At 71.0% G+C, this 55,053-nt stretch carries 55 protein-coding genes and 1 tRNA gene (1 of these 56 only partly in view); 27 read left to right on the forward strand and 29 right to left on the reverse strand.

What is annotated here, in order from left to right; genetic code table 11:
• Positions 1-151: 151 nt before the first annotated feature.
• The 13 genes from FHY03_RS13360 to rpsB all read right to left on the reverse strand — a co-directional run bounded on the left by FHY03_RS13360 (position 152) and on the right by rpsB (position 12,171).
• A complete protein-coding gene (locus tag FHY03_RS13360; RefSeq protein WP_183931379.1) occupies positions 152-475 on the reverse strand; it encodes a PilZ domain-containing protein in 324 nt (107 codons plus the stop codon).
• A 36-nt stretch (positions 476-511) separates the two neighbouring features.
• Positions 512-742, reverse strand: coding sequence for a 50S ribosomal protein L31 (rpmE, locus tag FHY03_RS13365; protein WP_183920042.1), 231 nt, complete (start codon positions 740-742; stop codon positions 512-514).
• 98 nt (positions 743-840) lie between these two features.
• Complete coding sequence (gene fabZ, locus FHY03_RS13370) at positions 841-1,353, reverse strand: 3-hydroxyacyl-ACP dehydratase FabZ (RefSeq protein ID WP_183931380.1); 513 nt, start codon at positions 1,351-1,353, stop codon at positions 841-843.
• Positions 1,350-2,009, reverse strand: a complete 660-nt coding sequence (locus tag FHY03_RS13375) for an OmpH family outer membrane protein (RefSeq protein WP_183920039.1) — start codon at positions 2,007-2,009, stop codon at positions 1,350-1,352. Before FHY03_RS13375 ends, fabZ begins: the two co-directional genes overlap by 4 nt.
• Complete coding sequence (gene bamA, locus FHY03_RS13380) at positions 2,009-4,678, reverse strand: outer membrane protein assembly factor BamA (protein ID WP_183921389.1); 2,670 nt, start codon at positions 4,676-4,678, stop codon at positions 2,009-2,011. Before bamA ends, FHY03_RS13375 begins: the two co-directional genes overlap by 1 nt.
• A 124-nt stretch (positions 4,679-4,802) precedes the next feature.
• Entirely contained in the window at positions 4,803-5,936 is a 1,134-nt protein-coding gene (locus FHY03_RS13385; RefSeq protein ID WP_183920037.1) for an RIP metalloprotease, read from the reverse strand.
• Positions 5,933-7,090 carry a 1-deoxy-D-xylulose-5-phosphate reductoisomerase gene (locus FHY03_RS13390; RefSeq protein ID WP_183931381.1) on the reverse strand — a complete coding sequence of 386 codons (1,158 nt, stop codon included), beginning with the start codon at positions 7,088-7,090 and terminating at the stop codon, positions 5,933-5,935. The genes FHY03_RS13385 and FHY03_RS13390 overlap by 4 nt, the downstream gene beginning before the upstream one ends.
• Positions 7,087-7,899 carry a phosphatidate cytidylyltransferase gene (locus FHY03_RS13395; protein WP_183920032.1) on the reverse strand — a complete coding sequence of 271 codons (813 nt, stop codon included), beginning with the start codon at positions 7,897-7,899 and terminating at the stop codon, positions 7,087-7,089. The genes FHY03_RS13390 and FHY03_RS13395 overlap by 4 nt, the downstream gene beginning before the upstream one ends.
• A 10-nt stretch (positions 7,900-7,909) precedes the next feature.
• Positions 7,910-8,641 (reverse strand): isoprenyl transferase, encoded by a 732-nt coding sequence (locus tag FHY03_RS13400; protein ID WP_183920030.1) that lies wholly within the window; start codon positions 8,639-8,641, stop codon positions 7,910-7,912.
• 28 nt (positions 8,642-8,669) lie between these two features.
• Entirely contained in the window at positions 8,670-9,227 is a 558-nt protein-coding gene (frr, locus tag FHY03_RS13405; RefSeq protein ID WP_183920028.1) for a ribosome recycling factor, read from the reverse strand.
• Positions 9,214-9,957 (reverse strand): UMP kinase, encoded by a 744-nt coding sequence (gene pyrH / locus FHY03_RS13410; protein ID WP_183931382.1) that lies wholly within the window; start codon positions 9,955-9,957, stop codon positions 9,214-9,216. Before pyrH ends, frr begins: the two co-directional genes overlap by 14 nt.
• Before the next feature lie 349 nt (positions 9,958-10,306).
• Complete coding sequence (tsf, locus tag FHY03_RS13415; RefSeq protein WP_183920024.1) at positions 10,307-11,242, reverse strand: translation elongation factor Ts; 936 nt, start codon at positions 11,240-11,242, stop codon at positions 10,307-10,309.
• 143 nt (positions 11,243-11,385) lie between these two features.
• Complete coding sequence (gene rpsB, locus FHY03_RS13420; RefSeq protein WP_183931383.1) at positions 11,386-12,171, reverse strand: 30S ribosomal protein S2; 786 nt, start codon at positions 12,169-12,171, stop codon at positions 11,386-11,388.
• 328 nt (positions 12,172-12,499) lie between these two features.
• On the opposite strand from rpsB, the gene FHY03_RS13425 reads away from it, so the two are divergent.
• Positions 12,500-12,730, forward strand: a complete 231-nt coding sequence (locus FHY03_RS13425; RefSeq protein WP_183931384.1) for a hypothetical protein — start codon at positions 12,500-12,502, stop codon at positions 12,728-12,730.
• Here the strand turns inward: FHY03_RS13425 and FHY03_RS13430 are convergent.
• The 3 genes from FHY03_RS13430 to FHY03_RS13440 are packed head-to-tail and all read right to left on the reverse strand — an operon-like array spanning position 12,666 to position 14,670.
• Positions 12,666-13,478 carry a phosphatidylcholine/phosphatidylserine synthase gene (locus FHY03_RS13430; RefSeq protein WP_183920018.1) on the reverse strand — a complete coding sequence of 271 codons (813 nt, stop codon included), beginning with the start codon at positions 13,476-13,478 and terminating at the stop codon, positions 12,666-12,668. The genes FHY03_RS13425 and FHY03_RS13430 overlap by 65 nt on opposite strands.
• Positions 13,479-13,480: 2 nt before the next feature.
• On the reverse strand, positions 13,481-14,203 hold the full coding sequence (locus FHY03_RS13435; protein ID WP_183920016.1) for a phosphatidylserine decarboxylase: 723 nt from the start codon (positions 14,201-14,203) through the stop codon (positions 13,481-13,483).
• Between the two features lie 59 nt (positions 14,204-14,262).
• Positions 14,263-14,670, reverse strand: a complete 408-nt coding sequence (locus FHY03_RS13440) for a hypothetical protein (protein ID WP_183931385.1) — start codon at positions 14,668-14,670, stop codon at positions 14,263-14,265.
• Between the two features lie 236 nt (positions 14,671-14,906).
• Between FHY03_RS13440 and FHY03_RS13445 the strand changes: the two genes are divergently transcribed.
• From FHY03_RS13445 to FHY03_RS13455, 3 genes are all read left to right on the forward strand, one after another.
• Positions 14,907-16,127, forward strand: a complete 1,221-nt coding sequence (locus FHY03_RS13445) for an NADP-dependent isocitrate dehydrogenase (protein WP_183920012.1) — start codon at positions 14,907-14,909, stop codon at positions 16,125-16,127.
• Positions 16,128-16,498: 371 nt separating this feature from the next.
• The gene (locus FHY03_RS13450; protein ID WP_183931386.1) at positions 16,499-18,274 is read left to right on the forward strand and encodes a cation:proton antiporter; all 1,776 of its coding nucleotides are present in this window, start codon (positions 16,499-16,501) and stop codon (positions 18,272-18,274) included.
• Between the two features lie 55 nt (positions 18,275-18,329).
• Positions 18,330-19,508, forward strand: coding sequence for a glycosyltransferase family 1 protein (locus FHY03_RS13455; RefSeq protein ID WP_183931387.1), 1,179 nt, complete (start codon positions 18,330-18,332; stop codon positions 19,506-19,508).
• Between the two features lie 171 nt (positions 19,509-19,679).
• Here the strand turns inward: FHY03_RS13455 and FHY03_RS13460 are convergent, their stop codons facing one another.
• Together FHY03_RS13460 and FHY03_RS13465 are read right to left on the reverse strand one after the other, a co-directional pair.
• The gene (locus FHY03_RS13460) at positions 19,680-19,970 is read right to left on the reverse strand and encodes a DUF2218 domain-containing protein (RefSeq protein ID WP_183931388.1); all 291 of its coding nucleotides are present in this window, start codon (positions 19,968-19,970) and stop codon (positions 19,680-19,682) included.
• The gene (locus FHY03_RS13465) at positions 19,967-20,572 is read right to left on the reverse strand and encodes a PadR family transcriptional regulator (protein WP_183920004.1); all 606 of its coding nucleotides are present in this window, start codon (positions 20,570-20,572) and stop codon (positions 19,967-19,969) included. Before FHY03_RS13465 ends, FHY03_RS13460 begins: the two co-directional genes overlap by 4 nt.
• A 120-nt stretch (positions 20,573-20,692) precedes the next feature.
• Between FHY03_RS13465 and FHY03_RS13470 the strand changes: the two genes are divergently transcribed.
• The 5 genes from FHY03_RS13470 to FHY03_RS13490 all read left to right on the forward strand — a co-directional run bounded on the left by FHY03_RS13470 (position 20,693) and on the right by FHY03_RS13490 (position 25,130).
• Complete coding sequence (locus tag FHY03_RS13470) at positions 20,693-22,015, forward strand: replication-associated recombination protein A (RefSeq protein WP_183931389.1); 1,323 nt, start codon at positions 20,693-20,695, stop codon at positions 22,013-22,015.
• Complete coding sequence (locus tag FHY03_RS13475; RefSeq protein WP_183931390.1) at positions 21,999-23,360, forward strand: serine hydrolase; 1,362 nt, start codon at positions 21,999-22,001, stop codon at positions 23,358-23,360. Before FHY03_RS13470 ends, FHY03_RS13475 begins: the two co-directional genes overlap by 17 nt.
• Entirely contained in the window at positions 23,357-24,220 is an 864-nt protein-coding gene (locus FHY03_RS13480; RefSeq protein ID WP_183931391.1) for a hypothetical protein, read from the forward strand. The genes FHY03_RS13475 and FHY03_RS13480 overlap by 4 nt, the downstream gene beginning before the upstream one ends.
• 17 nt (positions 24,221-24,237) lie before the next feature.
• Positions 24,238-24,313 (forward strand) — tRNA-Thr (locus FHY03_RS13485).
• A 331-nt stretch (positions 24,314-24,644) separates the two neighbouring features.
• Positions 24,645-25,130 (forward strand): nuclear transport factor 2 family protein, encoded by a 486-nt coding sequence (locus tag FHY03_RS13490; protein WP_183931392.1) that lies wholly within the window; start codon positions 24,645-24,647, stop codon positions 25,128-25,130.
• A gap of 52 nt (positions 25,131-25,182) precedes the next feature.
• Here FHY03_RS13490 and FHY03_RS13495 read toward each other — a convergent pair whose 3' ends face one another.
• The 3 genes from FHY03_RS13495 to FHY03_RS13505 all read right to left on the reverse strand — a co-directional run bounded on the left by FHY03_RS13495 (position 25,183) and on the right by FHY03_RS13505 (position 28,225).
• Positions 25,183-26,166 carry an SGNH/GDSL hydrolase family protein gene (locus FHY03_RS13495; RefSeq protein ID WP_183931393.1) on the reverse strand — a complete coding sequence of 328 codons (984 nt, stop codon included), beginning with the start codon at positions 26,164-26,166 and terminating at the stop codon, positions 25,183-25,185.
• 119 nt (positions 26,167-26,285) lie between these two features.
• Positions 26,286-27,914 carry a cation acetate symporter gene (locus FHY03_RS13500; RefSeq protein ID WP_183931394.1) on the reverse strand — a complete coding sequence of 543 codons (1,629 nt, stop codon included), beginning with the start codon at positions 27,912-27,914 and terminating at the stop codon, positions 26,286-26,288.
• A complete protein-coding gene (locus tag FHY03_RS13505) occupies positions 27,911-28,225 on the reverse strand; it encodes a DUF485 domain-containing protein (protein ID WP_183919976.1) in 315 nt (104 codons plus the stop codon). Before FHY03_RS13505 ends, FHY03_RS13500 begins: the two co-directional genes overlap by 4 nt.
• A 143-nt stretch (positions 28,226-28,368) precedes the next feature.
• On the opposite strand from FHY03_RS13505, the gene mgrA reads away from it, so the two are divergent.
• The 3 genes from mgrA (at position 28,369) to FHY03_RS13520 (ending at position 31,402) form a co-directional block, all read left to right on the forward strand.
• The gene (gene mgrA, locus FHY03_RS13510) at positions 28,369-29,445 is read left to right on the forward strand and encodes an L-glyceraldehyde 3-phosphate reductase (protein WP_183931395.1); all 1,077 of its coding nucleotides are present in this window, start codon (positions 28,369-28,371) and stop codon (positions 29,443-29,445) included.
• A gap of 103 nt (positions 29,446-29,548) precedes the next feature.
• Positions 29,549-30,553 (forward strand): NAD(P)-dependent alcohol dehydrogenase, encoded by a 1,005-nt coding sequence (locus FHY03_RS13515; RefSeq protein WP_183931396.1) that lies wholly within the window; start codon positions 29,549-29,551, stop codon positions 30,551-30,553.
• Between the two features lie 270 nt (positions 30,554-30,823).
• Entirely contained in the window at positions 30,824-31,402 is a 579-nt protein-coding gene (locus tag FHY03_RS13520) for an alpha-ketoglutarate-dependent dioxygenase AlkB (RefSeq protein WP_183931397.1), read from the forward strand.
• Between the two features lie 18 nt (positions 31,403-31,420).
• Here FHY03_RS13520 and FHY03_RS13525 read toward each other — a convergent pair whose 3' ends face one another.
• Positions 31,421-32,737 (reverse strand): chloride channel protein, encoded by a 1,317-nt coding sequence (locus FHY03_RS13525; RefSeq protein ID WP_183931398.1) that lies wholly within the window; start codon positions 32,735-32,737, stop codon positions 31,421-31,423.
• Between the two features lie 120 nt (positions 32,738-32,857).
• On the opposite strand from FHY03_RS13525, the gene FHY03_RS13530 reads away from it, so the two are divergent.
• Together FHY03_RS13530 and FHY03_RS13535 are read left to right on the forward strand one after the other, a co-directional pair.
• On the forward strand, positions 32,858-33,217 hold the full coding sequence (locus FHY03_RS13530; protein ID WP_183919968.1) for a PilZ domain-containing protein: 360 nt from the start codon (positions 32,858-32,860) through the stop codon (positions 33,215-33,217).
• Between the two features lies 1 nt (position 33,218).
• Entirely contained in the window at positions 33,219-33,626 is a 408-nt protein-coding gene (locus FHY03_RS13535; RefSeq protein ID WP_183919966.1) for a PilZ domain-containing protein, read from the forward strand.
• 718 nt (positions 33,627-34,344) lie between these two features.
• On the opposite strand, the gene FHY03_RS13540 is transcribed toward FHY03_RS13535, so the two are convergent.
• Together FHY03_RS13540 and fliL are read right to left on the reverse strand one after the other, a co-directional pair.
• Complete coding sequence (locus FHY03_RS13540) at positions 34,345-34,539, reverse strand: hypothetical protein (RefSeq protein WP_183919964.1); 195 nt, start codon at positions 34,537-34,539, stop codon at positions 34,345-34,347.
• A 116-nt stretch (positions 34,540-34,655) separates the two neighbouring features.
• The gene (gene fliL / locus FHY03_RS13545) at positions 34,656-35,144 is read right to left on the reverse strand and encodes a flagellar basal body-associated protein FliL (protein WP_183931399.1); all 489 of its coding nucleotides are present in this window, start codon (positions 35,142-35,144) and stop codon (positions 34,656-34,658) included.
• Between the two features lie 110 nt (positions 35,145-35,254).
• Between fliL and FHY03_RS13550 the strand changes: the two genes are divergently transcribed.
• From FHY03_RS13550 to FHY03_RS13595, 10 genes are all read left to right on the forward strand, one after another.
• Positions 35,255-35,953 (forward strand): endonuclease/exonuclease/phosphatase family protein, encoded by a 699-nt coding sequence (locus FHY03_RS13550; RefSeq protein WP_183931400.1) that lies wholly within the window; start codon positions 35,255-35,257, stop codon positions 35,951-35,953.
• The gene (locus FHY03_RS13555) at positions 35,950-38,253 is read left to right on the forward strand and encodes a patatin-like protein (RefSeq protein ID WP_221190207.1); all 2,304 of its coding nucleotides are present in this window, start codon (positions 35,950-35,952) and stop codon (positions 38,251-38,253) included. The genes FHY03_RS13550 and FHY03_RS13555 overlap by 4 nt, the downstream gene beginning before the upstream one ends.
• A 423-nt stretch (positions 38,254-38,676) precedes the next feature.
• Complete coding sequence (locus FHY03_RS13560; protein WP_183919958.1) at positions 38,677-39,033, forward strand: lipopolysaccharide assembly protein LapA domain-containing protein; 357 nt, start codon at positions 38,677-38,679, stop codon at positions 39,031-39,033.
• On the forward strand, positions 39,033-39,707 hold the full coding sequence (gene pyrF, locus FHY03_RS13565) for an orotidine-5'-phosphate decarboxylase (RefSeq protein WP_183931401.1): 675 nt from the start codon (positions 39,033-39,035) through the stop codon (positions 39,705-39,707). Before FHY03_RS13560 ends, pyrF begins: the two co-directional genes overlap by 1 nt.
• Before the next feature lie 292 nt (positions 39,708-39,999).
• Complete coding sequence (locus FHY03_RS13570; protein ID WP_183931402.1) at positions 40,000-40,638, forward strand: phosphoribosylanthranilate isomerase; 639 nt, start codon at positions 40,000-40,002, stop codon at positions 40,636-40,638.
• Entirely contained in the window at positions 40,635-41,894 is a 1,260-nt protein-coding gene (gene trpB, locus FHY03_RS13575) for a tryptophan synthase subunit beta (protein WP_183931403.1), read from the forward strand. The genes FHY03_RS13570 and trpB overlap by 4 nt, the downstream gene beginning before the upstream one ends.
• Complete coding sequence (gene trpA, locus FHY03_RS13580) at positions 41,891-42,700, forward strand: tryptophan synthase subunit alpha (protein ID WP_183931404.1); 810 nt, start codon at positions 41,891-41,893, stop codon at positions 42,698-42,700. The genes trpB and trpA overlap by 4 nt, the downstream gene beginning before the upstream one ends.
• Positions 42,697-43,560 (forward strand): acetyl-CoA carboxylase, carboxyltransferase subunit beta, encoded by an 864-nt coding sequence (accD, locus tag FHY03_RS13585; protein WP_183919949.1) that lies wholly within the window; start codon positions 42,697-42,699, stop codon positions 43,558-43,560. Before trpA ends, accD begins: the two co-directional genes overlap by 4 nt.
• Before the next feature lie 19 nt (positions 43,561-43,579).
• A complete protein-coding gene (locus FHY03_RS13590; RefSeq protein ID WP_183931405.1) occupies positions 43,580-44,902 on the forward strand; it encodes a folylpolyglutamate synthase/dihydrofolate synthase family protein in 1,323 nt (440 codons plus the stop codon).
• A 69-nt stretch (positions 44,903-44,971) separates the two neighbouring features.
• On the forward strand, positions 44,972-45,406 hold the full coding sequence (locus FHY03_RS13595; protein ID WP_183919945.1) for a DUF6628 family protein: 435 nt from the start codon (positions 44,972-44,974) through the stop codon (positions 45,404-45,406).
• 195 nt (positions 45,407-45,601) lie between these two features.
• Here the strand turns inward: FHY03_RS13595 and FHY03_RS13600 are convergent, their stop codons facing one another.
• On the reverse strand, positions 45,602-46,936 hold the full coding sequence (locus tag FHY03_RS13600) for an AmpG family muropeptide MFS transporter (RefSeq protein WP_183919943.1): 1,335 nt from the start codon (positions 46,934-46,936) through the stop codon (positions 45,602-45,604).
• A 638-nt stretch (positions 46,937-47,574) separates the two neighbouring features.
• Positions 47,575-48,018, reverse strand: a complete 444-nt coding sequence (locus tag FHY03_RS13605) for a response regulator (protein ID WP_183919941.1) — start codon at positions 48,016-48,018, stop codon at positions 47,575-47,577.
• A 96-nt stretch (positions 48,019-48,114) separates the two neighbouring features.
• Between FHY03_RS13605 and FHY03_RS13610 the strand changes: the two genes are divergently transcribed.
• Positions 48,115-49,494, forward strand: a complete 1,380-nt coding sequence (locus FHY03_RS13610; RefSeq protein ID WP_183919939.1) for a pseudouridine synthase — start codon at positions 48,115-48,117, stop codon at positions 49,492-49,494.
• Positions 49,491-50,030, forward strand: coding sequence for a 16S rRNA (guanine(966)-N(2))-methyltransferase RsmD (rsmD, locus tag FHY03_RS13615; RefSeq protein WP_183919937.1), 540 nt, complete (start codon positions 49,491-49,493; stop codon positions 50,028-50,030). The genes FHY03_RS13610 and rsmD overlap by 4 nt, the downstream gene beginning before the upstream one ends.
• Positions 50,031-50,037: 7 nt before the next feature.
• On the opposite strand, the gene FHY03_RS13620 is transcribed toward rsmD, so the two are convergent.
• The 3 genes from FHY03_RS13620 to FHY03_RS13630 all read right to left on the reverse strand — a co-directional run bounded on the left by FHY03_RS13620 (position 50,038) and on the right by FHY03_RS13630 (position 53,818).
• A complete protein-coding gene (locus tag FHY03_RS13620) occupies positions 50,038-51,348 on the reverse strand; it encodes an MFS transporter (protein ID WP_183931406.1) in 1,311 nt (436 codons plus the stop codon).
• A 274-nt stretch (positions 51,349-51,622) separates the two neighbouring features.
• Positions 51,623-53,263 carry an inorganic phosphate transporter gene (locus FHY03_RS13625; protein WP_183931407.1) on the reverse strand — a complete coding sequence of 547 codons (1,641 nt, stop codon included), beginning with the start codon at positions 53,261-53,263 and terminating at the stop codon, positions 51,623-51,625.
• A 141-nt stretch (positions 53,264-53,404) separates the two neighbouring features.
• The gene (locus FHY03_RS13630; RefSeq protein WP_183931408.1) at positions 53,405-53,818 is read right to left on the reverse strand and encodes a GFA family protein; all 414 of its coding nucleotides are present in this window, start codon (positions 53,816-53,818) and stop codon (positions 53,405-53,407) included.
• A 108-nt stretch (positions 53,819-53,926) separates the two neighbouring features.
• Here FHY03_RS13630 and FHY03_RS13635 point away from each other — a divergent pair, with 108 nt between their 5' ends.
• A protein-coding gene (locus tag FHY03_RS13635) for a UvrD-helicase domain-containing protein (RefSeq protein WP_183931409.1) crosses the window boundary here: on the forward strand, positions 53,927-55,053 show its start. It continues 1,195 nt past the right edge of the window; 1,127 of the gene's 2,322 nt are visible here — the first part of the coding sequence; the start codon lies at positions 53,927-53,929; the stop codon falls past the right edge of the window.

The following is a 55,053-nucleotide window of genomic DNA, read 5'->3' on the forward strand; positions in this document are numbered from 1 at the left end:
CCCTCGCCGCCGTCATGCGAAAGATCGTCACCATCGCCAACGCGCGCCTCCGCGACCTCCCACACCCCGCGTCACAACTGACTTGATGACGCTAGTCAGAAAGACGGTTTGCGGACAGTCGCCACCGCCTGCTCACGCGGCGCGTGACGCCTCAGTGCGGTAGGCCGTACCGCAGGACGAGCGACTCGAACGTCTCGTCCGTCAGCGGCGAGAGGAATTGGCAGCCCGCCACCAGATCGTCGGCCCAGACGACGATCGCGGCGACCACGCCCAAACCGGGGATCGTGAGCCAGATCGACTCGTCGCGCGCCATGGCGGAGAAGGTCAGCAACCGACAGCCGTGCAGCGAGAGATCCATGACCTTGCACAGGGTGCGCGCCATGCCGCTCTGCTCGACCGGTGCCGGGACGGCGACGGGGGCGCGGCGTCCGCGGCGGACGGGGCGCTCGGCGGGGGCATATTCGGCAGCGAACATGGCGGCGATGCTACGCCGCCATGCCTAACAACAGGTTTACTTACGCAGCGTGAGCCCGCCGCCGAAGCGCTTGTTGAAGCGCGCGACCTGGCCACCCTGGTCGAGCATCTGGCCCTTGCCGCCGGTCCAGGCCGGGTGCGCGAGCGGATCGATCTCGAGCGTCATCACGTCACCTTCCTTGCCCCAGGTGGAGCGGGTCTCGTAGACGGTGCCGTCGGTCATCTGCACCTTGATCATGTGATAGTCGGGGTGGATATCGTTCTTCACGGTCACGCTCCTGAGCGGCTGGTTCCGACCAGCCTGGGACAGCAAGCCGCGCGCCCTACAGCGCGCGCGCGGCAAAGTCAAAGCACGGCGGAGGGGTGCTACGCCGCGGCGGGCGGATCGGCGATCATCGCGGTGAAGTTCGCCTCGGCGGCGACCGCGCCGTCGATCTTCGCGACGCCGGCGAACTTGCACACCGCGCTGCGCTTCTGGACGAACTCGACCTCAAGCGACAGCAGCACGCCCGGCTCGACCGGCTTGCGGAACTTCGCGCCCTCGATCGCCATGAAGTAGACCAGCTTGCCCGAACCGGCGAGGCCGAGGCTCTCGACCGCCAGCACGCCCGCGGCCTGCGCCAGCGCCTCGATGATCAGCACGCCCGGCATGATCGGGCGGCCGGGGAAATGCCCCTGGAAGAAGCTCTCGTTGATCGACACCGCCTTGGTGGCGCGGATCGAGCGATCGCGCACCAGCGTCTCGACGCGGTCGACGAGCAGCATCGGGTAGCGATGCGGCAGCAGCGCCATCACGCGAGTGACGTCGAGCGGGCCGATCGGCCCGCCCGACTCACCGTTCGCCCCGCCGGGCGACTGACCGAGCGGGGCGTCGCTCATCGGCCGGTCGGCGCGCGATTGTTGGTCGCGGGCGCGGCCGCGGCCGGCGCCGCGGCGGCGGCACCGCCGTCCTGCTGGCCCGGCTGCCAGTTGGCCGGCGGCGTGATGCCGACGGTCGGCACGGTGCGGTCGAGCTCCGCGGTGATCGCCGAGGTGATGTCCGCGGTGGGGTTGGCGAACAGCGCCGCGTTCGGGCGCAGCAGCAGGCTGACGTTCTTGGCGCGCGCCGCGGCGCCCACCGCGTCCTGCAGCTTGGCCGAGATCTGCTCGATCGCGTAGGACTGGGCGCGCGAGGCGGGCGCGGTGAGGCGCTGAAGCTCGGCGTTGGCGGTCTGCTCGCGGGTCTGGATCGCCTGCGCCTGGGTTCGCAGCGAGGCCTCGGTCGCGCCGGGGGCGGCGGCGGCCTTCTGATAGGCGGCGACGAGCGGCTGCAGCTCGGTCTGGATCGCCTGGCGGCGCGTGTTCGCCTGGTCGAGCTGCGCCTTATACTGGGTCTGGATCTGCGTGCGGGCGGTCGCCCAGGCCTTGGAATTCGCGACCGCCGCCTCGGGATCGGCGACGGCGACGCCGCCGACCTGCGCGGTCGCGGCGGGGGCGGTCAGCGCGGCCGGCGCGACGAGCGCGGCGGCGAGCAGGAGGTGCTTGAAGGTGGTCATCAGAACTGAGTCCCTACGTTGAAGGTGATGAGCTTCTTGTCGTCGCCGGGCTGGGTCAGCAGCGCCTTGGCGAGATCGATGCGGAGCGGGCCGAACGGCGAGTTCCAGTTGACGCCGATGCCGACCGAGAGGCGCGGACGCGCCGAGTCGCCGAGGAACGTCTCCTGGAACGGCTGCGACGCGATCTGCGGGTTGTTCGCGATCACGCCGTTGCAGCTGCCATTGGCGCCCGGAATGCCGGCGGCGCAGGTGGTGGAGACGCTGAGACCGTCGGCATTGGTGTAATAATAGAGCGGTTGCTTGGCATCGTTGTACACTGGCAGCGGCAATACCACCGTATTGCCGTTCGCGTCCGTGGTCGTCGGGAACACCGCGGTCGGCAGCGGACGGGTGATGTTGAAGAGGCTGCCGACCTGCGCGTAGATCGACGGGCGCAGCCCTAGCTCGCGCGCGCCCGAGCCGAGGGGGATCTCGATCTCGAAGCGGCCGAGATAATAAGCCGTGCCGCCGAGCGCGTCGTCGATGATCTGGTCGCGGTCGGTGACGAGCACCTGCGCGCCATTGGCGTCGGTCGTGTAATATTGCCGCTTCACGCGTGGCCCCACACCGCGGATGTCGAAGCCGCGGAACTGCGGCTCGCCGAGGTAGAAGCGGTCGGTGATGCGGACCCGATCGACCCCCTCGCCGCGCGACTTCTCGAGCGAGCGGATATACCCGCCCTCACCCACGATCGAGGCGATGAACCCGCCGCCGACGTTCCAGAACTTAGATCCCTCGACCCGGGTGCGGACATATTTCACCGAACCACCCAGCCCGGCGAAGTCCTGGCTGAACACGAAACGCTGGCCCGCTGTCGGGCGCAGGCGGCTGTTGAGGCTGTCGTAGATCAGCGAGTAGCCGACCATCGAGGTAAGCCGGTTGCCCAGCGCCTCGCAGAGATAGCGCCCGGCCTTGAGCGGGTCGCAGGAGCCGTTGGTGAAGAAGGAGTTCTGGTCCAGCCCCACCTTGTCGTAGGAGAAGGTGTAGCGGCCGGCGAGCTGCCAATATTCGGTCAGCGGCACGCCGGTGCGGATCTGGAAGCCGGTCGACACCTGGCTGTAGGTCGTGCGGCGATCGGTACCGTAGAAATTGAACGAATTATAGTCGCGGCGGAACAGGTCGACGCCCAGCGCGATGTTCTTGTCGAACACATACGGTTCGGTGAAGCCCAGCTCGATCGACTTGGAATAGCTGGAATAGTTCACGCCGGCGCGGAGCGTCTGCCCCTTGCCGCGGAAATTGTTCTGCGTGATGTTCGCCTGGATGATGAAGCGCTCCAGGCTGGAGAAGCCCGCCGAGAGCTGGAGCTCACCCGTCGATTTTTCCTCGACGTTGGCCTCGAGCACGACGCGGTCGGCGGCGCTGCCGGGCGTCTGCTTGATCTCGAACTTGTCCTGGAAATAGCCCAGGCTGTTGATGCGATCCTGCGAGCGCTTGACCTGGAAGCTGTTGAAGGCATCACCCTCGGCGAGGCGGACCTCGCGGCGCACCACCTTGTCCTGCGTCTGGGTGTTGCCGGTGATGTCGATCCGCTCGACATAGGTGCGCTGCGCCTGGCCGATGTGGAAGTTGATCGACATCGTGTGCGCTTCGGAGTCGCGCTGGAAGTCGGGCTGCACCTCGGTGAAGGCATAGCCGAACAGCCCGGCGGTCTCGCTGAGATGCTCGACCGTGTCCTCGACCAGCTTGGCGTTGTACCAGTCGCCCTTCTTGATGCCGAGCGTGGTCGCCATCTTCTTGCCGTCGAAGTCGCGGATGTCGCTGTCGACGGTGACGTCGCCGAACTTGTAGCGCTCGCCCTCCTCGACCACGTAGGTGATGATGAAGTCCTTGCGGTCGGGTGTCAGCTCCGCCACCGCCGAGGTGACGCGGAAGTCGGCATAGCCCTCGGTAAGGTAGAATTGCCGCAGCTTCTGCTGGTCATAGGCGAGCCGGTCCTGGTCGTAGGACGTGCCCGATGACAGGATGCGGAAGAAGCGCGCCTCCTTGGTGGCCATCTGCGCGCGCAGCTTCCCGTCGTCGAATACCTTGTTGCCGATGATGTTGATCTGGCGGACCTTGGACTTCGGCCCCTCGCTCACCTCGAAGATCACGTCGACGCGGTTCTGGTCGAGGCTGACCATCTTGGGCTGCACCGTCGCGGCGAAGCGGCCCTGGCGGCGGTACAACTCGATGATCCGCGCGACGTCGGCGCGCACCGCAGAGCGGGTGAAGATCTGGCGCGGCTTGAGCCGCACCTCCTTGCCGATCTTGTCTTCCTTGAGGCGCTTGTTGCCCTCGAAGATGACGCGGTTGATGATCGGGTTCTCGCGCACGCGGATCACGATGTTGCCGGTCGCGGCGCCGTCGATCGTCACGTCGGCGAACAGGTCGCTGGCGTAAAGGTCCTTGATCGCCTGATCGAGCGTCTCGTTGGTATAGGGCTGGCCCTGGCGCAGCTTGGTGTAGCTCAGCGCGGTCTCGGGCTCGATCCGCTGCGTTCCCTCGACGCGCAGCGAGGTGATCGTGCGCGCGGCCTGCGGCGCCGGCGTGACCGTGGCGGCGGGCGGCTGCGCCGCCGCGGTCGCCGGAGTCGCGGCGGGCGCGGGGCGGGTCTGCGCCGCGGCGGCGAGCGGCACGCCGGCCAGCATCGTGCAGCCCAGCAAGGTCGCCGAGGCACGCGCCCGCGAAGTTGAAACGTTCAGCACCGTCACCTAAATCCCACCCGAGAGTAACCGCCACGCATGCGGGCCGCGTCGCCCTGCCTTACCTTGCTCACCCGATCAAGCCGGCCAGCTGCTGCCACAGCCCGCGGTTGCTGAGGTCGTTGAACGTCACCAGCAGCATCAGCGCGAGCACCGCCGCCAGCCCGCCGCGGAACGCCCATTCGACCAGCTCGGGCGGCGCCGGTTTCCGCCGCACCGCCTCGATCGCGTAGAAGAACAGGTGACCGCCATCGAGCATCGGCACTGGCAAAAGATTGATGAACCCGAGATTGATCGACACGAGCGCGATCAGGAAGACGAACGCGTCCGGCCCCAGCGTGAGCTGCTCGCCCGACGCCTTGGCGATCGAGAGCGGCCCGCCCAGCTCCTTGACCGAGCGCCGCCCGGTGACGATCTGGCCGATCGTCTCGACCATCATCCCGACGATCTGGCCGGTGCGCCGCACCGCGACGACCGGTGCCTCGAACACGCCGACTTCGGTGATGACCGGCGTCGTCGGCGCAATGCCGAGCAGGCCGACACGATATTCGTTGCCGAAGCGATCGCGCTGCAGCTGCGTACCGATCGTCGCGTCCACCGCGGCGCGGCGGTCGCCCCGGACGTAATCGATGCGGACGCGCTCGCCCGCCCGGATCTTTACGTAGCGGACCATGTCCTCGAACGTGTCCATCTCGCGCCCGCCGAGCGCGGTGACCCGGTCGCCCGCGCGCAGGCCGGCGGCCGCGGCGGCGGTGCGGGGCAGCGCCTCGCCCACCACCGCAGGCGTGCGCGCGTCGCCGTACGCCAGCGCGAAGCCCGCGAGGATCAGCACCGCCAGCACGAAATTGACGACGGGTCCGGCGGCGACGACGATCGCGCGCTGCCACACCGGCTTGGCCTGGAAGGTGCGCGCGCGCTCCTCGGCGGGCAGCGCGAGCCACTCGGGCCCGGGCTGGCTCGCCGGGTTCATGTCGCCGGCGAAGCGGACGTACCCGCCGAGCGGCAGCCAGGCGAGCTTCCAGCGCGTGCCGCGGCGATCGGTCCAGCCGGCGATCTCGCGCCCGAAGCCGATCGAGAAGGCCTCGGCGTGCACCCCGAACCAGCGCCCGGCGAGATAATGGCCCATCTCGTGGACGAAGACGAGCGGGCCGATCACCAGGACGAAGGCCAGAGCGGTGATCAATACGCCAGGGGTCTGGATCAAGCGACGCAATCCTTCACGCGCTCGCCGGCTCTCCTTCGCGCTTCCGCGTCGATCGCGAGCACCGCGTCGAGCGTCTCCGGCGCGGCCGGGTCGTAGCGTTGTAGCGTATCGTCGACGATTGCGGCGATTTCAAGAAAGCCGATCGCGCCCGCCAGGAAAGCGGCCACCGCCACCTCGTTCGCGGCGTTGAGGATCGCCGGCCGCGCCCCGCCCGCCTCGGCGGCGTCGCGCGCCAGCGTGAGCGCGTGGAAGCGCAGCGCGTCGGGCGCCTCGAAGTCGAGCCGGCCGAGCTTGACGAGGTCGAGCGGCGCCATCGGCGTCGCCATCCGCTCGGGCCAAGCGAGGCAGTGCGCGATCGGCACGCGCATGTCGCTCGGACCGAGCTGCGCGAGCATCGAGCCGTCGACATAATCCACCATCGAGTGGATCACCGACTGGCGGTGGATCACGATCTCGATCCGCTCGGGCGGCACCGGGAACAAGCGCGCCGCCTCGATCAGCTCGAGTCCCTTGTTCATCATCGTCGCGCTGTCGACCGAGATCTTGGCGCCCATCGACCAGTTCGGGTGCGCCACCGCCTGCGCGGGCGTCACCGCTGCCATCTGCTCGAGCGTCCAGTCGCGGAACGGGCCGCCGCTCGCCGTCAGGATGATCCGGCGGACGCTCTCGGGGCGGGTCGGATCGAAGCACTGGAATACTGCGTTGTGCTCGCTGTCGGCGGGCAGCAACGTGGCGCCGTTCGTCGCCGCGGCGGCGGTGATGATGTCGCCCGCGGAGACCAACGGCTCCTTGTTGGCCAGCACCACCGTGCCGCCGCGCTCGATCGCCGCCAGCGTCGGCCGCAGCCCGGCGCAGCCGACGATCGCGCCCATCGTCCAGTCCGCGCCCGAGGCGGCGGCGTCGCACACCGCCTGCGCGCCCCCCGCCACCGCGGTGCCGGTCCCGGCGAGCGCCTCGCGCAGCGCGGGCAGACACGCCTCGTCCGCCACCACCGCCAGCTCGGCCCCGGTGCGCCGCGCCGCGGCGGCGAGCCGCTCGACGTCGCAATTGGCGGTGAGCGCGACGACGCGGAAGCGGTCGGGCTCGCGCTCGACGAGGTCGAGGGTGGAGGTACCGACCGAGCCGGTCGCCCCCAGGATCGAGACGGTCCTCACCCGAACGCACCCAGCGACACGACCAGCAGCGCCGCCACGGGCGCCACCGGCACCAGCCCGTCGAGCCGGTCGAGCACGCCGCCGTGGCCCGGCAGGATGTTGCCCGAGTCCTTCACGCCCGCGCGGCGCTTGAGCCAGCTCTCGTAGAGGTCGCCCGCCTGCGCCAGCACCGCGAGCAGTGGCGAGGCGAGCGCCAGCACGAGCGGCAGTCCCGCGGCAGCGTGCAGCAGCGCGCCGAGCGCGGTGGCCGCTACGGCGCCGCCGATCAGCCCAGCCCAGGTCTTGTTGGGACTGAGCCGCGGCGCCAATTTGGGCCCGCCGATCGATCGACCGGCGAAGAAAGCGCCGATGTCGCACGCCCAGACCAGCGACATCGCCCAGAAGGTCTCGAGCAGCCCCTCGCCCTGCCGCCGCAGCACCACCAGCGCGAGCACGGGCAGCGCGCAATAGACCACGCCGAGCGCGAGCTGCGGCAGCCGCGTGACGATCGCGACGAAGAAGGCAGCGCCCGCGATCAGCCCGAGCGTGAAGAAGGGCCGCGGCTCGATGATCAGCCACGCCGGTGCCATGGTCGCCAGCGGCACGCTCAGCGCGAACTGCGCCAGCCGCTTCGTTTTGGGCGAGACCTTCTCCAGGTCCGACCATTCCGCCATCATGAACAGCGCGATCACCACCGCGAGCAGCCAGAAGGCGATGTCGCCCAGCACCAGCGCCACGCTCGCCACCGCGATCATCGCGACGCTGGCGATCATCCGCAGCCGCAGGTTGGACGGGGTACGCAGCTTGGCGTCGGGCGTCGGCTCGGTCATGCGCGGCGGGTCACAGCCCGCCGTAGCGGCGCTGGCGCTTGCCGAACGAGTCGAGCGCGGCGGCGAGCGCGGCGGAGTCGAAGTCGGGCCACAGCGTGTCGACGAACAGCAGCTCGGCATAGGCCGCCTGCCACAGCAGGAAATTGGACAGGCGCTGCTCGCCCGAGGTGCGGATCAGCAGATCGAGCGGCGGCAGGTCGCGCGTCTCCAGCTCGGCCTCGATCGCGGCGGCGTCGATCGTCTCGGGCGCGAGCCCGTCGCGCGCGGCACGCTCGGCGAGGCGGCGGGCGGCGGTGACCAGCTCAGCCTGCGCGCCATAGTTGAGCGCGATCGCGAGGATCGGGCCGGTGTTGGCGGCGGTGCGCGCCAGCGCGTCGTCGACCAGCTCGACCACGTCGGCGGGGAAGCGGCGATAGTCGCCGAGCACGCGCAACCGCACATTCTCGCGCACCAGCTCGGCGAGGTCGTTGCGGATGAAGAATTTGAGCAGCTTCATCAGCGCGCCGACCTCGTCCTCCGGACGGCGCCAGTTCTCCGAGGAGAAGGCATAGAGAGTCAGCGCCTCCAGCCCCATCGCGCGCGCGGCGCGGGTGACCGAGCGCACCGCCTCGACGCCGGCGCGATGGCCCGCGGCGCGCGGCAGGTGACGCTGCGCCGCCCAGCGGCCATTGCCGTCCATGATGATGGCGACGTGGCGCGGCAGCACCGCCGGCGCCTCGCGCGGCATCGCGGCGGTCGCCATCAGCCCTCCCCCCCAGGCGCGAGCGACGTCACTTGTTGAGGATTTCCTTTTCCTTCGCGGCCGAGACCGAGTCGATGTCGGCGATCGTCGCGTCGGTGAGCTTCTGCACCTCGGTCTCGAGCCGCTTGCGCTCGTCTTCGGAGATCACGCCCTTCTTCTCGTCGGTCTTGAGCGCGTCCATGCCGTCACGGCGGACGTTGCGCACCGCGATCTTGGCTTTCTCCGAATACTGGCCGGCGAGCTTGGCGAGCTCCTTGCGGCGCTCCTCGGTCAGGTCGGGGATCGGCAGGCGCAGGGTCTGTCCGTCGTTGATCGGGTTGAGCCCGAGGCCGGCGGAGCGGATCGCCTTCTCGACCGGGCCGACATTGGTCTTGTCCCACACCTGCACCGACAGCATGCGCGATTCCGGCACCGACACGGTCGCCACCTGGTTGAGCGGCATGTGCGCGCCGTACACCTCGACCGTCACCGGATCGAGCAGCGAGGTCGAGGCGCGGCCGGTGCGAAGCCCGCCGAGATCACCCTTGAGCGACTCCACCGCGCCGTGCATGCGGCGCTCGAGGTCGGCCTTGTCATACGCGGGCATCGGTCGTCTCCATCTGTTTCTGCACCACCGTCGAGACGCCCTCACCGCGCAGCACGGCGGCGAAGTTGCCGTGCTCGCGGATGTTGAACACGACGATGGGAATGTTCGAATCCCGGCACAGCGCCACCGCGCTGGCGTCCATCACCTTGAGGTTCTTGGCCAGCACCATGTCGTAGCTGACCGTCTCGTAGCGGGTCGCCTGCGGGTCCTTCTTCGGATCGGCGTCGTACACGCCGTCGACCGAGGTGCCCTTGAACAGCGCGTCGCAGTTGAGCTCGGCGGCGCGTAGCGCGGCGCCCGAATCGGTGGTGAAGAAGGGTGAGCCCACGCCGGCGGCGAAGATCACGACGCGCCCTTTCTCGAGGTGGCGCTCGGCGCGGCGGCGGATGAAGGGCTCGCACACCGAGTGCATCGGGATGGCCGACTGGACGCGCGTGTCGACGCCGATCTGCTCGAGCGCGTTCTGCACCGCGAGCGCGTTCATGACGGTGGCGAGCATCCCCATGTAATCGGCGGTGCCGCGCTCGAAGCCCTTGGCCGCGGCGGCGAGCCCGCGGAAGATGTTACCCCCGCCGACGACGATGCACAGCTCATAGCCCTGCGCCTTCACGTCCGCGATCTCCTCCGCGACGCGCGCGGTGACCGCGGGATCGATCGCGAGACCGCCCTCGCCCATCAGCACTTCGCCGGAGAGTTTCAGCAGGATGCGTTTGTAGCGGGGCTGGGTCATTGGGTCTCGTTGTACAGGGGGCGGAGCGGCGCGGACCCTAGGCGGCGGGTCCGCGGCTGGCAATGGGTTGACACAGTGGCACGGGGCCGGAGCTGCGATCCTCCCCGCTCGCGGGGAGGGGGACCGCTCGCCGAAGGCGAGTGGTGGAGGGGGATGGCCACGAACGCTGGGCCGCGGGACGAAACTCTACGCCAAGGCTGCGCTTCGTGGAGAGCTCCCTCCACCACCGCGCTGACGCGCGGCGGTCCCCCTCCCCGTGTCGGGGAGGAATTGGCCCCCAAAACGCGAACCGCCGCCCCGGCACGGTGGCCAGGGCGGCGGTGGACTGTTCGAACCGGACGGTTCGGTATCAGACCGGCTGCGGCACGCCCGAGGCCGCGGCGACCTCGGCGGCGAAGTCGGAGACTTCCTTCTCGATGCCCTCGCCGAGCTGGAAGCGGACATAGTCCACCAGCTTGATCTCGGCGCCGGCGTCCTTGCCCGCCTTGGCGACGACGTCGCTGATCTTGGTCTTGCCGTCCATCACGAACAGCTGGCTGACCAAAGCATGCTCCTTGCGGTACTTCGCGATCGAGCCCTCGACCATCTTGGCGATGATGTCGGCCGGCTTGCCCGACTCACCCGCCTTCTCGGCCGCGATCGCGCGCTCGCGCTCGATCTCGGCCTCGTCGAGGTCCTCCTCGTTGAGCGCCTTGGGGAAGGCCGCGGCGATGTGCATCGCCAGCTGCTTGCCGAGGCCCTGCAGCACCTCGTCCGACGCCGCGCTCTCGAGCGCGACGAGCACGCCGATCTTGCCCAGGCCCGGCGCCTGCTGGTTGTGGACATAGGCCACGACCGCGCCCTGGCTCACCGACAGCGAGCGCGCGCGGCGGATCGACTGGTTCTCGCCGATCGTCGCGATATTGTTGGTCAGCGCCTCGGCGACGGTGGTGCCCGACGGCATCTGCGCCGCCTTGATCGCCTCGACGTCGCCGCCGCTGGCGAGGGCGATCTGGGTGACCTCGCGGACGAAGTTCTGGAACTGCTCATTCTTGGCGACGAAGTCGGTCTCCGAGTTGACCTCGACCGCGGCGCCCTTGGTGCCGCTCACCGCGACGCCGACCAGGCCCTCCGCCGCGGTGCGGCTCGACTTCTTCTGCGCGGCCGCGAGGCCCTTGGTGCGCAGCCAGTCCAGCGCGGCGTCCATGTCGCCCGAGGTCTCGCTGAGCGCCTTCTTGCAGTCCATCATGCCCGCGCCGCTCTTCTCGCGCAGGTCCTTGACCATCGCTGCCGTGATATCGGCCATCGTCTTGTCCTCAGCTGGTTTTTGCATCGACGCGCGACGATCGGTGAATCGCCGCGCGCCGAGGGGAAATGAGGGAGGCCGCGGCTTAGGCAGCCTCCGTGACAATCGTGCGTCCGCGCGTTCGCCTCGCGCGGCTCCACGGATCAGGCGGCGGCGGGCTCGGCCGCGGGCGTCTCGACCGTGAGCGCCTCCTCGGCGGGCGGCTCGCTCATCGCGCCCAGGTCGACGCCACGGCCGGCGGCCTGCTGCTGGTTGCCGCGCGTCGCCGCGATGGCGATCGCCTCACAGTACAGGCGGATGGCACGCGCCGCGTCGTCGTTGGCGGGCACCGGGAAGGCGATGCCGTCGGGCGACACGTTCGAATCGAGGATCGCCACGACCGGGATGCCGAGCGTGTTGGCCTCCTTGATCGCGAGCTCCTCCTTGTTGGCGTCGATCACGAACATGACGTCCGGGATGCCGCCCATGTCGCGGATGCCGCCGAGCGAGAGCTCGAGCTTGTCCTTCTCGCGGGTGAGCTGCAGCACTTCCTTCTTGGTGAGGCCGGCGGTGTTGCCCGACAGCTGCTCCTCGAGCGCCTTGAGGCGCTTGATCGAGTTGCTGATCGTCTTCCAGTTGGTCAGCATGCCGCCGAGCCAGCGATGGTTGACGAAGTGCTGGCCAGCGCGGCGCGCCGCCTCGGCGACCGGCTCCTGCGCCTGGCGCTTGGTGCCGACGAACAGCACCTTGCCGCCCGAGGCGACCGACGAACTGACGAAGTCGAGCGCGCGCGCGAACAGCGGCACGGTCTGCGACAGGTCGATGATGTGGACGCCGTTGCGCTCGCCGAAGATGTAGGGCTTCATCTTCGGGTTCCAGCGGTGCGTCTGGTGGCCGAAGTGAGCGCCAGTCTCAATGAGCTGCTGCATCGTGACGACAGGTGCCGCCATAATTAAATTCCTTCCGGTTAAGCCTCTGGGAAGCGAGTGACGCCGCCTCGAAGGCAGCGCACCGGTAGCTGATGCTTCCCATGCGGGGTTGAGGGGCGCGCCTTAGCGGATCGACGGGGCAATCGCAAGCGGGAGAACAAACGCTTGACAGGCGTGAACATAGTTGGAACAAGGCGGGAGAACACAGGGTGAACGGCAGAAGCACGGCAGGATCGTTCCGAAGCCGGATCGGACCAGTACCGATCTGGGATTGATCTCGGAACCCTCTGCAGACGCAGAGGTTCTACTGGCCAAGCCGCGGAACGGGAGTCGAACAATGATGACGGTGATGACCCTCGCGATCTTCGGCGGCGCGCTCACGACCACGGGCTATGCGCTCCACGCGACGCTGGCGCCCAATCTCGACAAGATCGTCGGCGCGCTGCGCGGCGAGATGGCGGCGGCGCGTCCCGCCCCGCTCGCGACGCTGGTTCGCGCCGAGCGGCGGATCGCGGTCAGGCGCTGGGCGGGTTCGGCGGTGCCGGCAGTGACGCCGCTCCGCCAGCGCGGAGCCGCCTGACCCGCGCGTAGCTGGCGACGCTGAACGGCATCGCCAGCAGATAGGCGATGCCCGCGGCCGCGGCCGTCTGCCACGGCGCGCTGACCGCCGCTGCTCCTACCGCCACCACGACCGCGATCGCCTCGAAGCGGATGTTGGGGCGCAGCCGCAATGACGACCAGGAGAAGGTCGCGAGGCTCGACACCATCAGCAGTGCGATGCCCACCGTCCAGGGTGCGACCAGCCGCGGGTCGCGCAACAGCGGCTCATCGGTGACGAACCACAGGAACAGCGGCAGCATCGCCAGACCGGCCCCCGCGGGTGCGGGCACGCCGGTGAGGAAGCCGGCCGATTTATGCGGCTGGTCGTCGGCGTCGATGTTCGCGTTGAAGCGCGCCAGCCGCAGTGCGCAGAATACCGCGAGCACCAGCGCCGCCATCCAGCCGAAGCGCGGCAGGGCGTGGAGCGACCACAGATAAAGGATCAGCGCGGGCGAGACGCCGAACGAGATCGCGTCGGAGAGCGAGTCGAGCTCGGCGCCGAAGCGGCTCTCGCCGTGGAGCATGCGCGCGACGCGGCCGTCGAGCCCGTCGAGCACACCCGCGAGCAGCACCATCGTCACCGCCAGCTCCCAGTGCCCCGAGATCGCGAAGCGGATCCCCGACAGGCCGGAGCAGAGCGCCAGCGCGGTAACCGCGTTGGGCGCGACCGCGCGCAACGGAAGTCCGCCAGGCGGGCGACGCAGCGGGCGGCGGACCGGGCGGCGCATGATTATTGCGCGACGCCACTGACGCGCTCGGCGCCGAACCGCGCCAGCACGGTCTCGCCCGCGATCGCGCGCTGGCCGAGCGCCACCTGCGGGGCGTAGCCCTCGGGCAGGTAGACGTCGACGCGGCTGCCGAAGCGGATCAGGCCGACGCGCTGGCCGGCGGCGACGATGTCGCCGATCTTGGCGAAGCCGACGATGCGGCGCGCCACCAGGCCCGCGATCTGCGTGAAGCCGACACGGCGCCCATCGAAGCCCTCGACCACGAAATGCTGGCGCTCATTCTCCTCGGACGCCTTGTCGAGATCGGCGTTGAGGAACTTGCCCGAGATATACACGACCTGTCGGATCGTCCCCGCGATCGGCGAGCGGTTGATGTGCACGTCGAACACCGACATGAACACCGACACGCGCACCATCGGCATCTCACCGAGATCGCCGATCAGCTCGCGCGGCACAGGGACGCGCTCGATCATCGTGATCAGCCCGTCCGCGGGTGAGACGATCAGATCGTCGCCCATCGGGGTGGTACGCACGGGATCGCGGAAGAAGGCGGCGACCCACAGAGTCAGGCCTAGGAAGGGCCAGAAGAACACCTTGGACACGATCGTCATCAGCAATGTGATGCCGAAGGCGATGGCGGTGAATTTCTGCCCCTCGGGGTGGACGGCGGGAAAGCGCCACTTCACGGTCGTGGTGACGACCGGCGGCTTGTCGAGCGAAGTCATCGCTTCGTCCTATCGACCGGCGCGCGCGGTGACAACGCGCTTGCTGGCCGGCGTCACCGTCACAGGTTAGTCGTCCGGCACCAGCGATACTGCGCACCGGCGCGCAGGTCGGTGTAGCTGGTGCGGCTGTCCACCCGGATCTTGAGCCGCTCGGCGGCGCGATACTGGCGCGGCCCGCCATATTGCACGCAGCTCTGCCGCAGCGTGTAGCGCTGGCCGATGCGGGCGAGGACGCGCGCGTGGCACTGACCGGCCTTGCTCGAGCCGATCCCGTCACCCTGATAGTCGCGCAGCGCCACGTTGGGTGCGCCGCGGCACGGCGTCCCGGCCTCGACGTAATAGCCGCGGGTGAGCGGCAGCGTGTCGGCGAGCGCAGGGGCCGGTAGCAGCAGCGCGAGGACGGCGGGGAAGCGGATCGTTCGCATCGCGACACGAACGGCGGTGCCGCCGAAAGGGTCCCGCGGCATCGCGGCCGGGACCTCCCATCTTCTGGTTCGAGCGGTACCCCCCGGGCGTCATCCTGAACTCGTTTCAGGATCCACCGTCCGGCAGGCACCGCCGCCGCTGAGTATGCGGCGCGGTGAATCCTGAGACGAGCTCAGGATGACGGCGGGAGGAGAGGCGCGAGCTTCCACCCCCCGGTTGATCCCCCGCGCCCTTGCCCCTATCGACCGCGGCAACGCTTCTCAGCAAGGACACCGGCATGGCCAAGATCAAGGTGAAGACGCCCGTCGTGGAGATCGACGGCGACGAGATGACTCGCATCATCTGGGAGTGGATCCGCGAGCGCCTGATCAAGCCCTACCTCGACATCGATCTCGATTATTACGACCTCGGCATCGAGCATCGCGACGCGACCGACGATGCCGTCACGGTGGAGAGCGCCAAGGCGATCCAGAAGTATGGCGTCGGCGTCAAGTGCGCGACGATCACGCCCGACGAGGCGCGCGTCGAGGAGTTCGGCCTCAAGAAGATGTGGCGCTCGCCCAACGGCACGATCCGCAACATCCTCGGCGGCGTGGTTTTCCGCGAGCCGATCGTGATGAAGAACGTGCCCCGCCTGATCCCGGGCTGGACCCACCCGATCGTGGTCGGCCGTCACGCCTTCGGCGACCAGTACAAGGCGACCGACTTCAAGGTGCCCGGCAAGGGCAAGCTGACGATGAAGTGGGAGGGCGAGAGCGGCGAGACGATCGAGCACGAGGTGTTCGATTTCCCCTCCGCCGGCGTCGCGATGGGCATGTACAACCTCGACGAGTCGATCCGCGACTTCGCGCGCGCCTCGCTCAACTACGGGCTAGGCCGCAACTGGCCGGTGTATCTCTCGACCAAGAACACCATCCTCAAGGCCTATGACGGCCGCTTCAAGGACATCTTCGCCGAGGTGTTCGAGAGCGAGTTCGTCGACCAGTTCAAGGCCGCGGGCATCGTCTACGAGCACCGCCTGATCGACGACATGGTCGCCTCCGCGCTGAAGTGGAACGGCGAGTTCGTCTGGGCCTGCAAGAACTATGACGGCGACGTCCAGTCCGACCAGGTCGCGCAGGGCTTCGGCTCGCTCGGGCTGATGACCTCGGTGCTGATGACGCCCGACGGCAAGACGATCGAGGCCGAGGCAGCGCACGGCACCGTCACCCGCCACTATCGCCAGCACCAGCAGGGCAAGGCGACCTCGACCAACCCGATCGCCTCGATCTTCGCCTGGACCGGCGGGCTCAAGTATCGCGGCAAGTTCGACGGCACGCCCGACGTCACCCGCTTCGCCGAGACGCTGGAGCAGGTCTGCGTCGAGACGGTCGAGAGCGGCGACATGACCAAGGATCTCGCGATCCTGATCGGGCCGGACCAGAAGTGGATGACGACCGAGCAGTTCTTCGAGGCGGTGCGCGTCAACCTCGAGAAGAAGATGGCCGCCTGGGCCTGAGCTGACAGAGGGCGGCGCGTTCCGGCGCGCCGCCCTGCTGGATCTTTATACGTGCGCGAGGCAGGGTGCGGAGCGCGGATGCGTCGCCTGTCCCTCCGCGACATCGCCGGAACGGAAGGAGCAACGAGGGCTCGTCGCCGTCCTCCCCTTCGACGATCCTTCGTCATCCCCGCGAAGGCGAGGATCCATGAACGCCGGCGTCGCGGCTCCTTCTCAGGTCCGCGCGTCTGGATTACCGCCTTCGCGGGAATGACGGGCTTGGGCGATCGGCAGCGGGTGACCGGCGACGACCGCCCCATCCGCGCGGCCCCGGCACTTTTTCTCGCCGCGCTGCGCGACAAGCGCGACCGATCCCGCTTACAACCCACATCATGGCAATCGGACTTCAGAATGAGGGCTTCAGCGACGCGCTCGTGATCCTCGGCGCGGCGGGGCTGGTCATTCCGGCGTTCGCGCGCTTCCGCATCAGCCCGGTGATCGGGTTCATCCTCGTCGGCGTGCTCGTCGGTCCGGCCGGGCTCGGCGCGCTCGTGCCGCGCGCGCCCTGGCTCTACTATCTGACCATCTCCGATCCCGAGGCGATCGAGCCCTTCGCCGAGTTCGGCATCGTGCTGCTGCTCTTCTCGATCGGGCTCGAACTCTCCTTCCGGCGCCTGTGGGCGATGCGACAGCTCGTCTTCGGCACGGGGTCGATGCAGCTGCTCGGCTCGTCGCTGCTGATCGGCGTGACGCTCCACTATCTCGGCCAGGACTGGAGCGGCTCGGCCGGGCTCGGGCTCGCGCTGGCGCTGTCGAGCACCGCGCTGGTACTGCCGCTGGTCGGCACGTCCAGCCCGGTCGGGCGCGGCGCCTTCGCCATCCTGCTGTTCCAGGACCTCGCGCTGGTGCCGATCATCTTCGCGCTGGGCGCCATGGCACCGACCGCCGCGGCCGGCTGGGCCGGCATCGCGGGGGTCGCGCTGCGCGGCTCGCTCACCGTCGTGGCGATGTATGTCGGCGGGCGGCTGGTGCTGCCGCGCCTGTTCGCGCAGGCGGCGCGAACCAAGAGCCCCGAGCTGTTCCTCGCCGCCTCGCTGCTGGTCGTGATCATCGCCAGCGTGGCCACCACCGCGGCCGGGCTGTCGCCGATCGTCGGCGCGCTGCTCGCCGGGCTGCTGATCGCGGAGACCGAGTATCACAGCGAGGTCGAGGTGATGACCGCGCCGTTCAAGGGCCTCGCGCTCGGCGTGTTCCTGATCACCGTGGGGATGAGCCTCGACCTCAAGCTGATCCTCGCCAACTGGGGGTCGCTGCTCGCCGCGGTGATCGGGGTGGTGAGCGCCAAGACGATGGTGACCTACCTGCTGCTGCGCGTCGCCAACGCGCGCCGCGGCATCGCGCTGGAGACCGGCCTCTTGATGGGCAGCCCGTCGGAGACGACGCTGATCGTGCTCGCCACCGCGGCGCAGGCCCAGCTGATCCTCGGCTCCACCGCCGCCTTCTGGCAGACCGTCACCGCGATCGGGCTGACGATCACGCCGCTGCTCGCCAAGCTGGGCCGCGTCGTGTCGCGCCGGATTGAGGGACGCGACCCGCTGCCCGACGCGGTCTCGGCCGAGCAGGGAACGCGCGCGGTGGTGTTCGGCTTCGGTCGCGTCGGTCAGCTCGTCGCCGACATGCTGGCGCGCCACCAGCAGCCGTTCGTCGCGGTCGAGGCCGACATCGACGCGGTCGCGGAAGCGCGCGCCGCGGGCTATCCGGTGGTGTTCGGTGACGTCTCGCGCGCCGAGCTGATCGATCGGCTCGACCTCGCCAGCGCGCGCGCGCTGATCCTGACGATGGACGATCCCGTGCTGACGGTGCGGCTGGCGCGGCGGCTGCGCGAGGCTTTCCCCGAGCTACCGATCATCGCGCGCGCGCGCGACACGGTCCACGCCGCCGAGCTGTACAAGGCCGGCGTCACCGACGCCGTCCCCGAGACGCTGGAGAGCTCGCTGCAGCTGTCCGAGGCAGTGCTGGTCGATCTCGGCGTCGCGATGGGGCCGGTGATCGCCTCGATCCACGACAAGCGCGACGAGCTGCGCCAGACGATCCGGCGCGTCGCGATGCTCGACCGTGAGCCGCGCATCCGCCGGCTGCGGCGCAGCGACGAGATCGAGCCGGCCTGACCCGCGATGCCGATCAGCCGCGATTTCGCCGCAGAAACGGGCTAGCGGGCGCGCGATGAGCCCGTCTCCCGCCTCCTCCGCCGCCGACAGCGGCACGCCGTCGCCGCGCGTCGCTTTCTTCAGCGGCAACTACAATTACGTCCGCGACGGCGCCAACCAGGCGCAGAACCTGCTGGTCGGCCACCTGCTCGACCGCGGCGTGGCGGTGCGCGTCTACTCGCCGACCACGCCGACCCCGGCGTTCGAGGCGCGCGGCACCGTCGTCGACGTGCCCGCCATCCCGATGCCCGGCGGGCGCGGCGAATATAAGCTCGGGCGCGGCCTGCCCGCGCGCCCGCGTCGTGACCTGGAGGCGTTCGACCCCAATATCGTCCATGTCTCGTCGCCCGAGTTCCTCGGCCACGCCGCGGTGACCTGGGCGCGGCGACACGGCATCCCGGTGGTGTCGGCGGTGCACACGCGCTTCGAGACCTATTTCGAATATTACGGCCTCGCGGTCGTGCAGCCCGCGATCAAGTGGATCCTGCGCCGCTTCTACGATCGCGCCGACCGCGTGCTGGTGCCGACCCCGTCGATGGCGGAGGTGATCCGCGGGCTCGGCGTGACCACGCCGGTGTCGCTCTGGGGCCGCGGCGTCAACCATCGCCGCTTCCACCCGTCCGCGCGTGATCTGGCGTGGCGACGCTCGCTCGGCATCGCCGACGACGAACTGGCGATCGGCTTCCTCGGGCGGCTGGTGCTGGAGAAGGGGCTCGGCGTCTTCGCCGACGTGCTCGCGCGGCTCGACGCCATGGGGATCAGGCACCGCGCGCTGATCGTCGGCAAGGGCCCCGCGCGCGACTGGTTCGCCGAGCGCGTCCCGCAGGCCGCGTTCGCCGGGTTCCAGAGCGGCGACGACCTCGGCCGCGCGGTGGCATCGATGGACCTGCTGTTCAACCCGAGCGTCACCGAGACCTGGGGCCAGGTGACGTCGGAGGCGATGGCGGCGGGCGTGCCGGTGGTCGCGGCGCGCGCGACCGGCGCGGTCGACCTGCTTGACGACGGCGTCACCGGGCTGCTGGTGACGCCGCAGGACGTCGAGGGCTATGCCGCCGCAATCGCGACGCTGGCGCGCGACCCGGCGCGGCGCGAGGCGATGGGCGCGGCCGCGCACGAGCACGCCAAGAGCTTCCGCTGGGACTCCGCCAATGAGGCGGTGCTCGACGTGTATCGCGAGCTGCTCGCGGGGCGGTAACGCAGTCGGCGCGGTCGACTACTCTCACGCGCGAGCCTTCCAGCTAGCCGTGCCCCGGCGAAGGCCGAGGCCCGGTTGGGAAGGCCGAAGTGAGAGCCACCAGCGTCCCCCAAACTGGGCCCCGGCGTACGCCGGGACACGAGGCGAGATGGGTAGTGAGAACGTCCCCTGTCACCCCTCCTGCCAGTCGAAGGTCAGCGGCGCCTCGCGGAAGGCGAAGCGGTCGAGGTGGCTCGACACCACCTCGCGCATCCGCGCGACATCCTCGCCCTCGGGCACGGTGAGCACCACGTCGAGCGTCTCGCTGTCCGCGCGCATCGCCAGGCGCGCACCATTGGGAAACTCGATCTCGCCCTCCTCAGCGGAAAAACGGACCGTCATCTTATGGCTCCAGTGCTTGGCGAGCTGCTGGAGATAGCGGCTCGCCGAGTGCGTCGGCACGCGCGCGACCGAGACGCTCACTTCCGCCGCTCGATCGTCTGCGCCAGCTCGTCGATCAGCGCGGCGACCTGGAACATTTCCTCTTCGTCCGCCGCGCCGTGCAGACGGTTCTGCACCGCGTGGCGCAGGTTGTGGAGCGCGCGCCGTACCGGGGCATGATCGCCGCGCGACCGCTCGGCGCCCAGCCCCGCGAGCCGCTCCAGCAACATCGCCACCTGCGCCTCATTCTCGGCGAGGTGCGCACGCCCGCTCGCGGTGGCGGCGAAGCGCTTGCGCGCGCCCTCGCTTGCCTGTTCCTCGATCTGCTCCATCTCGGCCAGCATCGACAGCGCGGGATAGACCACGCCCGGGCTGGGCGCATAGGCGCCGCCGGTGAGGTCCTCGATCGCCTTGATCAGCTCATAGCCGTGGCGCGGCGCGTCCGCGATCAGCTTGAGCAGCACGAGCCGCAGCTCGGCGCCGTCGAACATCCGCCGCCGCCCGCCGCCGCCGCGCGCCGCCTCGTCCCAGCGCGTCGCGAACTCCGCCGCGACCCGCTCCCAGCCGCCGCCGCGACCGCCGCGCGGCCCGCAGCCGCGCCCCATGCCGCCGTGGCGACCGTGGCCATACATATGTCCAAACATCATCGACTCCTCGTTACGATGCGCTCAAGATATATCGTGAGACCATGTCGTCAAGATGCCTTGCGATATATCGCGAGATCACGAGATGACGGGCTGGCCACGCGCGCCTACATCGGCGCGATGGCCGACCTGTTCGCCGGGCTCGACCCGGCCGTTCCCTCCGATTTGCCCGCCGCAGCCGACGCGCCGCTCGCCGACCGGCTGCGCCCGCGCGCGCTCGACGAGGTCGTCGGGCAGGACCATCTCACCGGCGCCGAGGGCGCGATCGGGCGGATGGTGGCCGCGGGCCGGCTCTCGTCGATGATCCTGTGGGGGCCGCCCGGCACCGGCAAGACCACGATCGCGCGGCTGCTAGCCCAGGCGGTGGGGCTGCGCTTCGCCGCCATCTCGGCGGTGTTCTCGGGCGTCGCCGACCTCAAGAAGGCCTTCGCCGAGGCGCGCGACCATGCCCGTCTGGGCAAGCGCACCCTGCTCTTCGTCGACGAGATCCACCGCTTCAATCGCGCGCAGCAGGACGGCTTCCTTCCTTACGTCGAGGACGGCACGGTGACGCTGGTCGGCGCCACCACCGAGAACCCGTCGTTCGAGCTCAACGCCGCGCTGCTCAGCCGCGCGCAGGTGCTGATCCTTCACCGGCTCGACCGCGCCGCGCTGGAGCAGCTGATCGCGCGCGCCGAAACCGAGGTCGGCCGCCCGCTCCCGCTCGACGCGGCCGCGCGCGACGCGCTGGTGGCGAGCGCCGACGGCGACGGACGCTTCCTGCTCAACCAGGTCGAAACACTCTTCTCGGTCGACCTGCCCGCCCCGCTCGACCCGGCCGGCCTGTCGAGCTTCCTCCAGCGCCGCGTCGCGGTCTATGACAAGGACCGCGAGGGGCATTACAACCTCATCAGCGCGCTGCATAAGTCGATCCGCGGCTCGGACCCGCAGGCGGCGCTCTATTATCTCGCGCGGATGCTCACCGCCGGCGAGGAGCCGCTCTACCTGCTGCGCCGGCTGACGCGCGCCGCGGTGGAGGACATCGGGCTGGCCGACCCGCAGGCGCTGGCGCAATGCCTCGCCGCCAAGGAGGCCTATGATTTTCTCGGCTCCCCCGAGGGCGAGCTGGCGGTCGCGCAGGCCTGCGTCTATCTCGCCACCGCCCCCAAGTCGAACGCGGTCTATGCCGCGCAGAAAGCCGCGTGGAAGGTGGCGCGCGAGACCGGCTCGCTGATGCCGCCCGCCAACATCCTCAACGCGCCCACCAAGCTGATGAAGCAGATCGGCTATGGCGCGAACTACGAATATGACCACGACAGCGAGGGCGGCTTCTCGGGCGCGAACTACTGGCCCGACGAGCTACCGCCGCAGCGCTTCTACGCGCCGACCGACCGCGGCTACGAGAAGCGCGTTGCCGAGCGGCTCGCCTGGTGGGATGAGCGGCGGCATGCGCACCGCGACTAAGCTCCTCCCGTTCGCCCTGCTCGCGATCCCCGCCGCGGCGCAGTCGCCGCAGTCGGCGCGATACGACGACCATCAGCGCTACGCGCGCGCCATCGCGGCGGGGTACAAGGCCTATAATCTGTGCGACGGGCTGTTCACCGCGGGCCGCAGCGAGCGCCAGGTCGAGGCGTTGGAGCTACGCGGCATCTATCCGGAATATGACGCCCTCGTGCCGACGCTGGCGGCGCGGATCGACCGTGCCGGACGCACGGTGAGCGTCGCCTTCGATCCCGCGCAGCCGCCGCGGCACGCGAGCTGGGCAGCGGGCGCGGGCTGCACGCTCGCGCCGATCGGTGCCGAGGCGATCGCGCGCGCCCCCGCGCCCGGCCTGCCGCGCGCCCCCGAACCCGACCCGCGGCGGTGGCCGCTCGGCGACGCGAATATCGCGCCCCGCCCCGCGCCCGCGCTCGCCGGCGCGGTGGCGCGCGCGTTCGAGGGCGCGTACGGGCGCGGCACCGAGACGCTGGGCGTCGTGGTGCTGCGCGACGGGCAGGTGGTTGCCGAGCGCTACCGCGACGGCTTCGGACCCTATGTCCCCAACCGCACCTGGTCGGTGGCGAAGAGCATCACCGGCACGCTGGTCGGCATGAGCGGAGTCGACCCGCTGCGCCCCGCGACCGTGCCTGAATGGCGCCGCGCGGGCGACCCGCGCGCGCGGATCACGCTCGACCAGCTCCTGCGGATGAGCTCGGGGCTGCACAGCGACACCGCCGGCAACCGCACGGACGCGCTGTATTTCGGCGGCACCGCCGTGACCGAGCAGGCCACCGGCTGGCCGCTGTCGTCGCGCCCCGGCACGCACTTCCGCTACGCCAACAACGATATCCTGCTCGCGGTGCGCGCGCTGCGCGCGTCGCTCGGCGAGGCACGCTATCGCGCGCTGCCGGCGCGGCTGCTCGCGCCGCTGGGCATGCGGCACACCGTGATCGAGTCGGACTGGCAGGGCAATTACCTGCTCTCCAGCGCGGTATGGACCACCGCGCGCGACCTCGCGCGGCTCGGCCAGTTCTGGCTGCAGGACGGCGTGTGGGAGGGGCGGCGGCTGCTGCCCGCCGGGTGGATGCGCTACATGACCACGCCACGCCTGCCCCAGCCCGAGCGCGACGAGGGCTATGGCGCCTCGATCTGGCTGTTCGGCGCGCGCCAGGGGCTGCCCGCGGGGAGCTACTCCGCACAGGGCAATCGCGGGCAATATGTCATGGTGGTGCCGTCCGAGCGGCTGGTGGTGGTCCGCCGCGGCGAGGACCCGACCGGCGCGCGCTTCGACGTCGCGCGCTTCACCGCGGACGTGATCGCGGCGCGGTGAGCGCGCCGCCGCCCGGCCGCTTCACCGAGTTCGTCGCGATCGACTGGTCAGGCGCGCGCGGGCGCCGCCACCGCGGCATCGCGGTGGCGCGCTGCGGCCTCGGCGACGACGCGCCCGTGCTCGTCGCCCCGGCGGAGCGCGAATGGTCGCGACAGGAGGTGCTCGACTGGCTGATGGTGCGGCGCGACCGCGCCATGCTGGTCGGCTTCGACTTCAGCTTCTCCGCGCCCTTCGTCGCGCGCGGCGCGCATCTGCCCGGCGAGACCGAGACGCGCGACGCGCCCGCGCTGTGGCGCTACGTCGACGCGGCGAGCGCGGACGAGGACCTCGGCGCCGCCTCCTTCCTGGAGGCGCGGCGCGGGCGTCATTTCTATCTCGGCGCGGCCGACGGCGCCAAGCGCGACTTCCTCCACTGGCGCGTGTGCGAGGTGGCGCACGACGGCAGCACCAAGCCCTCCACCGTCTATGACGCGATCGGCGCCGCCCAGGTCGCCAAGGCGAGCTTCGCGGGCATGCGCCTGCTCCATCACCTCGCCGGGCGCGCCGCGGTGTGGCCGTTCGACGCGGTGCCGCCGTCGGGCGCGCTGGTCGTCGAGATCTATACCGCGATCGCGGCGCGAGCCGCGGGGCTGCGCAAGGGGCGGAGCAAGCTGCGCGACGCCGCCGCGCTCGACGCCGCGTTGGCGGCGCTCGGCAGCATGCCGCACGCGCCGCTCGCGCGGTACGACGACCATGCCACCGACGCGATCCTCGCCGCCGCCTGGCTGCGCGCGCGCGTGAACGAACCCGGTCTGTGGCAGCCGCGGGGGCTCACCGCGGCGGTGGCGCGGACCGAGGGCTGGACCTTCGGCGTCGGCTGACGCATGAGGGCCGCCGCGCCGGTTTAGCTCAGCTGGTAGAGCAGCGGTTTTGTAAACCGAAGGTCGCGGGTTCGATCCCTGCAACCGGCACCACGCCTCCGCCTTCATCGCCTGCGAGCGGCGCTCCTCGCTCGCTGAGGACCGACATAGCGGCGGTCCAACATGACCATGCTCCAGATGTTGACAGAGCCCTTGGCGGAGGGCGCGTGCTCGCTGCCGCGGCGTCGAGGGCGGGCTCGGCGATCAGGCCACCCCTCGGGCGACCCGCGTCGCTTCTCTTGCGCACGTGGCAGCTCGCAGGAGCGGATCAGGCGGTGTCGCCGTCTTCATGCTGGCGCTGTCCCTTGCGCCACCGTGACCCGTTAGGGCGATTGTTTCTGGACTCGCTTCAGTCCATTCTGCCCGGCTCGATAGGAGATCGGCGATGCGTCAGCTGTTGATCGTCGCGACCGGCGTCGCGGGCCTCCTCTCCGCGGTCGCGACGACGGCGCCCGCCGCCCCACGCGATGTCGAGGCGGCGCTGGCGCGGCTCGACATGGCGCAGAAGGACATGGTGGCGCAGGCCGATGTCGCGAAGTTGGCGGCGCTGTCCGCGCCCGAGCTGACGATCAACGCCCCGACCGGCCGTGTCCTCTCGCGTGAGGAGTTCCTGGCGATGATGCGTGACGGACGCATCGGCGCGGAAGAGTTCGACCGCACGATCGAGCGCGTCCGCGTCAGCGGCGACACCGGCGTGGTGATGGGCAACGAGCTGTTCACCCCCACCGCGGCGAGCGAGCTGGGGCGGACCTACGGCACCGCCCCGCTGCGACGGCGCTACACCAACATCTACCAGCGCCACCACGGCCGCTGGTATTGGCTCGCGCGTCACGCCAACGTCGTCCCGGCGCCGCCGGGACGATCGCCGTGAGCCTCCTCGCGCACCGTCGTCCGCGCGACCGATCGCGCAGCAGGTCGTCCGGTCAGGCCGCGCTTGCCAAGGCGACACGGCGCCGGCGGCCGAGCCGCAGCGCCGCGCCGACCAGGCCGAAGCCGAGGATCAGCATCGACCAGACCGAGGGTTCGGGCACCGCGCTGGTCAGGCCGAAGCGCTGGTCCATGTCGCGGAAGCCGGCCGCCTGCACCGCGCCGGTGACGTGGACGCCGTCGAACGAGAAGAAGCCCGCGCAGCCGCTCGCCTGCGCGCCCGCGGCGACGCAATTGGTGTCGGCACGCAGCGGCGGCAGCCCGAACCGGTCGGGGTGCTGCAGCACCCGCACGTTGAACTCGCTGAGGCTGTAGAAGTACAGGTCTGTCCCGGCGCTGACGGTCAGCCCGTCCAGTGCGGTGCGCAGATAGTTGTTGGCCGCGATGGTGTACGGGTCGCCGGCGAGCGGGAAGTCGGTGAACAGGATGTTGCGCGCGCCGCGCTCGTTGAGCGCCTTGATCCCGGCGACATACTGGTTCGCCGCCGCCTCGAGATAGCTGTTCACGTCGGGATAGTCGCCGATGGCGCCGACCGGGCCGAACACGCCCTTGGCGCCGAACACGTCGTTGCCGCCGAAGTTGAGGATGTACAGGCCGTTGGGGTCGATCGCCGTGCCCGAGGCGGCGAAGGTGCTGAGCTGCGCGCCGAGGTCGGGGATCACGTCACCGGTATCGACCACGCGTGCGCCGCCATAGGCATAGTTGCTGCCGCCGTTGAGCGAGGGCGTGGTCGGCACGCCGAAGAGCTTGAGCGAAATCAGATCGGGATAGTCGAAGCCGTCGGTGAAGCGGTTCTGGAAATAGCCTTGGCTCGGGTCGGGGCGGGTTCCGCCGTTGGAGAGATAGAGATTGCCGGCGTCGACCAGACTGTCGCCGAACACCGTCACCGAGGTGAACTGCGCGGTGCTTCGGTCCGCGCCCGCCGGTTGTGCCGCGATCAGCCCCAGCGCGCTCAACGCCAAGGTCCATTCCCTCTTCATCTTCGGTCTCCCGCGTCGCCGATATGGCGCACCACACGACGGACCGTGCCGCAGAAACGATGATCTGAAAAGGGGGTGTTAAGGCTATGTAAAGATTCTTTGCCGCCACTCCGAACTGATCAATGATCGTTCGCTCTGGCAGCGCCGATGCCGGTCTCGGACCGGACCCGCTGCGCGACATAGCCGGCGCGATCCACCACCGCGCGTCCGCTGCGATCGAGCCGCGAGACCAGCCAGATCGTCGCGAACGCCGCGGGCATCGAGAAGAGCGCGGGCGAGCCATAAGGGAAGATCGCGGATGCGTGACCCAGCACCGTCACCCAGATGGCGGGCGACAGGATCGTCAGCCCCAGCGCGAGCGCGAGGCCGACCGCCCCGCCCGCGACCACGCCGCGCGTGGTGCAGCCGCGCCACAGCAGCGACAGCAGCAGGACCGGGAAGTTGGCCGAGGCCGCCATCGCGAACGCCAGGCTGACCATGAAGGCGACATTCTGCTTCTCGAACAGGATGCCCAGCGCGATCGCGACCAGCGCGAGCACCACCACGGTCACGCGCGAGACGCGCAGCTCCGCCACCTGGTCGGCGCGGCCGCGGCGGAACACGCTGGCGTAGAGGTCGTGGCTCACCGCCGAGGCGCCCGAGAGCGTCAGCCCAGCGACCACCGCGAGGATGGTCGCGAACGCCACCGCCGAGACGAAGCCGAGGAACAGGTCGCCCCCGATCGCGTGCGCGAGATGGACAGCGGCCATGTTGCCGCCGCCACGCAGCGCGCCCGCGGCGTCGAGATAGCGCGAGTCGGTGCCGACCAGCACGATCGCGCCGAAGCCGATCACGAAGGTCAGTAGATAGAAGTAACCGATCCACCCCGTCGCCCACAGCACCGAGGTGCGCGCCGCGCGCGCGTCGGGCACGGTGAAGAAGCGCATCAGGATGTGCGGCAGGCCGGCGGTGCCGAACATCAGCGCGAGCCCGAGCGAGATCGCCGAGACCGGGTCCTTGATGAAGCCGCCCGGCCCCATGATCGCGCGTCCCGCCGCCATCGCCTCGCCCGGCGCCGCACCCTTGGCGGCCGCGGCGGCGGCCTTGGCCTGCACCGCGCGCGCGAACAGCGCCTCGGGCGAGCCGAATTGCCACAGCACCGCCGCGGCCATGAAGCTCGCCGCGCCGAGCAGCAGCACCGCCTTCACGATCTGCACCCAGGTGGTCGCGAGCATGCCGCCGAACAGCACGTACAGCGTCATCATCACGCCGACGATCGCGACCGCATAAGGGTAAGGCAGCCCGAACAGCAGGCGGATCAGCTGCCCCGCTCCGACCATCTGCGCGATCAGGTAGAACAGCACTACCAGCAGCGTCGACAGTGCCGCGAGCGTGCGCACCGGCGTCTGCGCGAAGCGGAACGAGGCGACGTCGGCGAAGGTGAAGCGGCCCAGGTTGCGCAGCCGCTCCGCCATCAGGAACAGCACGATCGGCCAGCCGACCAGGAAGCCGATCGAGTAGATCAGCCCGTCATAGCCGTCGGCGAAGATCTGCGCCGAGATGCCGAGGAACGACGCCGCCGACATGAAGTCGCCCGCGATCGCCAGCCCGTTCTGGAAGCCGGTGATCCCGCCGCCCGCGGCGTAGAAGTCGGCGGCGGTGCGCGTCCGCCGCGCCGCCCAGCGCGTGATCGCGAGCGTCAGCAGCACGAAGCAGCCGAACATCGCCAGCGCGGGCCAGCCAGGTCCGCCACCGCTCGCGCCGGTCATCGCCGCGCCTCGGCGACGATGGCGGCGACCTCGGCGTCGAACTCGCGGTTGGCGCGGTACACGTAGATCCCGGTCAGTGCGATCGCGAGCAGGATCACGCCGAGCCCGATCGGAATACCCAGCGAGGTCGCCCCGCCCGCCAGCGACCGCGCGAGCAGCGGCTTGTCGAACGCGACCAGCAGCACGAAGCCGAGATAGGCGACGAGCATCACCGCGGTCAGCGCCAGCCCGAGCCGACCGCGGCGCCGCACCAGCCGCCGGTAGCGCGGGTTCTCCGCCAGCCGCTCGAGCGCGGCCTCGCCCTGCTCCATCCTCGCCTCTCCCCTCTGCCGCCGGATCATAGAGGCTCGCGGCGGTTTGGCGAGCGGTGATCGCGTGTCGTCGCGTTCGTCGGGACCGCCCTGCGCCGATGGACGTTAGGGGCGCCATTACCCGGTCGTCACGGAGCCGTCGCATGCCCTTTCCTGCCCCCTATGTCGCTGATCCTGCACGCTATGACGGCCGCATGCCGTACCGCCGCGTCGGCCGCAGCGGGCTGCGGCTGCCCGCGATCAGCCTCGGCCTGTGGCAGAATTTCGGGGGCAGCGACGTGTTCGAGACCGGCCGCGCGATCCTGCGCCGCGCCTTCGACCGCGGCGTCACTCACTTCGACCTCGCCAACAATTACGGGCCGCCCTACGGCTCGGCGGAGGAGGCGTTCGGCCGCGTGCTCGCGACCGACTTCGCCGCGCACCGCGACGAGCTGATCGTCTCCACCAAGGCGGGGTGGGACATGTGGCCCGGGCCGTACGGCGACGTCGGCTCGTCGCGCAAATATCTCATCGCCAGCTGCGACCAGAGCCTGCGCCGCATGGGGCTCGACTATGTCGACATCTTCTACTCGCACCGGGTCGACCCGAACACGCCGCTGGAGGAGACGATGGGCGCGCTGGTGCAGCTGCACCGTCAGGGCAAGGCGCTGTACGTCGGCATCTCCTCTTATGAGCCCGGCCTGACCGCGCGCGCCGCGGCGATCCTGGCCGAGGAGAAGGTCCCGCTGTTCATCCACCAGCCGAGCTACTCGATCCTCAACCGCTGGATCGAGCGCGGGCTGCTCGACACGTTGGAGGCGCTCGGCACCGGCTGCATCGCCTTCTCGCCGCTGGCGCAGGGCATGCTCACCGACAAATACCTCAACGGCGTGCCGGAGGGCGCGCGCGCCACGCGCGGCGGCTCGCTCGGCCAGTCGCTGCTGAGCGAGCAGAACCTCGCCGCGATCCGCGACCTGAACGCGATCGCCTCCGCCCGCGGCCAGACGCTGGCGCAGATGGCGATCGCCTGGGTGCTGCGCGACCCACGTGTCAGCTCGGCGCTGATCGGCGCGCGCACGGTCGCGCAGCTCGACGATTCGCTCGACGCGGTGAAGCGGCTCGACTTCGCGGAGGACGAGCTGGCGCGGATCGACTCGCTGGCGCGCGACGGCGGCATCAACCTGTGGGCGGAATCGTCCGACATCGTCGAGCTCCCCGCGGCGCAGGGCGTGCCCGCCTGAGCGTAGCGCCTCGCGAAGGTACGCGCGGCGGCGCTTGAACGCGCGCGCGGCGACACGACATCGCCGCCCGCTCCATCGACACGTGAAGCATGAAGGACCCGACATGAAGGCCATGACGATCGGCGCCCCGCCCACCCTCGACACGCTCGGCTTCACCGAGCGCGCCGACCCGGGCGCGCCCGGCCGCGGCGAGATCCGCGTCGCACTGCACGGCAGCTCGCTCAACTACCACGACCTCGGCGTCGTTACCGGCGGCATGCCCGCGGGCGACCGTGTGGTCGCGCTCGCCGACGGCGCCGGCACGGTGGAGGCGGTCGGCGAGGACGTCTCCGAGTTCCAGGTCGGCGATGAGGTCGTCTCCTGCTTCTTCCCCGACTGGCAGGACGGCGCGCCCACGATCGGCGACTTCCGCCGCACCCCCGGCGACGGCATCGACGGCCACGCCACCGAGGCTGTCGTCCGCCCCGCCACCGCCTTCACGCGCGCGCCCAAGGGCTATGACGCGGTCGAGGCGGCGACGATCACCACCGCGGGGCTCACCGCCTGGCGCGCTTTGGTCGGCGAGGGCGCGCTCAAGGCGGGCGACACGGTGCTGCTGCTCGGCACCGGCGGCGTCGCGATCTGGGGACTACAGATCGCCAAGGCGATGGGCGCGACCGCGATCGTCACTTCCTCTTCGGGCGAGAAGCTGGAGCGCGCGCGCGACCTCGGCGCCGACCATGTCGTCAACTATCGCGAGGTGCCCGACTGGGGCCGCGCGGTGCGCGACTGGAGCGGCGGCGGGGTCGATCACGTGCTCGAGCTCGGCGGCGCGGGCACGCTGACCCAGTCGATCGAGGCGGTGCGCGTCGGCGGGCAGATCGCGCTGATCGGCACCGTCGCGGGCGTGACCGGCGACGTGCCCACCGCGGCGCTGATGGGCAAGCAGGCGCGGCTGCAGGGGCTGATCGTCGGCTCGCGCCGGCAACAGCAGGAGTTCGTGCGCGCGATCGAGGCCACCGGCATCCGCCCGGTGATCGACCGACGCTTCCCGCTCGAGCGGCTGCCCGACGCCTTCCGCTTCCAGCAGTCGGCCGGGCATTTCGGCAAGATCGGCGTCGAGTGGTGATAGGCCGCTACTTGAATGTCTAATGGAAACAACCATCTCCGCGACATCGTCAACAACGGAAAGGAGGTGATCGAATGTCTCATTGTCACAAGCCGGTTACGGCACAGGGCGCGGGCATGATCGCTTCTGCGGGGCATGCCGCCGCCTGACACACTGCCAGCCCCGGCCGACAATGGAGAGGCCGTCCCGCGAGGGGCGGCCTCTCGCTCATGGGAAGCCTGTCCGCACCTCCGTCATGGTGCCTCGCGGCAATCCTTGTAGTGGACCACGGTGAACGACCTCTTCGACCTGCCGCTGATCCCCGGCCTGCGCAGCGTCCCCGGCTTCGTCGACGCCGACGAGGAGCGCGCGCTGATCGGGCGGCTCGACTCGCTCGCGCTCGCGCCGTTCCGGTTCCAGGGTTGGCTCGGCAAGCGGCTGACGCACAGTTTCGGCATCCACTATGATTTCGATCGCGCCGCCTTGGCGCGCACCGACCCGCTGCCCCCGTGGCTCGCGGCGGTGCGCGACCGCGCCGAGGAAGCCGTCGGCCTCGCGCCGGGCACGCTCGAGCAGGCGCTGCTGATCCGCTACGATCCCGGCGCCGGGATTGGCTGGCACCGCGATCGGCCGCACTTCGACCATGTCGTCGGCATCTCGCTCGGCGCTCCGGCGGCGATGCGCTTCCGCCGCCGCGCCGGCGAGCGGTTCGAGCGACGTACCGCACCGCTGCCGCCGCGCGGGCTCTACCATCTCCGCGGCGAGGCGCGGTACGAATGGGAGCACAGCATCGCGGCGATGGCGGCGACGCGCTGGTCGATCACGCTGCGCAGCCTGTCCGACCGCGGGCGCGCCACCGTGAGCGACTGAGCCTCATACCGAACGGGCTCAGGGCCGCGCGAAGGTGCGCGCCAGCCCGTGGTACAGTTTCTCGCGACATACCAGGCTGCTCGCGCCGTCGGCGAGGAAGGCGGCGGCGAACATCGGCAGCATCAGCCCGCGGCTCGCGGTCGTCTCGGAGAGGATGATCACCGCGGTCAGCGGCGCCCGCACCACGCCGGCGAAATAGCCCACCATGCCGAGGATCACGATCGCGGAGGCGGGCTCGTCCGGGAACAGCGGTCGCAGCAGGTTGCCCAGCCCGGCGCCCACCGCCAGCGACGGCGCGAAGATGCCGCCGGGCAGCCCGGCCACCGCGGTCGCCAGCGTGGCCAGGAACTTGGCCGGGCCGAACCACAGAGGCGCGTCGACCCCGACGATCATCGCGCGCGCCGCGTCATAGCCGGTGCCCCAGGTCAGCCCGGTGGCGACGCCCAGGCCACCGACCACCACGCCGCAGAGCGCCGCGAAGGCGACCGGGCGCTGCTTCGACCAGGCGGTCAGACGGCCGCCGCCGGTGGCGAGCGCCAGCATCAGCCGCGCGAACAGCCCCCCGCTCAACCCGCCCGCTATCCCCGCGACCGGCACCGCCAGCAGCGCCGGGCCGAGCGCCAGATGCGCGCCGATCACGCCGAAATAGACGTAATCGCCCTGCACTGACTGCGCGACCATGCCCGCAATCACGATCGCCGCGATCACCAGCAGCGTCACCCGCTGCTCATAGGCGGAGGCGAGCTCCTCGATCGCGAAGAGCAGCCCGGCGAGCGGCGTGTTGAACGCCGCCGCCACGCCCGCCGCGCCGCCGGCGATCAGCACCGCGCCGCGCAGCGGCACGCGCAGCAGTCGGTGGCTCAGCCCCATCACCGCGGCGGCGATCTGCACCGTCGGCCCCTCGCGCCCGGTCGAGGCGCCGCCGAGCAACGCGGCGAGCGTCAGCATCGTCTTGCCCGCCACGGTGCGGATCGACACCAGCGAGCCGGTGGCACGCTCCGGGTCCTGCTGCGCCACGATCACCTGCGGGATGCCCGATCCGCGCGCGAGCGGGACCCAGCGCCGCGTCAGCCACACCAGCGCGGCGAACAGCAGCGGCGTGGTGAGCAGCGGGGCGTAGCGGTACCGGCGCGCGTAGCTCGCGAACAGCGCCCCGAGCGTATCGGCGGCGAGCGCGAAGAGCGTGGCGGCGACGCCGATCGCGACCGCGCCCGTCAAGATCGCCATGCGCGTGCGGAACCGCACGGAGCGAGGCCCCTGCGCGCGCAGCAGGGCGCGATAGCGGCGCGCGGTCCACCGACGCTGGCCATCGGTGGAGGAACGCGGTTCGATCATGCCCCGCTCCTACCGCCATGCCGCGAAAAGGCCAGCGCGGCGCGGATGCACCACGCCGTTACGGGCTGTTAAGCCTATCGCGCGATAAGCGGATCATCGTGCGAGGCAGGTGGACGTGACGTGGAGCAGGTGAGCGCAGGCGGCGATGACGTGTGGCTGGAGGCGGCGTCGTGGAGCGACAACCGCCGCGAGCTGCGCGTGCCGACCGCGCTCGAGGGCAGCCTGCGCCTGTTCCTGGGCGAGAGCGAATCGGTCCAGGTGGTCGATGTCTCCAACCGCGGCTGCCGGCTGCGCGGCGTCGCGCTCAAGCCCGCGCAGCGCGTCTGGCTGCGCATCGGCGGGCTCGAGACGCTCGTCGGCTCGGTGGCGTGGTGCGACGACGGCGAGGCCGGGATCCGCTTCGAGCAGCGACTGCCGCGCGAGGTGATCCTGCTGCTGTCGGGCGGCGCGCGCGACGACGACGGCTATGAGGACATCTGACGTGAGCGGCCCGGTCAGCAGCGACTCGGCCGCACGCGAGCATCAGCCGCGCGCGGAGCGCCATCGCGTGATGCTGGGCGCGCTGATCGAGCGCTTCGGCCATGGCGGGGCGACTCGCCACCGCGTGCGCGACCTCTCGAGCACGGGCGTGCGGGTCGATCAGGCCGAGCGGCTGCAGCGCGGCGCGACCGTGCTCGTCACGGTGGGCTCGCTCGCCGCGGTGGGCGCGACGGTGATCTGGGTCGACCAGGGCGCCGCCGGGCTGCGCTTCGCCCAGCCGATCAACCCTGACGACGCGCGCGCCAAGACCTTCGTCGCCAAGCCGTCGAGCGCGCCGACTCGCCCGCCGGAGGAGCCGCTCGGCAAGGCCGGCTGGCTCGGCCATATCCGCGGCGCCTACGACCGCTGAGGCGGGAAGGAAGGGTGAAAAGGCGCTCCCGCTCAGGCAGGAGCCCAGTCTCGTACGATCATGACCTAGAGAACCGCTTCACCTGTCGGGGCAGGAGCGCGGTTCAGCTGATCGTCGTCGTCACGGCCGCCGGCGGCAGGACCAGACCAACGCGGCCAAGCTGCCGATCACCGCGGCCATGGCCGTGATCAGCGGGGCGTCGAGCAGGATCATCGGGCACCTCCTTCCACGCGCTCAGCCATAGCGCGAGCCCGCGATGTAGGACAGAACATATTGAGAACATTGCGCTTGCGACATGGTGTGCGGCGCGATCGCGATCGTCATCGACGTGATGTCGGCGGCGTGCGAGTTCAGTGGACGTGCGACTTGGGATGAGCCCGAATTCGGGTACGCCCACGGGTGAGACGTCACACCATCTCGTCACCTCGGACGTGTTTCGGGATCGACCATTCCATCAACTCAGCGCGCGTTGCCTCCGGGGTGGAGATGGCGTGGACCCGAAAGGCGGCTTGCTCTCTCACCACCGTCCTCCCGTCCTCGATACCGCTCAAGCCCGGGATGACGGTGGGGCTAGCCGCTCGCGCGACAATGAACCTTCCGGGTCCGGACCGGTGTATTCCGGAACGGGTTCGGGATAACGGGCAACTGCGGCGCGATGTCGTCCATGGAGACGCGGCAGGCCCTCGCCCGGCGCGCCACTGTTGGACCGTTCGCGACCCTACACGCCCTCGGCGCGCTCCGCGGCCATGCGATGCTGTCCGCGCGCGCGCGCGGCGCTGCGGATCAGATGCTCGCTCATCTGCATCGCCACCTCGGCGCTGACGTTGAACGAGCGGCCGCAGCTCGACTCGATGATCACCACGCCGTCTCGCGCGGCGACCAGCGGCACGCTGGTGCAGACTCTAGCGCTCACGCTCACTCTCCGGTTCGTGGCGGCGCGCCGCGCCGCCCGCAGCGCACCCGTGTGCGCCATCGAAGTGACACAAACCGGCTGGCCGACTCGCCGTTCCACGGCGCGTCGCACCGCACTCACTGGTCGTCGCTGCCGCCCTGCACGATGAAGTCGGTGAAGTATGCGGCGTCGACGTGCCCGACATAGCCGTCGGTGGCGAGCTGGCGGTTGACCGCGCCGGTGATCGCGCCGAGCAGCTGCTGCTTGCCCGCGTCGCTCATGTCGGCGGCCTCGCTGGCGTCGCCGAAAGCGAGGATCATCGCCGAGCGCAGCGCCGGATCGTCACGCCGCAGCGCGTCGAGCACCTTCGGGTCGCGCGTGCTCACCGACACGCCCGCCTGGAGCACCGCATCGCTGTCCTTGATGTTGACCGTCAGTGGCGGGTCGAAGGCGTAGAACTGCACCGGCAGCACCGCCGGCACGACGGGGGTCGCGTCCGCGCGCACGTCCGCCTCGATCGCCGCGGCGCCGCCGTCACGCGACAACACCACCCCACCTGCCGCGCCCAGCCCGATCACCAGCACCGCCGTCACGGGCACCAGTGCCAGCTTGATCCCTCGCTTCATCCCGCGTCCATCCGCTGCCTCGCCGGGCATCGTAGCGCCAGGTGATTACCGTCGCGCTAACTAGCGCCCGCGGCTGCAACCGCGGGGCCGCCCGACTCGTTACGCCTGCGATGAGGCTCAAGGTCGCCAGCTACAACATCCGCAAGGCGATCGGCACCGACCGCCGTCGCAACCCCGAGCGGATCCTCCAGGTGCTGCGCGAGATCGACGCCGACGTGGTGGCATTGCAGGAGGCCGACCGCCGCTTCGGCCAGCGCGCCGCGGTGCTCACCCCGCACCTGCTCGAGGAGCACAGCGACTGGCGCTCGGTCGGGCTCGGCATGCGCGCGACCAGCATGGGCTGGCACGGCAACGCCTTGCTCGTGCGCAAGTCGGCGACGATCCTCGACTGCCAGCAGCTCCACCTCCCCGCGCTCGAGCCGCGCGGCGCGGTCTGCGTCGATGTCGAGGTCGGGGGCGAGGCGGTGCGCGTGATCGGCATGCACCTCGATCTCTCGGGGCTGTGGCGGCGCCGGCAGGCGGCGGCGATCCTCCAGCACGCGGCGCACCGCGCCCCTGGCCCGGCGACGGTGATGATGGGCGACCTGAACGAGTGGAGCCGCGCCTCGGGCTGCCTCAGCGACTTCGCGCGCGACTTCCACTTCGCCGAGACCGGACCCAGCTTCCACGCCCGCCGACCGATCGCGCGGCTCGACCGCATCATGGTGTCGCGCGCGCTGCGCGTGGCGGCCTGCGGCGTCCACCAGTCGCCCGCGTCGCGGGTCGCCTCGGACCACCTGCCGATCTGGGCCGAGATCGTCGCCGCATGAGCCAGGCCGCGGTGCGCGAGAAGGAGCTGCGGCTCGCGCTCGTCTGCTACGGCGGGATCAGCCTGGCGGTCTACATGCACGGCATCGTCAAGGAGGTATGGCATCTCGCCCGCGCCAGCCGGGCCGCGCGCGACAACGCGCCCTGCGACGGCGCCAGCGCGCGGATCTATCGCGCCTTGCTCGACGAGATCGAGGAGAGCGCGGGCTGGCGCGTGCGCGTGCTGCCCGACATCGTCGCGGGCGCGAGCGCGGGCGGGATCAACGGCGTGTTCCTGGCGCAGGCGATCGCGAGCGGGCAGTCGCTCAACCCGCTCACCGACCTGTGGCTCGACGGCGCCGACGTCGAGCGGCTGATCGACGCCGACGCCGCCCCCGCCTCGCGCTTCTCCAAGGTCTGGGCGCTGCCGCTCGCCTGGATGGCGGCGGGGCGCAGCGCCGACCAGCTCGAGGCGCTCGACGAGGCGACCCGCGACGAGGTGCGCGCCAAGCTCTCGCATTTCGTCCGCTCGCGCTGGTTCGAGCCGCCCTTCTCGGGCGAGGGCTTCACCGCGATGCTGCTCGACGCGTTCGAGGCGATGGCGGCGGCGCCGCGCGGGCCGCGGCTGCTGCCGCCGGGACAGCCGCTCGACCTGTTCGTCACCGTCACCGACTTCGGCGGCCACCCCGAGCGGCTCCAGCTGCACTCGCCGCCCGAGGTGATGGAGACCGAGCACCGGCTGGTGCTGCCGTTCAGCGACCATGGTATCGCGCTCGACACGCTGGCCGCCGTCCCCGAGCTTGCCTTTGCCGCGCGTGCGACCTCGAGCTTCCCCGGCGCCTTCCCGCCCTTCACCGTGGCCGAGCTGGACCGCGTGCTGCGCGCGCGGCGGCGTCGCTGGCCAGGCCGACGCGACTTCCTCGAGCGCGTGCTGCCGCGCCACGCCGCCGCGCGCGCCGCCGAGCGCGCGGTGCTGATCGACGGCTCGGTGCTCGCCAACGCGCCCTTTCGCCCAGCGAACGACGCGCTGCGCGAGCGCCCCGCGAAACGCGAGATCGACCGCCGCTTCGTCTACGTCGACCCGTCGCCCGGCCACAAGCTGACGCTCGGCGCCGGCAGTGCCGGACCGCCCGGCTTTTTCCAGACGATCCTCGGCGCGATCAGCGAGCTGCCGCGCCAGCAGCCGATCCGCGACAATCTCGAGGCGCTGGCCGAACGGTCGCGGCGGATCGAGCGGATGCGTGCGATCACCGAGGCGATCCGGCCGCAGGTCGACGCCGCGATCGAGGAATTGTTCGGGCGCACCTTCTTCCTCGATCGCCCCACCCCGGCGCGGCTGGTGGCGTGGCGCCGCCGCGCGCAGGCGGCGGCGGCCGAGCGCGCCGGCTTCAGCTATGTCGGCTACGGCCAGCTCAAGGCCGCGGGCGTGGTCGAGTTCGTCGCCGCGCTGCTCCATGCCATCGGCGGCGCGCCCGGGGCGCAGCGGTGGAGCCGCACGCGACAGCGACTCGACGCCGCGCTCGCCGCGCGCGGGCTCGGCGCCGACGCGGTCTATGCCGGCGGCGCGAGCGAGGCGATGGTCGCCTTCCTGCGCACCTTCGACCTCAACTTCCGCGTGCGCCGGCTGCGGCTGCTCGCGCGCCGCCTCGGCGAGCTGGAGCATGAGGCGAGCGCCGCGGCGCTCCAGCCGCTGCGCGACGCGATCTACGACTCGCTCACCGACTATCTCGCCGCCAAGCGCACCGACACGCACGCGGCGCTGCGGCGCGAGGTGCGCGCGCTGCGCGACGACGCCGGGCCGCTGCTCGATGGCTTCGGCGCCTCGCTCGACCTCACCGCGCGCGACGCCGCGACCGACGCGCGCATGGCCGCGGCGCTGGCCGCGGTGCCGCGCGAGGTGCGGCGGCCGATGCTGCTCAACTATCTCGGCTTTCCGTTCGTCGACGTGGCGACGCTGCCGCTGCTGCAGGGCGAGGGCCTCGACGAGTTCGACCCGATCAAGGTCGACCGCGTCTCGCCCGACGACGCCTGCTCGATCCGCTCGGGCGGTGCGGCGGCCACGCTGAAGGGTATCCAGTTCAACAGCTTCGGCGCCTTCTTCAGCCGCGCCTACCGCGAGAACGACTATCTCTGGGGCCGCCTGCACGGCGCCGAGCGGATGATCGACATCACCGTCTCGACGCTGCCTGCGGCGACGCGGCTGCGCGCGGGGCGCGTCGCCGCGATCAAGCGCGCCGCCTTCCGCGCCATCCTCGACGAGGAGGAAGCGCGGCTGACGCACTCGCCCGGACTGATAGAGGCGCTGCGGCGCGAGGTGGGGTGACGCCCCGGGGACGCGGCGACGCGCCTCCGTGCCCCGGATGTTTGCTCGCGCTATCGTCCTCACCGCCCTCTCTCGTCATGCCCGCCCTCTCTCGTCATGCCCGCCCCCTTTCGTCATCCCCGCCCTCTCTCATCATCCCCCCCTCTCTCGTCATCCCCGCGCAGGCGGGGATCCAGACGCGCAGACGTGGCGGTAAGAAGGGAGGCGTCAGCGTGTATGGATCCCCGCCTGCGCGGGGATGACGAAGGGAGCCGGGATCGACGAACGTTCACGGAAGCGCGCTTCACCGAAACGTCGGCGGCGTTGTGAGCGTAATCACGTCGTGCCCCCTCCTCCTTTCGAGCCACGCCAGTCCCATTCCGCGCCGCCGCGGTGCGCCACCGCGCACTGGTAAATTCGGGACGCGCCGCCTAGCGTGGCGCGATGCAGTTCCTGAAGCTCCTGTTCTGGTGCCTGATGGCGTTCCTCGCCGCGGTGTTCACCTTCGGCAACTGGACCAACGTCTCGATCCAGCTGTTCGGCGGCCTGGTGGCGGAGGTGAACCTGCCGCTGCTGCTGCTCACCACCTTCCTGCTCGGCTTCGTGCCGACGCTCGTCTACCAGCAATGGCTGCGCTTCCGCCTGCGCCAGCGGCTCACCGCCGCGGAACGGTCGCTCGAGACCGAGCGCGCGCTGGCCGCCGCGCGCGCGGGCGAGCCGGTCGCGCCAGGCGCTGTTGTCCCGGTCACGCCGCCGCCGCCCGCCGCGATCCCCACCGCCGTGCCGCCGGGGGTCGCGTGATGAGCAGCCGCGTCTATGTCGCGCTCGACACGCCCGATCTCGCCCGCGCGCAGGCGCTCGCCGCCAGGGTCCGCCACCATGTCGGCGGGATCAAGCTCGGGCTCGAGTTCTTCTGCGCCAACGGCCCCGCCGGGGTGCGCGCGCTCGAGGAGGTCGGCCTACCCGTCTTCCTCGATCTCAAGCTCCACGACATCCCCAATACCGTCGCCAAGGCGGTGCAGTCGCTGGCGCCGCTCGCCCCCGCGGTGCTGACGGTCCACGCCGCCGGCGGCCGCGCGATGCTGGAGGACGCCAAGGCGGTGGCGCACCCCGAGACCAAGGTGGTCGCGGTGACGATGCTGACCAGCCTCGACGAGCGCGACCTCGCCGACACCGGCGTGGCGGGCAGCGCGCACGACCACGTGCTGCGGCTCGCCGAGCTGGCGCGCGCCGCCGGGCTCGACGGCATCGTCTGCTCGGGCGCCGAGGTGCGCGCGGCCAGGGCGGCGTGGTCGGACGGCTTCTTCGTGGTGCCGGGCGTGCGGCCCGCGGACGGCGTCGTCGGCGACCAGAAGCGCGTGGTGACGCCGCGCCGGGCGGCCGACGACGGCGCCTCGATCCTGGTGATCGGCCGCCCGATCACGCAGGCCGAGGACCCCGACGCCGCCGCGCGCGCGATCGCGGGCACGCTGTAGGATTTAGGGGGATGGCCGCGCGGTCACGACCCGTATCCGGGTTGGCGTAGAAGCCGTTCTCGCCCACTCCCGCCGTCATCCCGGACTTGTTCCGGGATCCACCGTGCCGCACATTCTGAAGGCGCCGCTCCTGCGGAGCAGTGGATCCCGGACCAAGTCCGGGATGACGGGGAAGAAGGTATCGCCGGCAGGAAGGTCCCGCCTGACACAACCGCCGCTCTCCGCGTCGGCCCCGACGTGGCAATGTGATCCGGCCGCGCCTATGTCGCCGCCTCCACCGCTCGAGTCACCCATGACCGTCACCGCCAAGATCTGCGGCCTCTCCACGCCGGACACGCTCGACGCCGCGCTCGCCGGTGGGGCGAGCCACGTCGGTTTCGTCTTCTTCCCGCCCTCGCCGCGTCACCTCGGCCTCGACCGGGCCGCCGGACTCGCCGCGCGCGTCGGTGATCGCGCGCATCGCGTCGGCGTCTTCGTCGACCCGACGGACTCGCTCGTCGCCGAGGCGGTCGCCGCGGCGCGGCTCGACGCGATCCAGCTCCACAAGGTAAGTCCCGCGCGCGCCGCCGCGCTGCGTCGGACCGCCGGGGTGGAGACCTGGGTCGCGCTGGCGGTGAAGACCGCCGCCGACCTCGCCGCCGCCCCCGCCTATGCCGGCGCCGCCGACCGGCTGCTCTATGACGCCAAGACCCCCGACGACGCCGCGCTGCCCGGCGGCATGGGCGTGCGCTTCGACTGGCGGCTGCTCGACGGCGCGCGCCACCCGCTCCCTTGGGCGCTGTCGGGCGGGCTCGACGCCGGCAACGTCGCCGAGGCCGCGACGCGGACGGGCGCGCGGCTGGTCGACGTCTCCTCGGGGGTGGAGCGCGCGCCCGGCGTCAAGGACGTGGACAAGATCGCCGCCTTCCTGCAACGGGTCGCCCAGCTATGACCGACACGCTCACCCCCGCCCTCGACCCCGCGGCGCGCGCCAACAGCCTGCGCCAGCAGCCCGACACGCGCGGCCATTTCGGCGACTACGGCGGCCGCTACGTCGCCGAGACGCTGATGCCGCTGATCCTCGAGCTCGATCGCGCCTATCGCTCGGCGCGGCAGGACCCGGCGTTCAAGGCGCAGTTCGACGACCTGCTCGAACATTATGTCGGCCGCCCCTCGCCGCTCTATTATGCCGAGCGGCTGACCGAGACGCTGCGCCAGAGCGCCGAGCCTGACATGGGCGCGCAGGTCTGGTTCAAGCGCGACGAGCTCAACCACACCGGCGCGCACAAGATCAACAATTGCATCGGCCAGATCCTGCTCGCGATCCGCATGGGCAAGACGCGGATCATCGCCGAGACCGGCGCGGGCCAGCACGGCGTCGCCACCGCCACGGTGTGCGCGCGCTTCGGCCTGCCGTGCGTGATCTACATGGGGGCCAAGGACGTCGAGCGGCAGCAGCCGAACGTCTTCCGCATGAAGCTGCTCGGCGCCGAGGTGCGCGCGGTGGAGAGCGGCGCGCGCACGCTCAAGGACGCGATGAACGAGGCGCTGCGCGACTGGGTCGCCAACGTCCACGACACCTTCTACATCATCGGCACCGCCGCGGGCCCGCACCCCTACCCCGAGCTGGTGCGCGACTTCCAGAGCGTGATCGGGCGCGAGGCGCGCGCGCAGCTGCTCGACCGCACCGGCCGCCTGCCCGACCTGCTCGTCGCCGCGATCGGCGGCGGGTCGAACGCGATCGGGCTGTTCCACCCTTTTCTCGACGATGACGTCGCGATGCTCGGCGTCGAGGCCGCGGGCGAGGGACTCGACGCCAAGCATGCCGCCAGCCTCGCGGGCGGCTTCCCCGGCGTGCTCCACGGCAACAAGACCTACCTGCTCCAAGACGAGGACGGGCAGATCGCCGAGGCGCACTCGATCTCGGCGGGTCTGGACTATCCCGGCATCGGCCCCGAGCACGCCTGGCTCAAGGACATCGGCCGCGTCGAGTATACCGCGGTGACCGACACCGAGGCGCTCGACGCCTTCCAGCTGCTGTGCCGCACCGAGGGGATCATCCCCGCGCTCGAGCCGTCGCACGCGATCGCCGCGGTGGCGCAGCGCGCCAAGCACATGCCGGCCGACCGCATCATCCTCGCCAACCTGTGCGGGCGCGGCGACAAGGACATCTTCACCGTCGCCGCGGCGCTGGGAGTGAGCATGTGACGCGGCTGTCCGACGCCTTCGCCAAGGGCAGGGCCGCGCTCGTGTGCTTCGTCACCGCGGGCGACCCCGACGCCGCCGCGACGCCGGCGATCCTCGACGCGTTGGTCGCGGGCGGCGCCGACGTGATCGAGCTCGGCATGCCCTTCACCGACCCGATGGCGGACGGCCCCGCGATCCAGGCAGCCAACATCCGCTCGCTCGCGGCGGGCACCCGCACCGCCGACATCCTGCGGATCGCGACCGACTTCCGCGCGCGCCACCCGCAGGTGCCGCTGGTGCTGATGGGGTATGCCAACCCGATGCTGCGGCGTGGCCCGGAATGGTTCGCCGCCGCGGCGCGCGCCGCGGGCGTCGACGGCGTGATCTGCGTCGACATCCCCGCCGAGGAGGACGAGGCGCTCGGCCCGGCGCTGCGCGGCGCCGGCGTGGCGATGATCCGCCTCGCCACGCCGACCACGGTCGGCGAGCGGATCGGCGAGGTGCTCGCGGGCGCGGACGGCTTCCTCTACTACGTCTCGGTGGCGGGCATCACCGGCAAGCAGCAGGCGGTGCAGGCGTCGATCGAGGAAGCGGTGGCGCGGCTCAAGGCCGCGACCGACCTGCCGGTCGCGGTCGGCTTCGGCGTGCGCACCCCCGAGCAGGCGGGCGCGATCGCGCGCGTCGCCGACGGCGTGGTGGTCGGCTCGGCGATCGTCGAGCTGGTCGCGCAGCACGGCGCGGCCGCGGCGGCGCCCGTCACCGCCTATGTCCAATCGCTCGCGGCGGCCCTCGCGGCCACCGCCGAGGCAAGAGAGATGACCGCATGAGCTGGCTCAGCAACGTCCGCAACGCGATCGGCGGCTTCGTGCCCGGCGCCAAGACGCAGGGCGCCGACACGCTCTGGCACAAGTGCAAGGGCTGCGGCACGATGGTGTTCAACAAGGAGCTGGAGGACAACCAGTTCGTCTGCCCGAACTGCGACCACCACGAGCGCATCGGGCCGAAGCAGCGCTTCGCCTATCTGCTCGACGAGGGCAGCGCCGAGGTGCTGGCGCCGCCGCGCGCCGCCGAGGACCCGCTCAAGTTCCGCGACTCGAAGCGTTATGCCGACCGGCTCAAGGCGGCGCGCGCCAGCACCGGCGAGCAGGACGCCTTCGTCAACGCGCGCGGCACGATCCACGGCCAGCGCGTCGTGATCGGCGTGCAGGACTTCGCCTTCATGGGCGGCTCGATGGGCCAGGCGGTCGGCGAGGCGTTCGTCCAGGGCGTCGAGGCCGCGATCAAGGACCGCGCGCCCTTCATCGTCTTCACCGCGAGCGGCGGTGCGCGCATGCAAGAGGGCATCCTCAGCCTGATGCAGATGCCGCGCAGCACGGTCGCGATCCAGCTGCTCCACGACGCCGGCCTGCCCTATATCGTCGTGCTGACCGACCCGACCTCGGGCGGCGTCATGGCGGCCTACGCGATGCTGGGCGACGTGCAGATCGCCGAGCCGAAGGCGACGCTCGCCTTCACCGGGCGCCGCGTGATCGAGAACACCATCCGCGAGAAGCTGCCCGAGGACTTCCAGACCAGCGAATATTATCTCGAGCACGGGCTGATCGACATGGTGGTCCACCGCCGCGAGCTGCGCGACCGGCTCGCCACCGTGATCGGCTATCTCTGCGGCGAGCGCCGCGCCGCCTGAGGCGACGCGCCCCCGCCCGATGGCCGACCACGCCGTCTCCGCCGACCCGCGCGTCCAGGCGCAGCTCGACCGGCTGTGGGCGCTCTCGCCCGGCGCCGACGTGCTCGGGCTGGAGCGGATCGCGCGGCTGCTCGCGCGGCTGGGCGACCCGCAGCGCCATCTGCCGCCGGTGTTCCACGTCGCGGGCACCAACGGCAAGGGCTCGACCTGCGCCTATCTCCGCGCCGCGCTGGAGGCGGCGGGCTACCAGGTCCACGCCTACACCAGCCCGCACCTCGTCCGCTTCAACGAGCGCATCCGCCTCGCCGGCCGGCTGATCGAGGACGACGCGCTCGCCGCGCTGCTGGCGGAGGTGCTCGACGTCGCGGGCGACCTCGGCGCAAGCTTCTTCGAGGTGACCACCGCCGCCGCCTTCTTCGCCTTCGCGCGCACGCCAGCGGACGCCTGCGTGATCGAGGTCGGGCTCGGCGGCCGGCTCGACGCGACCAACGTGCTGCCCGCGCCGCTGGTCTGCGGCATCGCCGCGCTGGGGATCGACCACCAGGCCTTCCTCGGCGACACGCTCGCGCAGATCGCGGCGGAGAAAGCGGGCATCGCCAAGCCCGGCGCGCCGCTCGTAACGATGCTGTACCCGCCCGAGGCGGCCGCGCCGGTGGCGCGCGCCGCCGCGGCGGCGGGGGCTGCGCTGCTGGTCGAGGGTGCGGCGTGGCGGCATCGCGTGACCGAGGCCGGCGTCGAGCTCAGCGACCGACGCGGCATCGTCACCCTCCCCCTGCCCGCGCTGCCCGGCGCACACCAGGCGCACAATCTCGCGCTCGCCGCGGCGATGCTGCGCGCGCAGGATCGGCTGGCGGTGGGCGACGCCGCGCTGGCGGAAGCGGCGCGCGGCGCACGTTGGCCGGCACGGCTCCAGCGCCTCGCCGACGGACCGCTCACCGCCTCGCTCGGCGCCACTCCGGTGTGGCTCGACGGCGGTCACAATGAGTCCGCCGGCCGCGCGCTCGGCGCCGCGATCGATCGGGTCGCCGGCGAGGGCAACGGGCGCTCGCTCGCATTGGTGCTTGGCATGCTCGCCAACAAAGACCCGCGCGGCCTGCTCGCGCCGATCGCGCACCGCGTCGGGCTGCTCGTCGCGCTGCCCGTGCCCGGCCACGCGCACCACGATCCGGCCGATCTCGCCGCCCTCGCGCGCGAGCTCGGCGTGCCCGCAACTTCGACCGCGGAGACGATCGGTGCGGCGTTCGCGGAGGTGGCGCGCAGCCGGCCCGGCGCGGTACTCGTGCTCGGCTCGTTGTACCTTGCCGGTGAGGTGTTGAAGGCGAACGACGAACTGCCCGACTGATCCTCAACTTTGCGATTGACTATCAATAGCGCGTGAACGACCTTGCAGGCCGAACGAGGAGTCGCCCGTATGTCCGAGCTGTCCGCCGCCGCCACCCTCCAGGCCCTGCCCTATGCCTTGCCCGAGTGCGGCAACGCCCGCGTCGTCCTGTTCGCGATGCGGCGGATGGGCGCGCACGGGCTCGCCGACGCGCGCGCGGCGCACGCGCTGTTCACCGCCTTCGGCGAGGCATTCCGCCGTCCGCTGACGCTGATCCGCGCGCTGATGGCGGACATGGCGGCCAGCGCCGCCGCGCCGATCGCGATCGCGCCGTGCTGCTGCGCGCGCATGACGCCCTCGGAGCAGGTGCTGCTGTCGATCCTCGCGCGCGTCGAGACGCGGGTCGAGAGCGCGCGGCTGCTGATGCAGGACCTGCTCGGCCAGCGCCACGTCGACGGCGTGCTCGCCAGCGCCGCCGCGGTCGCCGCCGCCTTCGCCGACGAGGGGCGACCGGTGTCGCTGTGAAAGTGCGGGGGGACGGCGGCAGGATGCGGACTTTCCTACCGGCCCGTGCGTCTCCGCTCCTCCACCACCCTCCCATCGTCATCCCCGCGCAGGCGGGGATCTAGACACGCTGACGCTAGCGATGGAGCCGCCACGGCAGCGGATCTGGGTCCCCGCCTGCGCGGGGATGCCGTCCGGGAGGGGGGCAGCGCGGCCCTACGCCATCCGCCCGTCGCGCGCGTCGCCCGGTCCCTCGGTGCCGGCGCTGCCGACCGAGCGGTCGATCAGGCCGGAGCGCCCCATCCAGAAGAACAGCAGCACGCCCGGCAGCGCCGCCGCGACCGTCAGCCAGTAGAAACCGACATAGCCGAACCGCTCCACCAGCGCGCCCGCGGTGGTGCCGGTGACGATCCGCCCGACGACGCTCGAGGCGGCCGAGATCAGCGCATATTGTGCGGCGGTGAAGCGCAGGTCGCACAAGGCCGAGAAATAGGCGACCACAGTGACCCCGCCGATCCCCGAGGCGACGTTCTCGAAGATCATCGCGCCCGCGAGCCCCAGGTTGCTGTGCCCCGCCGCCGCGAGCAGCGCGAAGCTGACGTTGGACACCGCCATCAGCACGAGGCTGAGCAGCACCGAGCGCTTCATGCCCAGCCGCGCGTAGAGCCAGCCGCCGATGAAGATGCCGACGAGGAAAGCCCAGAAGCCGATACCAAGATCGTAGAGCGCGATCTCGTCGTTGCTGTAGCCGAGCGAGTCAAGCAGCAGACGCAGGACGAGCTGGCCGAGGGTGTCGCCGATCTTGTGGACCAGGATGAAGAGCAGGATCAGCACGGCGCCCGGCCGCTGGAAGAATTCCGTGAACGGGCGCCATGTCGCGGCGAGCGCCTCGCCGACGCCTCGCCTGCGCACCGGGTCGCGGTGCCGCCGCGGCTCGCCGACGATCACCCCCGCCACCATCGCGGGTAGCGCGAGCATCGCACAGGCGCAATAAGCGAGCGTCCACCCGTGCCGAGCGGAGACGTAGAGCGCCAGCGATCCGGCCGCGAACGATCCGATGCGCCAGCCATATTGGCTCATCCCCGAGCCGACGCCGAGCTGACGCGGCTCGAGGATCTCGACCCGGTAGGCGTCGATCACGATGTCATAGGTCGCACCCGCCACACCGACGAGCACCGCTGCCAGCGCCGTCGCGGCGATACTCGCGTGCGGATCGGCGAAGGCGAGATGGACGACGGCCGCGATCACCAGCGTACCCGCGAATAGCAGCCATGACACGCGCTGCCCGAGCCCGCCGATCACCGGCAGCCGTACGCCGTCGACGATCCATGCCCAGAGGAACTTCAGATTGTAGGCGAGAAAGGCCAGGCTGAACGCGGTGACGGTCTTCTTGTCCACACCCGCCTGCGCCAGGCGCGTCGTCAGCGTCGCGGCGATCATCGCGTAGGGAAAGCCCGAGGAGACGCCGAGCGAGAAAGCGGCGAGCGGCCCCCGCTCGACATAGGGCCTGATCCCGTCCCGCCAGGTCGTGCCGTCCGCGCGCGTCGCCATCAACTCGATCCGCTCCGTCCTCTGCCCCGCCGCGGCGCGCGCCGGACAGCGAGCGCTAGACGATCCCCGGCGCGAGCGGAAGGCGCGGCGGCGGCGGGCTTGCGGCAGAGCGGTGCGGGCGGTGGACGGGGCGGAAGAGTGGAGATGTCGACGCCGCCGCACAGCGGCGCTGATCTCCGAGCAGCATGCTACTGCGCGCCGCGGGTCGAACGCGCGCGTCCTCTGCGTCTCCGCACGAACGATCCTTCTTCTTGGCGTCCTCGCGTCATCGCGGCGCCGCATCGCCGATCCACACGTCCGAACCGCCATGGGCCGGCACGCCGTCTGGCGGCGGTTAGAAGCGGTCGCGCTGTCCTACACCTGCGTCGTCGTGGCAAAGTGAGCGCATGCGGTTCTCCACCACCGATCGTGCGGTCGCGTCGACTCGGGCGAGCGCGACCTCGCTCCAACATGACTCAACATTCGCTTCGCGCGAGCGTCGCGACTTACTCCTTCCTGAGGACCAGGGAGATCAGGAATATCATGTCAAAGTAAGCCTTAACGAGCAGTATCTCACCAAGACTCCCCGCTTCACGCCAATCTTGAGTGCTACGCACGAACCGCGTCAGCGACTCAACATTCGCAACATTCGCGCGCGGTCAGGTGGTCGCCGGGCCGCCGGAGTGGAACAGCTGGAACCCGCCCGGCAGCCGCCGCGGCGGCTTGCCCGCGACGCTCTGCTCGATCGCCACGATCGCGCCGAGCAGGTCGCGCTGCGCATAGGGTTTGGCGAGGAAGCCGCTCGCCAGCGTCGCCGCCTCGTCGGGGCAGTCGCCGGTGACGAACAGCACCGCCACGCCCCGCGCGCGCGCGACCCGCGCTACCTCGACGCCGCTGCCGTCGGCGAGCGTGACGTCGACCAGCACGAGGTCGACCGGCGTCTCGGCGGCGAGCACCGCCAGCGCGTCGGCGACTCGATCCACCGTGGCGACGATGCTGTAACCCTGGTCGGTGAGCAGATGCTCGGCGTCGAACGCCACCAGCGGCTCGTCCTCGACCAGGAGCAGCCGCTCGAGAACCCGCTGTTTGCGCCCGAAGACCATGTGCCCTCACCGTCGTTACGCCGGCACAACGCGCGGGCGGGCGCACGGGTGCAAATAAATGCCGCTAAGTGCGCGACGATCGGCTAAGCGGCCGCGATGGTCGACCCCCATCCCGAAGCGCGCGCGGAGCGACGCGCCGAGCATCGTATCGCCAAGCTGCTCGCGCGCGCCGGCGTCGCCTCGCGACGCGAGATCGAGCGGATGATCGCCGAGGGGCGCGTGGCGCGAGACGGCGTCGTGCTCGACACGCCCGCGACGCTGCTCGCCTCGCTCGACGGCGTCACCGTCGACGGCCAGCCGGTCGCGGCACCCGAGCCGGCGCGGCTGTTCCTGTTCCACAAGCCCGCGGGCGTGCTGACCACCGAGCGCGACTTCAGCGGGCGGCCGACCATCTACGACCGCCTGCCCCACGACCTGCCGCGCGTGGTGCCGGTGGGGCGGCTCGACCTCAACACCGAGGGGCTGCTGCTGCTCACCACCGACGGCGAGTTCAAGCGCGAGCTCGAGCTGCCCGCCACCGGCGTCGAGCGCAGCTATCGCGCGCGCGCCTATGGCGCGGTGACGCAGGGGCAGCTCGAGGAGCTGATCCACGGCGTCGAGGTCGAGGGTGTACGCTACGGTGCGATCGACGCCAATCTCGAGCGCCGCACCGGCGCCAACGTGTGGATCGAGATGACGCTGCGCGAGGGCAAGAACCGCGAGGTACGGCGCGTGCTCGAGCATCTCGGGCTCCGCGTCGGGCGCTTGATCCGGACGCGCTACGGCCCGTTCGTGCTCGGCGACCTGCCGGTGGGCGGCGTCGGCGAGGTGCGCGCCGCGGATCTCGCCGGCTTCCGCCAGACGCTGCGCTCGCCCGCGGCGACGCGGCTGCCGGTCGAGCCGGTGGCGGTGCGGGACCAGCGCGCGGGGCGCGGCGCGGCGCCGCGGGTGGCGCGGCCGACGGCGGGAGCGAGCGAACGGTTCGCTGCCGCGAGGCCGGCGCGACCTTCCGCCGGTACGGGTGAGCACGCGGATGCCGCGCGCCGCACGCGGCCGTCGGCCACAGGTGCGGCGCGCGCGGCGCAACAGCCCGCCGCGGCGAACCATCGCTCACGGACGCGTGATGGCGTTATGGCCGAGCGCCCAACCCGTACCGCCGACGACCAGCGCACGCGCCGTGCTCCGCCGCGTGCGGGCGCGCCGGCCGAGCGACCGACCCGCTCCGCCGAGGACCAGCGCACCCGCCGTGCTTCGTCGCGCGCCGCCGCGCCGGCCGAGCGGCCGAGCCGCGCGGGAGACGAGACTCGCCGCGCCCGGCCGCGCGACGAGGCCGAACAGCGCGCCCGTCGCGCCCCGACCCGCGCGGGCGCGTCGTCGCCGCGCGTGCCGGCCGACACCGATCCCACGCCGCCGACCCGGCCCGAGCGGCCCAAGCGCCAGCCGGGCTGGGCCAAGCCCAAGCCGCGCTCGGGTCCGCCGCGCAAGGGCCGGCGATGAGGATCGTCGCCGGCAGCTGGCGGGGGCGCGCGCTCGTCGCTCCCGCGGGCGAGACCACGCGTCCCACCGCCGACCGCACGCGCGAGGCGCTGTTCTCGATGCTGCTCAGCCGCGTCGGCAGCTTCGAGGGGCTCGCGGTGGCGGATCTGTTCGCCGGCTCGGGCGCGCTCGGGCTGGAGGCGCTGTCGCGCGGCGCGCGATCGTGCCTGTTCGTCGAGCAGGACAAGGCCGCGCTCGACTCGCTGCGCGCCAACGTGGCCAAGCTGGGCGCGACCGGCGCCGACGTGCGCGCGGGCTCGGTGCTCGCGCTCGGCCCCGCCGCCGCACCACTCGATCTCGTGATGATGGACCCGCCTTATGGCACCGGCGCGGGCGCGGTGGCGGCGGACAAGCTCGCGCGGCTCGGATGGATCGGTTCGGCCACCTGGGTCACGGTCGAGACCGCGCGCGGCGAGGCGGTCACGGCCACCGGGTTCGAGACGGTGGTGGAGCGAGTCTACGGCCGCGCCCAGGTCACGCTGCTGCGGCTCGCCTGAGCGCGCGTCACGGCCCCTCGACCGGCACCGGGCCGACGTGGCGCGCCGGGCGCATGACCAGCAGCGCGACCAGGCTCAGCAGCGACATGGCGGCGAGATAGACTCCGACCGGGGCGAGCCCGCCGCGCTGCGCCAGCGTCTGCGCCGCGATCGGGGTGAGCCCGCCGCCGATGATGCCCGCCATGTTGAAGGCGAGGCTCACCCCGGTGTAGCGCACCCGCGCGGGGAACAGGCCGGGCAGCCAGGCGCCCAGCGGGCCGTAGACGAAGCCCATGACGAAAAGCGCGAAGGCGAGCGTCGCGAAGACCGCGAGCGGCGCGCCCGAGCCGAGTCCCGGCACCAGCGCGAAGCCGGCGATCACCGCGCCGACGCAGCCCCAGCGCAGCACGTGCGCCGGCGAGCGCCGATCGCTCCACTCGCCCGACAGCGCGATACCGAGCGCCATGAAAAGGATCGCGCCGAGCTGGAGTGCGAGGAACAGCTGCCGGTCGAACCCGCGCGTCACCGCATAGCCGAGCGCGAAGGCGGTCGCGACGTAATAGACCGCGAAACACGCCACCGCCCCCAGCGTCCCCCCCAACGCGGCGCGCCAATGGTGGCGCAGCAGCTCGCCGATCGGCACCGCGGGCGGCGGACCTTCCTCGATCATCGCAGAAAAAGCAGGTGTCTCCGCTATCGTCAGCCGCACCCAGAGGCCCAGCGCGATCAGCACCGAGGAGAGCAGGAATGGCAGCCGCCAGCCCCAGGCCATGAAGGCGTCGCGGTCCATGGTCGCGCCGAGCAGCAGGAACAGCCCGTTGGCCGCGATGAAGCCCACCGGTGCGCCGAGCTGCGGGACCATGCCGTAGCGGCCGCGACGGTGCGGCGGCGCATTCTCCACCGCGAGCAGCGCCGCCCCGCCCCACTCGCCGCCCAGCCCAAAACCCTGGCCGAAGCGCAGCAGGCATAGCAGCAGCGGCGCGACATAGCCCGCCTGGGCGAAGGTCGGCAGGAAGGCGATCGCCATGGTCGAGCCTCCCATCAGCAGCAGGCTGGCGATCAGCGTCGACTTGCGCCCGACGCGGTCGCCGAAATGACCGAACGCCCAGGCGCCGATCGGCCGCGCGAAGAAGGCCACGGCCAGGCTGCCATAAGCGGCGAGCAGCTCGACCGCGGGATCGCCGGTCGGAAAGAACAGGGGGCCGAACACGAGCGAGGCCGCGGTGGCGTAGATGTAGAAGTCGTAGAATTCGACCGATGTCCCGACCAGGCTGGCGAGCAGGATCCGGCGATGCGAGGCGCTGGCGCGCGGGGCGGTCGGGAGCGGGGACGCTGACATGGCGGCGGTCATCGAGCGGCGGTCGGGCCCGGGTCAACGGGAAAAGTTTGCCGCACGGTCACGAAAGGCTCTGCGACCGACACACAGCAGCAACGTTACGCGGCTATGAAGAGGGTGACGGCGTCCCTCCCCCTGTGTGGCGCCGTGATGGTCGGACACTCCCCCTCGTCCGATCCTTCCCTGAACTACGGGGCGGCTCGCGAGGGCCGCCCCGGCTTTTCCGACAGCGACGTAGCCGCGCGTGCAGGGCGGCTAAACGTCGCTCGCCGCGGCATCACGACAAGCCGGCGGTCCGCACCAGCGCGCGCAGCAGCCAGAACAGCGCGCCCGACAGCGCCATCGCGACCGGCAGCGTGAGCAGCCAGGCCGCGGCCAGCTGCAGCAAGGTGCGGCGTTGCAGCCCCTGCCCGCTCGCCACCGAGGCGCCCGCCACGCCCGAGGAGAGGATATGCGTCGTCGACACCGGCAAACCGAAACGGTCGGCCGCCAGGATCGTGGCCGCGGCGACCAGCTCGGCCGATGCGCCCATGCCATAGGTCATGTGCTGCTTGCCGATCTTCTCGCCGACGGTCACGACGATCCGCTTCCAGCCGATCATCGTGCCGAGCCCGAGTGCCAGCGCCACCGCCACCTTGACCCATAGGGGGATGAACCGCGTGCCGCGCTCGAGCCGCTTCTGATAATCGGCGAGCGCGTCCTTCTCCGGCCCGCTCAACCGCGACTGTTTGTCGGCGACGATCATCCGCGTCGCGTCGAGCACCAAGTACATGTCGTTGCGCACGTTGGGAGCGGCCTGCGCCGGCACGTTGCTGAGCGCGCCGTAACCGGCGACGCGCTGCGACAGATCGCGCGACACCGCCACCACCGCGCCATAGGCCTGCGGCGACACCGCGCGGCGCTGCTCCAACGCATCCTTCAGCAGCGGCCGTGCTCGCTCGAGCGGCACCGCGGCGGCGCCGTGCCGGGTCAGCGTCGCGGCCGCGCCGGTGGCGCTGGCGAGGAAAGCGGGCGTCTCGCTCGCGGGCAAGGTGCGGTTGAGCGCGTAGGCGGTCGGGGCACAGCCGATCAGGATCAGCATGATCAGCCCCATGCCCTTCTGCCCGTCGTTCGATCCGTGGCTGAACGACACCGCGGTGCAGGTGAAAACGAGCAGCGCGCGGATGCCGAGCGGCGGCGGGGAGTCGCCCTCGGGCGCCCGCATCAGCTCGGGTGAGCGCGCGACGCGGCGCAGCACCAGCAGCAGCAGCGCCGCCGCGGTGAAGCCGATCAGCGGCGCCATCCACAGGCCGGTCAGCACCTTGGTCGCCTGGCTCCAGTCGACCCCGGCGGTGCCGCCCGCCCCCGAGGTCAGCAATTGGTTGGCGAGTCCGACGCCCAACACCGAGCCGATCAGCGTGTGACTCGAGCTGTTGGGCAGGCCGACGTACCAGGTCGCGAGATTCCAGATCACCGCGGCGAGCAGCAGCGCGAAGATCATCGCGAACCCCGCGCCCGAGCCGACGTTGAGGATCAGGTCGACCGGCAGCAGCGTGACGATCGAATAGGCCACCGCGCCAGAGGACAACAGCACACCGAGGAAGTTGAAGAAGCCCGACCACATCACCGCCAGATTCGCAGGCAGCGAGTTGGTGTAGATCACCGTCGCGACGGCGTTGGCGGTGTCGTGGAAGCCGTTGACGAACTCGAACCCCAGCGCGATCAACAGGGCGAGGCCGAGGAACAGGAACACGCCGACGGCGAGCTGCTCGCCGACCTGCTGCGTGTCGATGACGATGCTGATCCCGGCATAGAGGAGGCCCGCCGCGGCAAGCAGCAGGAACAGGAGGCGCGCGCCGGGGTGAACCGGCGCGTCAAATCGTCGCGCAGCAGCAAGCGACGGCGGCGACTCGCTGGCCGCGAGGACGGTGGTTGCCATGGTGGCTCCGCCATCCTCCCCGAAGGTGACACTTTAATGACGATTAATGTCTAAGGATGAGCCAGGTAGAGGACGCCTCCGCCTAGATTGCCAGGGCACGCCCGGCACACCATCCGCCCTTGGACCCGCTATCGGCGCGGCTCAGTCCATGCCCGGATAGGTCGCGAACGCGGGCAGGTCCGCCATCCCGCTGGTCCACGGCAGCCGCTCCTTGACCATGATCTGCGCACCGGGCGGACACGTCGCCGGATCATCCAGCGTCCCCGACTGAACGTCGACCAGTCCCGGCAGCGCGCTGGCGTTGCGATAGAACAGGCCGGTACCGCAGTGCCCGCAGAACTGGCGCTCGCCGTGCTCCGACGAGTGATAGGTCACCGGCTCGCCCGTCACGCTGAGGTGATCCTCGCGAAAGGCGATCCAGCCGATCACCGGCGCGCCCGACCAGCCGCGGCAGTCGGTGCAATGGCACAGAGCGTGATGCTCGGGCGCGCCCTCCGCCTCGTAGCGGATCGCGCCGCAGTGGCAGCCTCCCGCGATCACTGCCTGTTCCGCCATCTCGCTCTCCCTCGACTCGGCCGATGTTCCCATGATGTTCTCACGAGATCATGAACCTGGCAAGCCACGCGCTTGCTCCGCGGCGCGACGTTCCCTACCTGTTCGGGGGTGACCGAGCCAGCCAACGCCCTCCAGGACCCGCCCTATCTCGCGGGGCTCAACCCGCCGCAGCGCGACGCGGTGCTCACCACCGACGGCCCGGTACTCGTCCTCGCCGGTGCGGGCACGGGCAAGACCGCGGCGCTCACCGCCCGGCTGGCGCACCTGCTATGGACGCGCAAGGCGTACCCGTCCGAGATCCTGAGCGTCACCTTCACCAACAAGGCCGCGCGCGAGATGCGCGAGCGCGTCGGCCGCCTCGTCGGCGATGCGGTGGAGGGCATGCCGTGGCTCGGCACCTTCCACGCGATCGGCGCGAAGATGCTGCGCCGCCACGCCGAGCTGGTCGGGCTGCAGAGCAACTTCACGATCCTCGACACCGACGACCAGCTTCGCCTGCTCAAGCAGCTGATCCTCGCGGCCGACCTCGACGAGAAGCGGTTCCCGGCGCGCAGCCTCGCCGGGCTGATCGACGAGTGGAAGAACAAGGGCCTCACCCCGTCCGAGATCGACGCCGGCGAGAGCGAGCGCTACGGCAACGGTCGCGGCGGCGAGCTGTACCAGCAGTACCAGGACCGGCTGCGCGCGGTGAACGCCTGCGACTTCGGCGACCTGCTGCTCCACGTGCTGACGATCCTGAAGCGCGAGCGCACCGTGCTGGAGCAGTATCAGCAGCGCTTCCGCTACATCATGGTGGACGAATATCAGGATACCAACTCGGTCCAGTATCTGTGGCTGCGGCTGCTCGCGCAGGAGCGCCGTAACATCTGCTGCGTCGGCGACGACGATCAGTCGATCTATTCCTGGCGCGGCGCGCAGGTGGAGAACATCCTCAAATTCGAGAAGGACTTTCCCGGCGCCAAGGTGATCCGGCTGGAGCAGAACTATCGCTCCACCCCGCATATCCTCGCCGCCGCCTCGGGAGTGATCGCGAACAACGGCGGGCGGCTCGGCAAGGAGCTGTGGACCGAGCTTGACGCGGGCGAGAAGGTCCGCGTGCTCGGCGTGTGGGACGGCCCCGAGGAGGCGCGTCGCGTCGGCGAGGAGATCGAGGCGGCGCAGCGCGACGGCACCAGCCTCGACCATGTCGCCATCCTCGTGCGCGCGCAGCACCAGACGCGCGAATTCGAGGACCG

The organism is Sphingomonas sp. BK345 (genome assembly GCF_014193845.1).
Taxonomy (GTDB): domain Bacteria; phylum Pseudomonadota; class Alphaproteobacteria; order Sphingomonadales; family Sphingomonadaceae; genus Sphingomonas.

What these genes read in the sequence shown, in the direction of transcription:
- FHY03_RS13360 (WP_183931379.1), bottom strand. Translation starts at nt 475, where the DNA reads ATGTTCGCTGCCGAATATGCCCCCGCCGAGCGCCCCGTCCGCCGCGGA.
- fabZ (WP_183931380.1), bottom strand. Translation starts at nt 1,353, where the DNA reads ATGAGCGACGCCCCGCTCGGTCAGTCGCCCGGCGGGGCGAACGGTGAG.
- FHY03_RS13375 (WP_183920039.1), bottom strand. Translation starts at nt 2,009, where the DNA reads ATGACCACCTTCAAGCACCTCCTGCTCGCCGCCGCGCTCGTCGCGCCG.
- bamA (WP_183921389.1), bottom strand. Translation starts at nt 4,678, where the DNA reads ATGCTGGCCGGCGTGCCGCTCGCCGCCGCGGCGCAGACCCGCCCCGCG.
- FHY03_RS13395 (WP_183920032.1), bottom strand. Translation starts at nt 7,899, where the DNA reads ATGACCGAGCCGACGCCCGACGCCAAGCTGCGTACCCCGTCCAACCTG.
- FHY03_RS13400 (WP_183920030.1), bottom strand. Translation starts at nt 8,641, where the DNA reads ATGGCGACCGCCGCGATGCCGCGCGAGGCGCCGGCGGTGCTGCCGCGC.
- frr (WP_183920028.1), bottom strand. Translation starts at nt 9,227, where the DNA reads ATGCCCGCGTATGACAAGGCCGACCTCGAGCGCCGCATGCACGGCGCG.
- pyrH (WP_183931382.1), bottom strand. Translation starts at nt 9,957, where the DNA reads ATGACCCAGCCCCGCTACAAACGCATCCTGCTGAAACTCTCCGGCGAA.
- tsf (WP_183920024.1), bottom strand. Translation starts at nt 11,242, where the DNA reads ATGGCCGATATCACGGCAGCGATGGTCAAGGACCTGCGCGAGAAGAGC.
- rpsB (WP_183931383.1), bottom strand. Translation starts at nt 12,171, where the DNA reads ATGGCGGCACCTGTCGTCACGATGCAGCAGCTCATTGAGACTGGCGCT.
- FHY03_RS13425 (WP_183931384.1), top strand. Translation starts at nt 12,500, where the DNA reads ATGACCCTCGCGATCTTCGGCGGCGCGCTCACGACCACGGGCTATGCG.
- FHY03_RS13430 (WP_183920018.1), bottom strand. Translation starts at nt 13,478, where the DNA reads ATGCGCCGCCCGGTCCGCCGCCCGCTGCGTCGCCCGCCTGGCGGACTT.
- FHY03_RS13435 (WP_183920016.1), bottom strand. Translation starts at nt 14,203, where the DNA reads ATGACTTCGCTCGACAAGCCGCCGGTCGTCACCACGACCGTGAAGTGG.
- FHY03_RS13440 (WP_183931385.1), bottom strand. Translation starts at nt 14,670, where the DNA reads ATGCCGCGGGACCCTTTCGGCGGCACCGCCGTTCGTGTCGCGATGCGA.
- FHY03_RS13445 (WP_183920012.1), top strand. Translation starts at nt 14,907, where the DNA reads ATGGCCAAGATCAAGGTGAAGACGCCCGTCGTGGAGATCGACGGCGAC.
- FHY03_RS13450 (WP_183931386.1), top strand. Translation starts at nt 16,499, where the DNA reads ATGGCAATCGGACTTCAGAATGAGGGCTTCAGCGACGCGCTCGTGATC.
- FHY03_RS13455 (WP_183931387.1), top strand. Translation starts at nt 18,330, where the DNA reads ATGAGCCCGTCTCCCGCCTCCTCCGCCGCCGACAGCGGCACGCCGTCG.
- FHY03_RS13465 (WP_183920004.1), bottom strand. Translation starts at nt 20,572, where the DNA reads ATGTTTGGACATATGTATGGCCACGGTCGCCACGGCGGCATGGGGCGC.
- FHY03_RS13470 (WP_183931389.1), top strand. Translation starts at nt 20,693, where the DNA reads ATGGCCGACCTGTTCGCCGGGCTCGACCCGGCCGTTCCCTCCGATTTG.
- FHY03_RS13475 (WP_183931390.1), top strand. Translation starts at nt 21,999, where the DNA reads ATGCGCACCGCGACTAAGCTCCTCCCGTTCGCCCTGCTCGCGATCCCC.
- FHY03_RS13490 (WP_183931392.1), top strand. Translation starts at nt 24,645, where the DNA reads ATGCGTCAGCTGTTGATCGTCGCGACCGGCGTCGCGGGCCTCCTCTCC.
- FHY03_RS13495 (WP_183931393.1), bottom strand. Translation starts at nt 26,166, where the DNA reads ATGAAGAGGGAATGGACCTTGGCGTTGAGCGCGCTGGGGCTGATCGCG.
- FHY03_RS13500 (WP_183931394.1), bottom strand. Translation starts at nt 27,914, where the DNA reads ATGACCGGCGCGAGCGGTGGCGGACCTGGCTGGCCCGCGCTGGCGATG.
- FHY03_RS13505 (WP_183919976.1), bottom strand. Translation starts at nt 28,225, where the DNA reads ATGGAGCAGGGCGAGGCCGCGCTCGAGCGGCTGGCGGAGAACCCGCGC.
- mgrA (WP_183931395.1), top strand. Translation starts at nt 28,369, where the DNA reads ATGCCCTTTCCTGCCCCCTATGTCGCTGATCCTGCACGCTATGACGGC.
- FHY03_RS13515 (WP_183931396.1), top strand. Translation starts at nt 29,549, where the DNA reads ATGAAGGCCATGACGATCGGCGCCCCGCCCACCCTCGACACGCTCGGC.
- FHY03_RS13525 (WP_183931398.1), bottom strand. Translation starts at nt 32,737, where the DNA reads ATGATCGAACCGCGTTCCTCCACCGATGGCCAGCGTCGGTGGACCGCG.
- fliL (WP_183931399.1), bottom strand. Translation starts at nt 35,144, where the DNA reads ATGAAGCGAGGGATCAAGCTGGCACTGGTGCCCGTGACGGCGGTGCTG.
- FHY03_RS13550 (WP_183931400.1), top strand. Translation starts at nt 35,255, where the DNA reads ATGAGGCTCAAGGTCGCCAGCTACAACATCCGCAAGGCGATCGGCACC.
- FHY03_RS13555 (WP_221190207.1), top strand. Translation starts at nt 35,950, where the DNA reads ATGAGCCAGGCCGCGGTGCGCGAGAAGGAGCTGCGGCTCGCGCTCGTC.
- FHY03_RS13560 (WP_183919958.1), top strand. Translation starts at nt 38,677, where the DNA reads ATGCAGTTCCTGAAGCTCCTGTTCTGGTGCCTGATGGCGTTCCTCGCC.
- pyrF (WP_183931401.1), top strand. Translation starts at nt 39,033, where the DNA reads ATGAGCAGCCGCGTCTATGTCGCGCTCGACACGCCCGATCTCGCCCGC.
- FHY03_RS13570 (WP_183931402.1), top strand. Translation starts at nt 40,000, where the DNA reads ATGACCGTCACCGCCAAGATCTGCGGCCTCTCCACGCCGGACACGCTC.
- trpB (WP_183931403.1), top strand. Translation starts at nt 40,635, where the DNA reads ATGACCGACACGCTCACCCCCGCCCTCGACCCCGCGGCGCGCGCCAAC.
- accD (WP_183919949.1), top strand. Translation starts at nt 42,697, where the DNA reads ATGAGCTGGCTCAGCAACGTCCGCAACGCGATCGGCGGCTTCGTGCCC.
- FHY03_RS13590 (WP_183931405.1), top strand. Translation starts at nt 43,580, where the DNA reads ATGGCCGACCACGCCGTCTCCGCCGACCCGCGCGTCCAGGCGCAGCTC.
- FHY03_RS13595 (WP_183919945.1), top strand. Translation starts at nt 44,972, where the DNA reads ATGTCCGAGCTGTCCGCCGCCGCCACCCTCCAGGCCCTGCCCTATGCC.
- FHY03_RS13600 (WP_183919943.1), bottom strand. Translation starts at nt 46,936, where the DNA reads ATGGCGACGCGCGCGGACGGCACGACCTGGCGGGACGGGATCAGGCCC.
- FHY03_RS13605 (WP_183919941.1), bottom strand. Translation starts at nt 48,018, where the DNA reads ATGGTCTTCGGGCGCAAACAGCGGGTTCTCGAGCGGCTGCTCCTGGTC.
- FHY03_RS13610 (WP_183919939.1), top strand. Translation starts at nt 48,115, where the DNA reads ATGGTCGACCCCCATCCCGAAGCGCGCGCGGAGCGACGCGCCGAGCAT.
- rsmD (WP_183919937.1), top strand. Translation starts at nt 49,491, where the DNA reads ATGAGGATCGTCGCCGGCAGCTGGCGGGGGCGCGCGCTCGTCGCTCCC.
- FHY03_RS13620 (WP_183931406.1), bottom strand. Translation starts at nt 51,348, where the DNA reads ATGTCAGCGTCCCCGCTCCCGACCGCCCCGCGCGCCAGCGCCTCGCAT.
- FHY03_RS13625 (WP_183931407.1), bottom strand. Translation starts at nt 53,263, where the DNA reads ATGGCAACCACCGTCCTCGCGGCCAGCGAGTCGCCGCCGTCGCTTGCT.
- FHY03_RS13630 (WP_183931408.1), bottom strand. Translation starts at nt 53,818, where the DNA reads ATGGCGGAACAGGCAGTGATCGCGGGAGGCTGCCACTGCGGCGCGATC.